We start from the raw sequence: 57671 nt of genomic DNA, 5'->3' as shown, positions 1-57671 counted from the left end.
AGTTATAGGACTTATTTTAATGAATCTTAATTATTATTATTTAGGAGGAGGAGTTGCTTATGATTAGAAGACTAAAGGGAGGAGAGCTGGATTTAAGTGTACTGGAGATTAAGGATGTACTTGATATTAATATGCTTCAAAAGTTTCAGGATAATTTTGCAGAAAGCATGAATATTGCCAGTGTAACTGTAGACAAAGATGGTAATCCTGTAACAAAGCCAAGTTCTTATACAAGCTTTTGTGAGTATACCCATTCCACTAAAATAGGTGATGACAGATGTGCAAAGTCTCATAAAAAGGGTGGAGAAGAAGCTACTAGGTCAGGAAAGCCATACATATATAAATGTCATGCAGGGCTTATAGATTTTGCAGCACCTATTATTATAGAAGGAAAGTCCATAGGTACCATTTTAGGTGGACAAATATTATATGCCAAACCTATAGAACTAGAATTTAGAAAAACTGCAAAAGAAATAGGAATGGATGAGGATAAATACATAGAAGCATTGAATAAAATTAAAATTATAGAAGAAAAAAATGTAAAGGCTGCTGCGGAACTTTTATATGTTGTAGCAAATTATCTATCAAAAATTGGCTATGAACAAATCAAACATGACTCAGAATCTCAGGATAAACTTACTTCAATAGCTCAAGTACTTAATAATAGTTTTAGTCAGATATCTGCTACAATGGAGGAACTGGCAGTATCTTCAGTTAACGTAACAAACAACCAGCATATGCTTGCACAAAACATAAATGATATAAACGAGATATCAGTAGATATAAATAATATATTAAATTCTATAAGAAGTATAGCCGATAAAACAAAGATGCTTGGCTTAAATGCAGCTATAGAGGCTGCCAGGGCAGGAGAATCAGGAAGAGGATTTGGAGTAGTGGCAAGTGAAATAAGAACTCTGTCTGAAAACTCCAAAGAAACAACAAAAAAGATTGTATCCCTTACTACTAAAATTCAATCAGCTGTTACCAAGGCACTGGATGAATCAAAGTCTACCATGGAAACTACAGAACATCAGTCATCTTCCATAGAGGAAGTCACCGGTAATATAGAAGAGCTTTCAGGGTTGGTAGAAGAATTAAGCAGTATTGTAAGTGTATAATTCACATCTTTTCAATATATACCATTATATCAAAAAAGCATAACAGAAAAAACTGTTATGCTTTAAGGTATCTGAAAATAAATAGCAAGCCAAAGATGCCTATAATATATCTTATCTTGTAATATCGTCATAATTTGAATTTTTGCCTTCTATACTTATTATAAGTTTATGAGGAAGACATACAATATTTTGTCCGGGATTTGATATCCATCCGGTTTTTACACATATTTTATCAGGACAGTCTGCATCTATAATAGAAATTCTGCCTTTTTCTACTCTGATTTTATTAAAATGATTTCCATCATATTTTATAATGAACTCCTCATTGTCTTTAATGGAGTTTAAGTTAATAGTTTTTATAACTGTGCCATTTTGTTTTATAACGGCAATTTTACTGGAACCTTCTATGTAGCTCTTATATATGAAAACTCCTGCCGTGCTTATAACAAGCAATGCAATTATAAGTAATGCGGCCAACTTATCTCCTTTTTTCATTTAACTCTGCTCCTTTGTATTAATAAGTAATTATATAAGGAATTTTACTACATTATAAATACATTTACAACGTTATAATGGTGTAAATAAAAGAACAACTTAAAAATATATTGCAAGAAAACTATAAAGGGGTATAATTATGTTAAATTAAAGTTGGGAGGGAAATGATGGAGCATATAAATACTAAGTATGGAACTTTAAAAAGCTTAAATTATGTAAAGTACTATGAAGATGGCAGTATAAAGGAATGTACATTAGATAATTTGAATAAACTAGAAACTCCTTATGGACTTTTGATACCTAAATACGAATATGGCGAAGAGAGGAGTAAACATATTCCTTCTATTGCTTTCTATAATAACGGAAATTTAAAAAAAGTTTATCTTGAAAAACAAACTGATGTTAATACTCCTATTGGTATATTACCTGCTGAATTTATCACATTTTATGAAAATGGAAGTATAAAGAGAATTTTTCCTCTAAATGGAAAAATAACAGGTTACTGGTCCGAGGAAGATGAATATAATCTGGCAGAGGAAATAGAACTTGATGTTTCTATAGAAAAATTGAAGGAAAAAGTTATTGCAGTACGTTTTTATGAAAATGGAAGTATAAAGAGTATTACTTTTTGGAATAAAAATAATGTTAAACTAAACTCTCCCTTAGGAAATGTATATGTGCGTATAGGGGCATCTTTTTATGAAGATGGTGAACTTAAATCTTTTGAACCTTCAAAGCCTACGCCTGTCTCTACTAAAATAGGTACTATAATGGCCTATGATACTGAAGCTATAGGTATTCATGGAGATTCCAATTCTGTGAAATTTTCTAATGAGGGCAGGGTGGAATCATTGATAACTTCCACAGATACTATAGAAGTCATCAGTAGAAAAGGAGAAAAAAAATTATATAAACCTTTATTAAAACCAAGTGTAATTGATGAAAATTTCATGGAGGTTGTACCCTTAAATATAGAATTTTATAAAAACAAGGTAAAGTTTACAAGCGGCATTCACCATAGATTTCTTGATGAATACATTGTTGATGAGTATGATTTTTATATAAAGAGCTCACCCCTTAGAGAAGGCTCTCCTTGTTCATCTTGTATAGGCTATTAGAACTTTATTATCAAGTGGTTTTTATTGTAATTTTAAAAAAGCCCTTTTCCTAATCAGGGAAAAAGGCTTTTTAAATTACTGTCCTAAGTTATTTAAAGAAGTTGTAATTTGGGTATACAAACTGTCTATTCCATTATCTTTATTTGCAATATCCAAATTACTTTCTGCATCTTTGCTAAGATCCTGAAGTTTACTAGCCTCTGTATCCATTTTATCTATATCTGAATTATCCACTGCATCCTTAAGAGAAGTAAGTATATCCGTGCACTGATTTGTATAATTTAAAGATGTATTTACAGCTTCGATTTCAGCATTTATACTGTCTAAATACTGTTTATTTAAAGTTTCCAGTCCCTCAGGTATTGAAAGATTTGATACCTCATCCCTTAGTGAAGTCAGGTCGTTTTTATAAACAGACAGATAGGAACTGCCCTGCTGAAATGATTGAATTAATTGTTTAAGATCCTCAGATATTTCATCAATACTGGAAGCAGAATTCAGGTTCGTCATTATGTTCGTGGCATTGGTATATACCTGGGCCAACTGGCTTGAAGAAGTGTTGCTTTTACTTTTGTAGGACTCACAGTAATTTTTCAAATTATTTATATAGTCCTTTTCAAGTTGTGATACATCGGAGGGAGCCTTTAATAAATACTCCACAGGTAAATCTATGGAAGCTATGCCGCCTAAAATAAATATATTTTTATATGCCTTTTCATCCATAAAAATCTTTTGATTGGATATATCACTGCCATCTGTAAGGATTACAGGTGCATTTAACTTGGAAGCCAGGGCACTTCCAGATAATGCATCAGGAAAGTCGGCACCGCTGGCTAGTACTGCTGTATCTGCACTTAAATCAAAATATTTACATATATTTAGTGAAGTTTCATATCTGTCCTGTCCCCACACTCTTATTATGCTGTTGTCATTTAAAGAAGGTACTAAAGATTTCAGTTGGCTTATTACGTTATCTTTTACTGAACCTTGTCCACCTATTATGTAAACCTGTTCGGGATTAATGCTTGAAATAAGGCTTTTAGTCTCCTCTGGAAGGGCAGCATCATCTGTCATAAATATAGGATATCCCTTTGATGCAGCTGCGCTGGATATACTTAAGGCATCTGCAAATCCCCATCCGTTTGCAATAACAATGGGAGTCCCTTTTTCAACATTCATGGAATTAACTACGGATTTATTGGTGTCAAATCTATTTTGTCCCCCAAGCCTTGTAATATTGGTATATCCTAGCTGCTTTATGTAATCTAAAAGCTCATCACTTATGGAGGCAGTGCCACCTAGAGCGTAGATAGCCCCATTTTTATCCAGATGATTTTTTATGTATTCTATGGCATCGGAGTTATCATTTACATTGTCATTTAACAAAAGTATTGGGGCATTATGCTTTTTAGACAGAACACTTCCCCCCAGTGCATCTGCAAAATCTTTTCCGCTGGCAAGTATTATGTTCTGCAAGGTTTCACCTTCAAAGTTGTTTGCAATTTTTGCAGAAGTTTCATATCTGTCTAAACCTGCAAATCTTGTTACGTTGTAAGTAGTTTTGGCATAGGCTGTATTGGATATACAAAATACCATGGCCGCAGCAGCAGCTGCTCCTATTATTTTTTCCATCAATTTACATCTCCCTTATAAAGCATATATTTAAATTTTATCATGAATATAAAAAAAACTATACAAGCAAAATGTAGAAATTTGTTTTTTTTAGAATATTAATTAATTGCAAGCTATTAATGTTAATTAGAGGAATTGCCATGAAGGTTGCATTGATTTTACAAAATCTTTATGATATATTTAACTAAGATAATCAAGAGATATTCTTTCAGGGTCTATCCTGGCAGCTATAAATTTCATAATATCTATAATAATCTAGACAATGCTAAAACATGGTCTTAGAATTTTGGAGAGAAAAGATATGAAAAAATTAATAAAAAGTAAAAGAAATGTAATTTTACTCATAATTATACTTTTAGCTTTGATAGCGGGAATTTTTGTAAACCGCATTTTCTGGAACTCATCCTACACCTCACCTGAGTATAAATTTTCAGTACAGCTCTTTGACAAAATAATGAAAGCCCAGAGTGAAGGTAGTACTGCAGAACTTACAAAAGATGAGGTAAATCAGATTGTAGCACTGTACTTTAAGGAATATAGAAAAGGCGATGTGACAGTAAAATCAGTAGAGGCAGAACTTGAAGATGACAGCATAAGGTTTTATGCACCTGTCAGCTATAAAGGAATAAATTTATTTTTATGGTCTCAGGGTGGCATTTCTCTTGAAAATAGCAAAATCAAATATACCCCTGATTATTTTAAAGCAGGTAAGGTAACCCTACCTAAATCCTATATTTTAAAAAAATTAAGCCAAAAGTTAAAAAATGGGGCAGCTGTTGAAGGGGGCTCCATAGTAGTCAATATTAAAGAACTTCCCATAGGCATTACTGCTGTAAGCGTGAAAAATGGAAAGCTTCTGGTTACACTGGAAAAAAGAAAGTTTAACATTGAAGACATGCTGAAGGGAAAACTTAGCTCTATAAAAAACTTTATAGGAAATTCTTCTAGTATAAAGGAATCAAATTCATCTACGAAAATCAATAATGGAAGTAATGTCTCTAAAGCAAATGAAAATGGTACAGAGAAAGCTAACAATGGTATCAGTACAGCTAATTCAGTTTCTGGTGAAAAGCAGCAGGTGCTTAGTAAAGTAATCAGCGGGTTAAATGCAGCTTCAGCTTCTGTCAGTACCGGGGCACAAAAGGCAGTTATATTGCAGATGATATCGGTTGTAAGCAATATGAGTGACCCATCTTATAATCCATACTCAGAGGAAAGCAGTGTTAAGGCTGCCTATAAACAGTTATCTCAAACCGAAAAAGCAGGATTAAAGGCTGCTGTATTTTCAAATGTAGACACCTCTCAGGTAAGCGTACTGGCAAATATGATAGGAAATTAATTAAAAATAAAGGGAGAAAGGTATAAGATGGAAGAAGAAATAACCATGGATCTTAGAGACTTTTATTATATATTAAAAAAGAGAAGAATGCTTATTGCAATAGTCACAGTGGTGTGTATCTTGGTGGCAGGTATTTTAAGTTTTTTCATAATAAAACCTACCTACGAGGCAAGTACCACTATAATTGTGGGGAAGCCTAAAAGTGATGATAAAAGCAGTTCCCAATCCCAATATAATGATGTAATGATGTATCAAAATTTAGTAAAAACCTATGCTAAAATTGCATCTTCCAATACTGTTATGGAAAATACAAGTAATAAGCTAAAGGGTACTATAGGAGTTGAGCAGCTTAAAAAGAACATTTCTGCAACACCACAAGAAAATACCTAGATTTTACAAATAACAGGACAGAGCAAAGCAAAGATCCTAAAGAGGCTGTAAATATGGTAAATGCAGTATCGGACTCTTTTATATCTGAATCTAAAAGGGTATTCCCTACGGGAGGAGATATACAGGTTATGGATAAGGCACAGTTTCCGGACAAACCTATAAAGCCTAAAAAAGTATTGAATATGATCATAGCATTTTTTGTTGGATTAATGGCTTCTATAGGCTTTTCTTTTATGTTGGAATATATGGACAATACCATAAGACAGAAGAAGATGTAGCAAGGTATTTAGATATGCCTGTAATAGGCATAATACCTAAGGGAGAAGTTTAGATAAAAAAACAATTAGCAAAGAATAAAGAACAGTGAAGGAAGATTTTTCGTAGAAAAATCATCAATAGTTGATATTTAGCGATTGATATTTGTTCTTTGAAGGGAAGGTGTGAAACTATGATAGATATACATAGCCACATACTTCCGGGGGTAGATGATGGTTCAAAATCCATGGATGAAACCCTGAAAATGCTTAAGCTTGCAGAATCGGATGGAATCAAAACCATAGTGGCAACTCCACATTTTTATAGGGGATACTATGAAAATAGTTATGAGGACATAATGAAGTTAGGTCAGCAGGTAAAAATTTTAGCAAAGGAAGAAAATATAGATGTAGATATTGGTTTGGGTCAGGAAGTATTTTTAGACAAGTATACCCCTAAGAATTATAAATTAGGGAAAATAGAATGTATTGAAGGAACTGATTATATGCTCATAGAGTTTCCTATGACAGTGCTGCCAAAGGATGCTTTAGACATTGTGTATGAACTTCAAGTTATAGGAATACGTCCAATTTTAGCCCATCCTGAAAGGTATAGGCATATTATAGACAAGCCTTCTAAAATAAATGAGTTTTTAGATGAAAGATGTTTGTTACAAATAGATACGGGAAGCATAAAAGGGATTTTTTGGAAAAAAGTAAAAAGTACTGCAGAAATTTTAATAAACAGCGGTATATTTGAATTTTAAAAAAGGTAAGAGTGTTATTATTTAAAATATAAATGGAGTGAAGATAATGGAGAAACCCAATATTGTTACCGTAAAAAGTCCTAAAGTTCCTATTGCAGAAGCTTATAGAACTTTGAGAACCAATATTCAATTTTCTTTTTTTGATAAAAAATACAGACCATTGTACTTACAAGTTCCGGTCCGGAAGAGGAAAAATCTGCCGTTTGTTCTAATTTGGCAGTAGTTATGGCAGAATCAGGTGCCAAAACCATTTTAGTGGACTGTGACGAGAGGAAGCTGCGGTTACACAAAATCTTTTTTATTTCCAATGAAAAAGGATTATCTGATGTTTTAGTAGGAAGAGTCAAATTTGAAGAAGCCGTTCAAGAAACTGTAATGGAAAATTTAAATATTTTAACTTCAGGTACAAGATCACCAAATCCCTCGGAACTTTTGCTGAAGGTAAATGCCAATATATTGGGTATTATTTTGAATAAACTGGAAATAAGAGAAAAGGGCTATTATGGTTATTAATATCAATACTACTATAATAACGAAGACCGTAAAACTATTAATCATAAGAAGAGAAGCAAAAAGAAATAATTGTGTGTGCAAAAAGGTAAAGACTTCACTGTATTTACCTTTTTTATTTTTGCCTATTTTTAAAAAACTGCATATATACTATGTGAAGGGAGAGGATTTAAATGGCTGCAACTTCAACTTTACTGGAAACTTCTATAGTATTAAGCTACAAGGACGGCCTGGATGCGCAGGGAAAAGAAATAATCAAAAAGGAGAGTTTTTCAAATGTAAAGATAACTGCTCCTATTCAGGATATTTACGATGTTGCCAAGGAAATAGAAAAGCTTCTTGGAAAGACCATAGATGAAATTGTAAGACAGGATGAAAGTGCCATAACAAATGTTTAAACTAGAAAAGTTAAGAGTTAAGAATTAAGAGTGAAAAGTGGATGAGGATTTTCGGTATGAACCGAAAATCTACCGAATTTGAAATTTGAAATTTGAACTTTAAACTTTGGATTCTAAATTTAAGAGGGTGGTGAAAAATATGAGTAAGGCATTAGTTATGAGTTTCTTAACTGAAGAGGGCAAAAAGGCTTCTATAAGAGTTTCTAATGTGAAAGACAATGTAACGGAGCAGGAAGTAAAAATTGCCATGGAAACTATTATTGCAAAAAATATATTTACCTCAAAGAATGGAGATTTACGAGCTGTAGATTCAGCGCATATATTGGAAAGTTCAACTACGGAACTTGAAGTTAAATAATACAATTGATAATTGACAATTGACGATTGACAGTGAAGGAGGATTTTTCTACGAAAAATCTATAATATAGATTTTCTGAAGCATGGATGAGGAAAATCCTTCCCAATTGTCAATTGTCTATTGAATAAATATGCACAAGAATTGCAATTTATAATACAATATTAGAAGACGAATAAATAATTAAATGCAAAATTACTAAAGAATTCACAGAATATAAACCTAAGTATAAAACTTAAGGAGAGAATAGTATGATGTATGATTTCAAAAGCGCCCCTGCAATGGAGAAACGCCATGAAATCACAGACAGCACAGGCTATGATTTATCCAAAATATCTCGCCTTGAAGATTTACTGAAGAAGGCCAAAAATGGTGATAAAATTGCAGTAGAAGAGATCTGTAAAAGTTTTAATGGGATGATTATAAATCTAAGCAGATCTATTTATATAAATGGATACACCATGGAAGACATGATACAAGAAGGAAGAGTTTCACTTATAAAGGCAATCGGCAGTTATGATATAAATTCAAAATATCCTTTTACTGCTTATGCTAAAAGTGCCGTAAAGAAAAATTTTCACTGGAAGATAAGGAATAATACAAGAAAACCCAGCTGCTGCAGTCTCTACAGCTGCAACAGCCAGGGAAATGAACTCCTAGACATGATACCATCTACAGAAGATATTGAGGAAGATTTTATAAAAAGGCAGTATAATATCAAGCTCTGGGAAGCTATTGAAAAACTTCCTGAAGAAAAAAGGGATATAATAATCTGGTATCATATACTGGAAAAGGACTTAAAAGAATATGCGGCAAAAAAGGGAATAGCTTATAGAACAGCAGTTTATAAAAAGAAAAAAGCTCTTGACATCTTGAAGGAGTACTTGATCCTGGAAGTTGAAAGTTAAGAGTAAATGATGATTTTTCTGCGAAAAATCTAAAATTCAGAGTCATTGAAGCAAGGCTTCAATGACTCTATATTTTTTTAGATTTTCTAGAGCGCAGAGGAAGAAAATCCTCTATAATTGTTAATTTGTGCATTATCAATTGTAAATTGAATAAAATTGATAAATCGAGATTATTGATAATAATAGTTGGAAAAGTTATAATTAAATTATAACAACCAGACAAAAACTAAATGGATTTTAAAGAGGTCAAGATGAATATTAAAAAAGATATAAATAACATTCATGATAAGAGTTATAAAGATTTATTTTCAAATAAAGAAGTGTTTATAAATTTAGTTCAGAATTTTGTGAAAAATTCCTGGAGTGATGAGTTAAGGGAAGAAAATTTAGAACTAGTAAATAAGTCATATATATTATCGGATTATGAAGAGTTAGAATCAGATATAGTGTATAAGGCAAATATGGGGGATAATGAAGTTGTGTTTTATGTATTGCTGGAATTTCAGTCCTCAGTAGATTACAGTATGCCTATAAGGTTATTTTTGTATATGGCAGAGATATGGAGAGAATTCTTAAAGAATACTGAAAAAGGTGAAGTAAAGAGAAAGGATTTTAGGTTACCGGCTATAGTTCCGCTAGTGCTATATAACGGTGAGTATAAATGGACTGTAGAGAGAAGATTTAAAAATATAATAAATAAGAGTAAACTCTTTGGAAATAACATAATAGATTTTGAATATATACTGTTTGATATAAACAAATATGAAAAAGAAGAGTTGGTACAGCTCGGGAACATATCTTCAGCCATATTTTTATTAGATCAGAAAGTGGACTTTGAGGAGTTTATAAGTAGAATAAAAGATATAGCTTTATATTTTGATAGGTTAACAGAAGAAGAAAAAATGATATTAAAACATTGGCTAAGAACTACTCTTTCTGATGACTTGAAGAATATTATAGGAGAAGAGTTAGAGAGCGTGTTAACCGCTAATAAAGGGGAGGTATTAAGAATGACTTCTAATATATCTAAAACAATCAGAGAAACTTTTGAAAGAGTGAAGGAAGAGGGTATAGAACAGGGCATAAAAAAAGGAAGAGAAGAAGGAAGAGAACAAGCTAGATTAAGGGATGTAAAAAGAGTTTTGAAGCTAGTTAACAGAAAATTCAATTATTCAGATAGAACTTTTGATGAAAAAATTAAAAAAGCAAATAGTGATGAACTAAATTTAATTATTGAAAATATTTTGGATATAGAAAGAATGGAGGATTTAACTAGGTATTTGAGTTAAGAACTCCAAAACTCCTAGTAACTTCAGGGAAAGTCTTTCGCAAAGGAGCAAGGAGTCAATTTCCAATTGCCTCCTTACCTCCTAGTACCTCGGGGGAAGATCAATAAATTTCCAGAGACAAGTAGTTTAGAGTAGCAGGTTTAAGTCAAACTTTTTCCATAGTTTGCAGAGGTATATGCACAAAATGTGGATAAAAATTCACAATGAGGTCAGAGTCTAAGTTAAAAAATGGAGATAAAATAAAGAGGAAAATAGAGTAGATATTTTCCTCTTTATTACTTTTTTGAGATGATAAATGTGTATTTAACGAAGTTAAAATTAAATTAATAAAATTTAGTGTAAAAATGACAAGAAATTGGTACAATAATAATATTATTAGATGTTAAAAGGGAGAAAAATCATTAATGGATTTTAATATAGATGATATAAGGAACCTAGTGAAAAACAATAGAATACAATGGCGAGGGCATATTCTTGCAAGAATGCAACAGAGAGGAATTAAAATTAAGAATGTTTTAGGTTGTATAATAAGTGGAGAGATAATTGAATACTATGAAAGTGATTATCCCTTTCCAAGTTGTTTGGTTTTAGGATTTACGGATAAGAATAGTGGAATTCATGTTGTATGTGCTATAGGTCAGGAATATGTATGGATGATAACTACTTATTATCCTGATAAAGATGAATGGTATGAAGACTTAAAGACTAGAAGGAGGTAAAAATTATGAATTGCATTTTATGTAAATCCAATATGATAGATGGAAAAGTAAATCATATTGTTGATCTGGATGGACATATCATTATAATTAAAGGTGTACCAGCAAATATATGTAGACAATGTGGAGAATATTTTATTGAAAATAATATTGCATTGAAATTAGAAAAAATAGTGGAAGAAGCTATGAAGAATAAAGCAGAAATATTTGTTGTAAATTATTCTGAAATGGTAGCTTAAAGTGGGTCTCTTCAAGTTCTCAATAAGTTCAAGGCAAGTCTTTCGCAACTAGCAAGGAGCCAATTTCCAATTGCCTCCTAGGACCTCAGGGGAAGAGCAATAAATTTCCAGAGACAAGCGATTTAGAGTAGCAGGCTTAAGGCAAACTTTTCGCACAGCCATCAGAGGTATATGCACAAAATGTGGACAAAAAATAAAGAGAACGTACCCAGAGTTGATTTACACAAAGCTAGGTGTGTTCCCATAAATTCTAATTAAGTAGGTTATTATTCAGCTGTAATATTATCAGCCATATTTCTTTATCCCCTTCGTATTCTATGGAAACTAACTTACTGATTATTATGAGTTTTTTCATATTCAGCAGCTTGGCTAAATGTCATAATAGGTATATTATTCTGTTTAATATAATCAAGAACTGTGCTAAAATAATTTACATCAAATTCAGAATCATCATATGAATGTGTAGATAGTATTAACCATCCCTTGGATGAAATACATTCATCTATAATTGGTTTTAAAACAGTATTAAAATCTTCTGTCTTATTTATTTCATGCCTTGATAAGTACATGTTATCAGTAGTTGGAGTATTATAAGTTCCACTTGCATTTAAACCATATTTATAATATTTTTTTGCAATGTTTTCATATCTTTGTGCTTGATCTCCAAAATTTCCCCAAGGATATACAATAACATCATAACCTCTTAAACCATTACTGAGCATCCATTGTTGAGAATCTTTAAATTCTGTATCTATGTCTGAGTCTGATACACTTGATAAATTATTTTTAAATATATTTTCATCATGAGTCTTTGTATGTGAAAGCATTTCATATCCACTTGTTTGCAAATCTAATAGCTGTTGTTTTGTTAAATATCCTTCTCCACCAACATCATTTGATACTATTGCTAAGCTTGCTTTTACTCCTTTTTATCTAGAATAGGTTTAACATTAGTTAAAAACTCGTTTGTACCATCATTATCAATTATAGTTACCACTGCATTTTCAAGTGCTGCTGCAGTATACCTTGATGCTTCTATTGCTAACCTTTCTGAATCCTTTTTGTCTTTAATATGACCAAAAACCAATACTAAAACTAAACATACGCTTAATATAATAATCAAAATTATTCCAAGATCAATTTCATTTGTTTTATGAATATTCATGGTAGCAGCTAATTCTCCTCTCATAATTTGTACTAAATAACATTATTTTATATTTTATAATAAATATTACCATAATATTGTCTGTCAGTAAACAAAAATTTTATTGACAAACTAAATTAAAAGTTCTAATTTTATGCTGATAAATGTGTATTTAGCGAAGTTATAAAAATATTATCTAGTACATTTTCAGAATATTTGATATAATTTCTTATATGAACTTATAAAAGAAATAAGGTGATATAACATTGACACCTCAATCTAAAAAAATAACTTATGAAGAATTCCTGCAGCTAGATAGTAATACTGAAGAATATTTGGAATATGTAGATGGTCAAGTATATAATCAAGCATCGCCATCTACGATACATCAGAGAGTTTCAGTTAATTTTACAGCTGAGTTAAGAAATTATTTTAGAGACAAAGAATGTGAATTATTTCATGCTCCTTTTGATATACAATTGAAAAATGAAGATGAAGGATTACCTAGAAGCACAAGAATTATATACAAAAAGCCCAAGGGGAACAATCAAGCAAGCTTATCAAATAGGGTTAATTGATGATGGACATGTTTGGATAGATGCTCTTGCAGATAGAAATTTGACTGTACACACTTATGATGATAAATTGGCGAAGAGAAAATGCTTAAGGATATAGTGCAGATTTATTTTCCTGAGCTAAAAAAACTTTATGAAAAGTTGATTAAGGAGCTTTAAAATGTTCGGATTATTGGAGAGAGATTTGAAATACATACTGGAGTATGTTTATATGATATAATGAAAATAGATATAAATGATAAAAATTTAAAATCTCATATTGAGTACATAAGGGGGGGGTTAACTATGATTCCAAACTTTAACCAACAATATACCTATGAAGAATACTTAAAATGGGATACAGAAGATAGATATGAACTAATATATGGAGTGCCTTATTTACAAGCAGCACCTAGCACAGAACATCAAAGAATTTTAGCTAATTTAGCCTTTGAATTGATGAGATATTTTAAAGGTAATGATGATGATGGTAAGTGCGAAGTGTTTTTGTCTCCATTTGATGTAAGAATGATAAAAAATGTTCAGCATTATGATGAGAGTAAGGTGGATTGTGTAGTACAACCAGATATATCTGTTGTTTGTGATAAATCTAAGCTAGATAAAAAAGGCTGCATAGGAAATCCAGATTTAGTAGTAGAAATCTTATCAGATTCTACTGCATCCAAAGATTATATACAGAAATTAAACTTATATCAACTAAATGAAATTAAGGAATACTGGATAGTTTCCCCTAAAAATAAAGACATACAAATATTTAGATTAAATAAAGAGATATATGGTGAACCTGATAATTTCAAAAAAGGTGAAATAATTAAAAGCAAGCTGTTTGAGGGACTTGAAGTAAATTTGGCAAATATATTTACTTCATATGAAAAATAAAATAAGTGTATAACTTTGAAAGGCGAAAGAATGAAAAAAATATTATGTATTTTTTTATGTTTACTGTGGATGGGATTTATATTTTATAATTCATCTGAGAATGGCACATCATCTAATAAAATAAGCAATAGCATATTAAATAGTATTATTAATAAATATCATAAAGTTAAAAACGTAAAAAAGCTAATTGCACAGAAAAATAATATTTCAAGTAACAGTTTAAGTGGAGCCAATAATAATAAAAAAATTAACAATTCTCCCAATACAAATAGGATGGAGAAATTAAATTTAATTCTTAGAAAGAATGCCCATGCTTTTGAATACATTGTTTTAGCTATTATTACAACAGTATTGCTATTTTCTTTTAATGTTAAAGGAAAAAGTGCTGTTATTTACATAATGTTTATATGCTTGTTTTATGCTGTTACTGATGAATTTCACCAGATGTTTGTACCAGGCAGATCTTCTTTAGTCAGCGATGTTTTAATAGATTTTAGTGGAAGTATTATAGGAATTGCTGTGTCTTATCTCATTTACTATAAATTTTATAGTAAATTAATAACATTTATACATAAAAAAGCAGTGTAGAAGCTTAGTCGACAAATCCTGAACATTCCAAAATTTTATTGACAAGTTAAAAGTTCTAATTTATTATTTATTATAGAAAATAAACTGATGAATAAGAATAGTATTCTAGAATTATATGTTTTCAGAGAGTCGTAGTTTGGTGGAATGCGATAACATTTATCTAGATGAATGGACTTATGAAGGCAGTCTGAAAGGATTTTTTCCAAGTAGGCACTGACGGGAACTCTACCCGTTATAAATTGAGCATATATTATTATGTATATGAAAAGAGTGGGTGATTTTTTACCAATTTGGGTGGTATCGCAGGAGTATAAGCTCTTGTCCCTTTTACCGGGGGGCAAGGGCTTTTTTATATACTTTTATGCAGTGAAACTTGAATAAAACTAAAATGTTTATATTTGAAGGAGGCTATGAATAAATGAATAAAATACCTTATAGAGTTTATTTGTCAGAGGAGGAAATACCACGTAAGTGGTACAATCTTAGGGCTGACATGAAAGAACAACATGATCCCTATATAAACCCAGGTACCATGAAACCTGCAAAAGTTGAAGATTTATATGCTGTATTCTGTGAGGAACTTGGAAAACAAGAAATGGATGACAAAACTAGATATGTAGACATTCCAGATGAGGTTCTTGATTTTTATAAAATTTATCGTCCGTCACCTCTTTGTCGGGCATATAATCTGGAAAAAGCACTTGATACACCTGCAAAGATTTACTATAAGTTTGAGGGAAATAATACTTCTGGCAGTCATAAGTTAAATTCTGCTGTAGCACAGGTTTATTATGCAAAGAAACAAGGAATTACTTCCCTTACTACGGAAACTGGAGCTGGTCAATGGGGAACAGCTTTATCTGAAGCTTGTGCATATTTTGAAATACCCCTAACAGTTTATATGGTTAAGGTATCTTCCCAGCAAAAGCCTTATCGTAAGGCAATTATGCAAACCTTTGGGGCAAAAGTTATTCCGAGTCCATCAGATACAACAGAAGCTGGACGTGCTATTCTTGCTAAGAATCCAAATACAGGGGGTAGTCTTGGCTGTGCTATTTCTGAAGCTATTGAACATGCAGTAAAAACAGAAAACTGTCGTTATGTTTTGGGTTCTGTTCTTAATCAAGTTCTTCTTCACCAGTCGATTATTGGCCTTGAAGCTAAGATAGCTATGGAAAAAATTGATGCTTATCCTGATATAGTTATAGGTTGTGCTGGTGGGGGATCTAATCTTGGAGGACTTATTGCTCCTTTTATGCAGGACAAGTTAACTGGAAAAGCTAATCCTTATTTTATAGCAGTTGAACCTGCTTCTTGTCCATCACTTACTAGAGGAAAATATGCCTATGATTTTTGTGACACGGGAAGAATCACTCCACTGGCAAAGATGTATACATTAGGATGTGAATTTATTCCTTCTGATAACCATGCAGGGGGGCTGCGTTATCATGGCATGAGTCCGGTTCTTTCAAAGCTTTATCATGATGGATATATGGATGAAGCTCGTGCTGTGGAACAAACCAGTATATTTGATGCTGCTGCATTATTTGCAAAATATGAAACAATATTACCTGCTCCAGAATCTTCTCATGCAATTCGGGTGGCTATTGATGAAGCACTTAAATGTAAAGAAACAGGAGAAGCAAAGACAATTTTATTCGGCCTTACAGGAACAGGCTATTTTGATATGCAGGCATATATACAATATAATGAAAATAAAATGTCTGACTATATCCCTACCGATGAAGAGCTTCAAAAAGGATTTGATGCTTTACCAAGAATACCTGGTATTCAGGATTAGATTTGATAAGCATATTAAAGTTGGTATTAGCCTGGGCAGAAATACATAAAGATGAGTTAATGCAAAATTGGGAGTTATCCCGTTCACATCAAAAATTAAATAAGATAGAACCTTTATCATAAAGGGGGAAATTGTATGGATTATTTTCCAGAGGTAATACAAGTAATACCAACTAATGAATACGAAGTCTACATTTACTTTGATGATGGAGCAATAAAGTTATTTGACGCATCAGAGTTAGTTAACAAAGGCATTTTTAATCAGATTAAGGATAAAACTATGTTTATGAAAAAATGTACTGTTTTGAATGGTACACTAGCTTGGGATTTAAATGGAAATTACGATGAGAGTGAATGTTTAGATATAGATCCATTTGAATTATACAATTCTCCTGAAGTTGAAGAACCAATTCAACTATTTGAATCGTTTCAGCCAGGTACCTGAAAAGTAGTTTACATGCCCACAGCAGCAGTATAAGATTGAAAAAGAGATATTTCATACAAATATGGTGTTAAACAGAAATTTAATGTGGCCTATTTTTGAGGAAAACAGAGTAGATAATTTGTTCTGTTTTCCTTTTCTTATTAATAAATATGCATAAAAAAAGCCTCAACCATTGTTACTATTTAGGTTGATGGCTATGGGACTAACCCCTGGAGAACATTGCTATGAATTATGCTTAAATGGCATTAAACTTTTAATCATGGCTTCTTCCTGTTTTTGTGTTATTGTTCCATTCTTTACAAGGGTATCAAATTTTTGTTTAAAAAATGCATTTACATTCTCAATATGTTCTTTTCTACAGGAGCGAAATAAATTTTCTACTTCTGTCTTTTGTTGTTTAGTTATAGTTTTATTATTCACCAATTCATCCAATCCATTATTAAAAGAACCCCTAAAGTTTTTTCCTTGTTTTTTGGAAAAGGAGATTATTTCCTTTATGGAAGATTCCTGTTCTTTGGTTAAAGTACCGTTTTTAACTAGATTGTCTAATTTATTTTTTGAACACTTATGCTTTTCCTTCATAAATTCATGAAAATCATTGGGTTTTATTAAGTCCAGTGCTGCATTTTCTTGTTTGGCAGTTATCACATTATTTTTTACCAGTTCATCAAGACGGGACTTATAGTCCAAATGTTTACGCGCATTATTTTTTGATGGTGTGGTAATTTCATTTGCTGTAGATATATTTTTTGCTGATGAAGCATTAACCGTCATGCAGTTAATATTTAATGAAGCTAAAATAGTTAGAGCAGATATTATTTTAATATTCTTTTTTAACATTTTATTTCCCTCCTAAAATACATTTTTTTATAGTTTGCCAATTTACTTGGCAATTATTCGTCATATATAATAGGAGGGAACTCATTATTTTTATAGGCTCTATTATTTTATTAAATATGGAACTTCTTCTAATTTAATAGCACCTTTAGGACAAATATATGAACATATATCACAATACCAGCAGTCATCTTTATATTTCATGAAAGGTATTCCATCTTCTTCAAGTCTTAAAACATCTCTAGGACAATAATTAACGCATTTATTACATGAAATGCACTTATCCTTATTAAAGCTTATCCATTGATAACTCCTTTTAGTGTTTTTACTCATTTTCGTTACCTCCTGGAATAATTCTCTTAGGAATGACGAATCCTTCTCTTTTGACTTTTTCTTCTATCCAAGAATCTCTATTGTCATTTTCAGGAGGGATATATCCCTTTCCTATATTTAAATTAAATGCTGGATATTCATATTCTAGTCTTTCTTCAAATTTCCATTTATGTGGTGGAACGGCTTCCTTAAATAATGCCATTTCTTTAGTTTCTTGATTTTTTTGTATTACTACCCATTTATTATTCCACTGGCTGTCTCTTTGAGGATATGCCAAGCGATAATGTCCAAGTCCCCATCTGCTTTCTGTTCTATATAGTGAAGCTTTTGCTGCCATTTCTGCACAATCTAAAATGCTTTTAACTTCAGTAACCTTTATAAGATTGTGATAGTCATCAACTTTTATTCTAGGTATATCTTCTCTTCTTATTCTATCAATCCACCAAAGCAATTTTTTCATAAGTGGATCACTTTTTGGCGGTGTCAGGTATTGGCTTATTTTAGATCTGATTTTATATTCAACATCTTGAGCTGATAATCCAGTTTCTAATTTTATAGGACTTTCTATTTCTTCAATAACTTCTTTTAAATCTACATTTATTTCTTTTGCCTTATGTGACTTTGCATATTCCACTGCACGCTGGCCGGCTATACTGCCAAATACAAATGCTCCAGTAAGATATTGATGTGGAACTGCTGCGCAATCTCCAGCTGCATATAGTCCTGGTATGCTGGTTTCTGCATATTTATTGACCTTTATTCCTGACATACTATGACCACTACATAAAGTGATTTCTTCCATCCCTTGTTCTACTGAATCCCATTTTCTATAGTCTTCTCCTCTTTGCTCATGGAACAAACCTCGAGTTGTCCTTTCTGTTCCCCAGAGGATTTTTTCCAATCCTTCTATTGTTTCTTCTGGAAGATGATCCATTTTTAGATACACAGGACCTCTTCCTTCTATAAACTCACGCCAAACAGCTAAAAACATATCTCCTGACCAATAACCGTGTGTCCAATATTTTTTGCCTAATGCGTTTACTCCATAACCACCCCTTGGTATTACAACATATCCACAGGCTGGTCCATTAAAATCCTTCATTAAAAGATTAGTTTGAAAGCATTCCAGATTGATTAATTTAGCTCCAGCTTGGTATGCTAGTGAATACCCTTCTCCTGTATTTCCTGGAAATTCATATAATCCACTTAAATATCCATCTCTTGGCAATCCGAATTTACCTACTGCTCCTGCTGTAAGGATTACTGTAGGGGTTTTTATTAGATGTTTTTGTCCTGTTCGAATATTAAATGCAAGTATACCTGAAACCTGTCCGTCGGTTGTAAATAATTTTACAGCTGGTGTGAAATCGAAAACTCTAACTCCTAAATCCCTAACTCTTTTGGCTAGTCCTCTTTTTATATCCTCTCCATCCATTGCAAGATATAATGGGTGATCTACGGGATGGAGGTAGTTCACTTTATAATTTCCATTTTTATCAATTGGAAACAAGTCTCCAGGTTTTCTTTCTGTATAGTCTTCTAAATCTTTTATTACCTGAAAACTTTTTTCTCCAAGTACATAAGCTGTTTCTTGATCTAAAACGCCTTCAGTAACCTTGGTTAGAGCCTCTACAACATTTTCTGGTGTAGAGTATCCAGGGGATGCTACAATGTTAAGGGCATCCATTCCTCTTCCTATTGCTCCAGAAGTTTCTATGGGTCCTTTGTCTAACACTATTACAAAGGCATCAGGATTTTTTTCTTTTGCCTTAATTGCTGCAATTGTGCCAGCACTTCCACCGCCTAGAATAACTACATCAGCATTTATAATTTCTAAATTCATTATTTTCTCAACCTCCCAAAGTTAAATATTATATTCAGGTTCAAATTCTTTTACTAATGAAAATTCTTTGTATATGAGATTCCTATAATGTGTAAAATTGTAATCTGTTCGATTTCTTGGTTTGGTTAATGGGATTTCTACTAAGGAATTTATGTTACCTGGATTAGATTTCATAATGGCAATTTTATCTCCTAGATAAATAGCTTCATCAATGTCATGTGTAACAAATACCACACTTAGTACTCTGTTTTTGCATATGTTAATTAGCTCGTCTTGCAGCTGAATTCTGGTAAATGTGTCCAATGCACCAAAGGGTTCATCCATTAAAAGAATTTTAGGTTCCATTACCAAAGCTCTTGCAATAGCCACTCTTTGTTTCATTCCTCCAGATAATTGGTGTATATATTGATCTTTAAATTCACTCATATTAACAATATGTAAGTATTTTAATGCTTTTTCTCTAGCTTTTTTTCGTGACACTTTTTTTAATATGAGTCCAAATTCTACATTTTGTACAACAGTTCTCCAGGGAAATAATGCATAGTCTTGAAAAACTACAGAACTATTTCTACTTGGTTTAGTTATAGTTTGTTCATCTATTTGAACAATTCCTTCTGTGGATGAATCAAGTCCTGCAATTATTCTTAGTAATGTGCTTTTTCCACAGCCTGAAGGGCCTAAAATGCATATAAATTCATCTGTATTAACTGTTAAATTTACATCTTCTAATACCAAGACTTCCTTTTTTCCTCTAATTTTATATACCTTAGAAACATTATTAACTTTAATTGTCAAACTCTTCACCTCCATTATTCACGCCACATCAGTATGCTTTTTTCTAATTTCCTCACCAGAGAAAAGCATATTGCTCCTATAGCACCAATGGTTATCATACCTATTATTGTTTCGGGATACTCCATTAAAGTATATGAAGTCCAGGTATAGTATCCTATTCCATATTTGCCCGATATCATCTCAGCAGCTATAACACTCATCCAGGAACTTCCGATACCTATGGTAAGTCCAGTAAAAATATTAGGAACAGCACTTGGAAAAGATACATATCTTATTAACTGCCATTTGCTTGCATGCATACTTTTTGCGGCTTCTATTAATAGTGAATTAACAGCTTGTGTTCCCGCAATGGTATTAACTAGTATGGGAAAGAATGCTCCTAAGAAAGTTATAAAAATAATACTTCCTTCTACAGATGGAAATGTTAATATTGCTATAGGAATCCAGGCAATTTGGGGAATAGGTCTTAGCATATCGAAAATAGGCAGTATAAAGTTTTCTCCAAATTTGGTTAACCCAATTAAGAATCCAAATATTACTGCTATGGGAAGTGCTACGATGCAGCCTATAAAAATTCTTATGCAGCTGTATAAAGCATGCAGGTAAAATTCTTTCTGAATTATGATTGTTTTAAGAGTTCGAAAAACATCTAATGGTGATGGTAAATTTCCAAACATTAATGGTCTTTTTATATTTAAATTAACCAATAGCTGCCATACAATAATGAATACCAAAATTGAAAATACTTTGCATAATATCTTTTTCATTTTAGAATAAGAAGTAGTATTTTCTTTCATATATTGTCATCTCCTTTATTTTAAAGGCTGCCAATCACCTTTTAGTGAATCTGTACTTGGATATTGAAGATTAGATTCTTTATATGCTTGTTTTATATATTCATCATCAATAAATTTATCTAAATCTACATCCTTAATTTTATTTAGCTTTTTTAAGAAATCCTTACTGCCTTCTAAAGTAACTTTATCCTTATCATATATAACAGAATCAAATCTTATATTCTTAACGATGTTTTTTGTCACATCTACTGGATATTTACTTTCTTCTGCAAATATTTTAGCTGCATCTTCAGGGTTTTCTCTTATATATTTATGGGCTTCTGTCAATGCTTTTAAAAGTGCTATTGTATAATCTTTATTTTTTTCTACCCATGTTCTATCTGCAACAACTCCATCTAAATAATCTATATTTGTATCACTGCCATCTACTAGTACCTTTCCAATTCCTTTATTTTCTATAAGGCTTGGGAATGGCTCCCAAGAAGCATGGGCATCTATTTTATTTTGTTCTATGTTAGTCATTCCAACGGTAACATCTTGATTTAAGATATTAACCTTATCAGTTATTCCGTATTTGTCTAATTCATTAAGCAGCATGCGGTGTGCACTGGAACCTAAAGGTACAGATACATTTTTTCCTACTAGATCTTTAACTGAAGTAATTTTGCTATCCTTTGGTATTAAGATTGCCTGATTCTTTCCTTTCTCTCCCTTTCCATCAAAAGCTAGGAATACTGACTTATAATTTTGAGATGTTTGTCCTTTTTCTCCGTTAATAAGTATTGGCATGTCTCCCATAAATGCAAATTGAAGTTTTCCTGCTACCATATTGTTAGTTAGTGGTGGTCCTGACTGGGCATTAAACCATTCAATTTGAAATTCTTTGTTGGGGTATTTTTCTTCTAAATACTTTTCATAGAGTTTTTTATTTTTTATAATTAATGCTCCCCAAGTTTGAGAAGTGACTGTTTGATATCCTATAGCGATTTTTACCACCTCCTTTTTCGAATTAGTACTACCATTTTGCTGATTATTGGAACATCCCACGAAAAATGTTCCGATCAGTGTCAGGATTAATAACCTTAGCATTATTTTCCTTGAACTTTTTGACATTTTTACTACCTCCTTAATAATAAATATGAATAATAATCACTTGCAGGGTTATACAAGTGTTAATCCACTCCATTTTTCAACTCTTTTAGCAGAAATTATATTTCATTTTCTAAGCATTTCTCAATTACCATAGCTGAAGCACCTATTGATATGGCATCACCACTGAAATACCCGCAGCGGTTAAAAATTACATTTTTACTTTTGGTAGAATTTAAATTTTTCAATGTACTATTAATGCAAACATCATAAAAAAGTTTTGATTTTATTATTAAAGGTCCTGTTAATATAACCAATTTAGGACTTAATAATTTTATATAATTAGATAGACCTGCTCCCAAAATCAATGCAGCATCTGTAATTATATCTATTGATAGCTCATCACCCATCTCAGCTGCTAAACAAACATCGTTATAATCAATCTCTTCTACAGATTTATTTATAATGGTATGTCTACCTTTTTTGATTTTTCGGGAAATGTTTTTTATTATTGCCTTGATGGTGGAATAACATTCTAAGCAGCCATAATTTCCGCACTTACACTGTTCACCATCAATGTCAACTGTCATGTGTCCAAAGGCTTCTTCTTCGTCATTTATTGTTCTTATAAGATTTCCTGAGGAAATTGTTCCTGTTCTTATTCCAATACCACAATTAAAAAAAGCAATATTTTCGATTCCTTTTCCCACACCGTAAAAATATTCTGCAGCAACTGCTGCATTTGCACCATTTTCAACTATAACAGGGCATTTTAATTTTTCCTCTAACATTTCTTTTATGGGTACGTTAGTCCAACTATCTGCAAAAAAGTCAACCGGGTTTTTTATGATCCCATTTTTTATATCTAAAGGTCCAACAGATCCTACTCCTATGCCTAAGAGTTTCATATGACTCAAGTTTAGGTCTGCATAAGCTCTGTTGACAATTTCTACTATTTTTTTTACAGTTTCACAAGGAGTACAAGACTCATCCATATGAAATAGTTCCTTATACAAAATTTTCATTTTTAAATTTGTAATAACTACCTGAGTATAGAGTATTGATATATCAATGCCTATAATATAAAAATCATTTACGTTTATATCATACAAAATTGGCCTTCTCCCGCCTGTAGATTCTCCTATACAACTTTCAACTACTATTTTGCTTTTTTCTAAAGGTTCCATAACATACTTTAATGTGGTCAATTTAATATTTGTCATAGACGAAATTTCATTTTTAGATAAATGTCCATTTTTCTGAAGCAAATTAAATATTTTTTTTTCTTCAAAGCTTAAACTTTTTAGTATATTGGAATTATCTCTCACTGGTACACCTCTTACATTGATAGAATTTAATGAATACTTTTTTCATTTTTGAAATAAGTATTTTAAAAAACTTAATACACTATGAAGATCTATTGTTTTTCGACTTTTTATTCTATATATCATATCTGTTATTTGTACTGTAATAATTTTTAACAATTACTTTTTTCGTTTTTGAAAAAAGTATTGTAAAAAAAATAATTACAATGTACTAATTAAAAAAAGCTAAATTTTACTCTTACAAAATGTAAGAATAAAATTTAGCTTCCAGTTTTTCTGGTCAACTAAATATCAACACATACTTATTTGATCTATGATTCTATTAAATTTTATTTTAGCAACCCTCACATATAATAAAAACCAATCAATTTAATATGTTCAGTAATATTTACGTAGTATTATAAATATATTTTTATATAATGTCAATACATTTTTTAAATAATTTTATTTTAAAGGTTTATGATTTTGCTATTTAATAATTGACACATAAGAATATAATTAGTATAATGTGTAAAGCACAAGTAATGTGAAATATTAAAAAATTAATAAACTAGGTTCTTATCAAGAGAGGTGGAGGGACTGGCCCTATGAAACCCAACAACCGGCATTTATTTTAATATGTATCGGTGTTAATTCCTGCAGAGTTATTTTATACTCTGAAAGATGAGAAAAGTGGCCATTTTATAAATTAATTTGGGATGTTAAAAGCTATTTTTCTTGTTTAAGAAAAATAGCTTTTTTATTTTAAACCAATTGAAAGGGAGGTTGTTTTATGAAATGATAAAAGTTAAAAATTTATACAAGAAGTTTAGTGAACTTACAGTTTTAAAGGGTATTGACCTAGAAATAAAAAAGGGGGAGGTTATTGCAATAATAGGCCCTTCTGGTACAGGAAAATCAACTTTGTTAAGATGCATAAATTATTTAGAAACTCCAGACAAAGGTACCATAGAAATAGGAAAATTAAAAATAGATTTTGAACAAATAACTAAAAAGCAAATACATGAATTGAGGAAGCATACATCTATGGTATTTCAAAGTTATAATCTCTTTAATAATAAAACGGCAATAGAAAATATTATGGAACATTTAACTATAGTAAAAAAATTAAATAAAATTGAAGCGGAGAAGATAGCAATGGATATATTAAGACAGGTTGGACTGGTGGATAAAAGAGATTGTTACCCATCGAAGTTATCAGGCGGTCAGCAGCAAAGAGTTGGTATAGGCAGAGCTATGGCTGTGAATCCGGATATAATGTTATTTGATGAACCTACATCTGCTTTAGATCCTGAATTGGTTGGAGAAGTACTGGATGTTATAAAAAAGCTTGCTGAAAGGGATACCACAATGATTATTGTAACTCACGAAATGAGATTTGCTAAAGAAGCAGCAGATAGAGTCATGTTTATGGATAGTGGAAATATAGTAGAGCAAGGAACTCCAGAGGAGGTATTCGATAATCCTAAGAATCCGCGAACTATAAAATTTTTAGAACAGGTTCAATTTAACTAAATTATGAAACTTAAATTCATATTGCAGTATTACAAAAATTTTAAAGTAAATAATTATTATTAATTTATAGGGGGTATAACCATGAGAAAAATTGGTCTATTAATTAGCGTTTTATTAATATTTGCTGTAGCTGTTACAGGATGTGCATCTAGTAAAGATGACAATAAATCCACAGCTAATCAAACCAGTGATAATAATTTATTATCCAAAATAAAAAAAGATGGAGTAATAAAAATTGGTACTGAAGGAACTTATTCGCCATTTACATTTCACGATAAAAACGGAAAGTTAACTGGTTTTGATGTGGAAATAGCAGAAGAAGTGGCCAAACGTTTAGGTGTAAAAGCTGAATTTGTTGAAACAAAATGGGATGGAATATTTGCTGGATTAGATGCTAAAAGGTTTGACATTATAGTTAATGAGGTTGGAATAAAGCCAGAACGTCAGAAAAAGTATGATTTTTCAACTCCGTATATAGTTACAAAGGGAGCGCTTATAGTTGCTAAGGACAATGAAGATATTAAGAAGTTTGAAGATTTAAAAGGTAAAAAATCCGCACAAACATTAACTAGTAATTATGCTGAACTTGCTAAATCTTATAATGCGGAGGTTGTACAAGATGACGGATTTAATCAGTCCATTGATTTAATACTTTCCAAACGTGCAGATGCAACTATTAATGATAATATATCTTTTTTAGATTTAAAAAAGCAAAAACCAGATATAGCAGTGAAGGTAGTGGATGAACAACCAGATGCAGCTTCCAATGGAATTATGTTTAGAAAAGGAAATAAAGAATTGGTAGATGCCGTAAACAAGGCATTAGCTGATATGAAGTCAGATGGAACTTTTCTAAAAATATCTAATAAATGGTTTAATTCCGATGTATCCAAATAGTGATAGGGTGATAATATGCATATAAGTGATGGAGCAATAAGAATAATACAAATATTACAAGATTCTTTTTTCCCTTTGTTAAAAGCAGGCATTCAATTTACTGTACCACTTACATTAGAATCGTTTATTTTGGGGTTAGTTCTTGCATTAATAACAGCTTTAGCTCGTATATCAAATGTTAAACCTTTTGTATTAGTGGCACGTTTTTATGTATGGATTATAAGGGGAACTCCCTTATTAGTTCAATTATTTATCATATTTTACGGGTTGCCAGCGGTAGGTATAACAATGGATCCACTGCCTGCAGCTATTATTGGATTTACATTGAGCGTGGGAGCGTATAATTCTGAAATAATTAGGGCTGCTATTTTATCAATACCTAAAGGTCAATGGGAGGCGGCATTTTCTATAGGCATGACTAATATTCAAGTAATCCGACGTATTATTTTGCCTCAGGCAGTACGGGTTTCTGTACCGCCTCTGTCTAATTCTTTTATATCACTGGTTAAGGATACTTCACTTGCTGCCAGTATTACCTTAACTGAAATGTTTCAGGTGGCACAAAGAATAACAGCATCAACCTATGAACCTTTGTGGCTATATAGTGAAGCTGCATTTATATATTTAATATTTTGTACGGTGCTGTCTTCAATTCAAAATAAAATTGAACTGAAAGTGGAAAAATACGTATCTATATAAGATAAGGCAAAATGCTTACATTCAAGCATTTTGCCCTATCTATTTGCTAAAAAATTTTAAACTTTGATATAATTTGGTTAAGTTTTACCGTATTATTTTTTAAAAGGATCTGTTCTTTTTTGTGATATAATAAAGGAAATAGAAATAATGGTGTTTAAAGGGGTGAGTATTCATAGTTGAGTGATGATATACGTTGGAAACAAAGATTTTCTAATTATAATAAAGCTGTATTTCAATTAATGGAATTTATAGAAAAAGGTGAACTTAATAAGTTTGAAGTCCAAGGATTAATACAGTGTTTTGAATACACTTTTGAATTGGCATGGAAAACTATGAAAGATTATTTAGAACATGAAGGATTCCAGGTAAAAAGTCCTAGGGGAACTATACAAACAGCCTTTCAAATTGAGTTGATTACAGATGGTCATGTATGGATTGATGCATTGAATAAAAGAAATTTAATGGCACATACTTATGAAGAAGAAGCTGCTTTAAAGGCTGAACAGCTTATAAAGCAAAAATACTATCCTGTAATTAAAGAGTTATTAGATAAGTTGAGGAAAGAAGTTGGAAAGGTAATTTATGAAAAGTAGCTATCACTGCAAGCAGTAATAGCTGCTTTTAAAATTAAACTATTCCCTGCTCCATCATAGCTTCTGCTACTTTTAGAAAGCCGACTATATTGGCACCGACTAAATAGTTTCCTTTGTGACCATAAGTTTTTGCTGCATCGTAGGTACGCTCATGAATGCTGGACATAATGTGGCGCAGGCGGGTATCAACTTCATAAAAAGTCCAGCTTGTACGGATGGAATTTTGACTCATTTCCAGTGCAGAAGTGGCCACTCCGCCGGCATTGGCCGCTTTTCCAGGGGCATAGAGTATTCCTTCACTTTGTAAAAGTTGTACAGCCTCAATGGTTATAGGCATATTTGCACCTTCAACAACCATTTTTACACCATTTTTAATGAGAGTTGAGGCATCTTTTGCATCCAGTTCATTTTGTGTGGCACAAGGCAGGGCAATATCACAAGGAATGGACCATATACCTTTACCTTGGTGATATTCTGCATTTTTGTGAATGGATACATAATCTCTGAGACGGCCGTGGTTAACCAGCTTGATTTTTTTCACTGTTTCTAAATTTACCCCTTCTTTATCATATATCCAACCTGTGGAATCACTAAGAGCTATGACTTTCCCATTTAATGCAGTGGCTTTTTCAGCAGCATAGATAGCTACATTACCTGAACCTGAAATAGTAATTTTCTTGTTTTTAATGGAATCGCTTTTAATTTTCAGCATTTCTTCTGCGAAATAAATTACACCATAACCGGTTGCCTGGGTGCGGGCTAATGATCCCCCGTAAGTTAACCCTTTACCAGTTAAAACACCATGAAAACGATTAGTTAGTCTTTTATACTGACCATAAAGATATCCAATTTCACGGCTTCCAACACCAATATCACCAGCAGGCACATCTGTATCTGGTCCTATATGATGAAAGAGTTCAGTCATGAAACTCTGACAAAATACCATTATTTCATGGTCGGATTTACCTTTGGGATCAAAATCTGCACCGCCTTTACCGCCTCCGATAGGCATACCAGTTAGCGAATTTTTAAAGATCTGCTCAAAACCAAGAAATTTGATAATACTGAGATTAACAGAAGGGTGAAAACGAAGTCCTCCCTTATAAGGGCCAATGGCACTGTTGAATTGCACACGAAATCCACGGTTTACCCTTATTTTTTTGTTATCATCCACCCAAGGTACACGGAACATCAAAGCCCGTTCCGGCTCCACTATACGTTCCAAAAGTCCCATCTCTTTAAAGTGGCTGTTAGAATCAATTACAGGTCTAATAGAATTCAGAACTTCCGTGACAGCTTGAATAAACTCTTTTTGCGAGGCATCTTTTTTAATGAGTTCTTCCAGTACGGAATCAACATAAGACATAATGATCACTCCTATCCTTTAGCAGTAGTTTTAATTATTATAGTAAAAAAAAGCAATTTATACAACATAAAACTGAAAATTAATTTATAAAAACCATATATCATTTTTGTTGAATTAATACATACCAACAATTATAAAAATAACAAATACTACCAGAGATAAGATATCATTACTGGAAAGATCCTCTTGTGGAGAGGCTGAGAGAACATGAGTAAAGTGCATTAATTATATAGCTTAATACACTTATAAACTCTTAAAAAATTCTCATTATAAAATGTTGAACTCCAAGTGAAGTAAGGGCTAAAATTACCCAGCATGTAAAGCCTAATAGAATTGGTCTCATACCACTTTTTACAAGTTGTACAATATTAGTATTTAGTCCTACAGATACCATTGCCATTACAATGACGAACTTTCCACTCTGTAATAAAAATTTAGTAATTACAACTGGTAGAGAAATAAATGTATTAATTACTGATGCAGCTGCAAAGGCAAGTACGAACCAAGGAAATATTTTACTTACACTATAAGAGCCATTTTCACTTTTAGCTTCCTTTTTGGAAGTATAGACAGCCAATGCTAGCGTAATTGGAACAATTGCCAAGGTTCTTGTGAGTTTTACTATAACTGCAAGATTGCCGGCTGCATTACTGTAAGAATAACCAGCAGCTACCACAGATGAAGTATCATTAACAGCTGTTCCACTCCAAAGTCCAAAACATTGATTACTCATACCCAATAAGTGTCCCAGCAATGGAAATAAAAAAGCAGCAATAGCATTAAAAAGAAATATAGTTGATATAGAATGGGCAACTTCTTGTTCACTTGCGTTAATAACTGGAGCTGTTGCTGCAATAGCAGAACCACCACATATAGAAGAACCAACAGCAATGAGGGTTGTTGTTTTTTCATTTATTTTTAATAATTTACCTATAAGATAAGCAGTAATAAATGCTGCTGACAGTGTAAAAATCATTAAAACAATTGTTTGTTTTCCCACTTTAAAAACATTAAAAAGATTCATGCCAAATCCTATAAGAATAATGGAATACTGAAGTAATTTTTTTGCAGTGAAGGTTATACCTTCATTAAAATAAATTGGCCTTTTCCAGAATGCCAAAATCATACCAAATAAAATTCCAAGCACAGGACTACCTACAATAGGAAAAGCATTTCCAATCAGCCATGCCGGAATTGCTATAATTAGTGCAAGTATAATTCCTGGTAACTTATTAATTATTTTTTCCATAATATCTTCCTCCTGTCTGTTTTTCATCATACACCTTGATATTATGTAAGTAAAATATTATTATATTATTATTATAATAAGTATATACTAATGTATAAGGAGCGGAGTATTATGACTTTAAGACACTTTAATATATTTGTTGCTGTATGCGATAAAATGAACATGACTAAGGCTTCTCAAGCACTTTTCATATCTCAGTCAGCAGTTAGTCAGGCAATTTCTGAACTTGAAAGCCACTATGGCGTGCGGCTTTTTGAACGATTATCAAAAAAACTTTACATAACTCAGGCAGGAGAAAAAGTGCTGAGCTATGCCAGGTACATCATTAAGTTAAACACAGAATTAGAAAATGACATGAAAACCTTGCAGCAGTATAGTTCTATACGCATTGGGGCAAGTGTTACTGTCGGAGCTTATGTATTACCTAAACTTGTTTCGTATTTTCAAAAAGCAAATTCTAAAATTGATATAAAAGTACATGAGGAAAATACTAGAAATATTGAAAAAATGCTTCTTCACGATGAAATTGATATAGCACTTGTAGAAGGAGAGACAACAAATCCAGATATTTTAAACAGACCATTTATGGATGATGAACTTATACTTATTTGTGGGTGTAATCATAGATTTGCAAAGCTGTCTTATGTTGAGCCTAATGAACTTCAAAAAGAAAAATTTATTGTTCGAGAAAAGGGAAGTGGAACCCGTAAAACATTTGAGGATAAAATGCTAGAAAACTATTTGACATGGCAAACAGCTTGGACCTGTAATAATACTGATACTATCAAAATTGCAGTTGCAGAAGGATTAGGAGTTTCAGTCATTTCCAGACATTCAGTAATAAATGAATTAGCTTCCAAAATCCTTTATGAAGTACCTGTTAAAGGCATTAAATTTAAGAGGAAGTTTAAAATCATATATCATAAAAACAAATATTTAACAGAAGCAATGAAACATTTTATAGCTTTTATATACAATAAGGTACCCAATATGTAAACTTAGGTGAGCTTCAACTGGCTACTTAAATGGCTCTCCGGCAATAGTATTTCTTAAGTTTTTTACCTGCAGGGTTTTACACGAATTAGAACTTTGTAAAATAACACTGTAGTTACAAATCCCTTTAAATTATTTAATACACTATGTTATATTTTATAATAGACAATAGTTATTATCAATAATATAATTTTTCATGTTATTTGGTTATAATTATATTATACGAGAATGTTATATAGTCACTAACTATGGTGAATTTAAAAAATCTCTGTTGTATTTTGTAATTTTGAAAGGGGATTGTAATATGAAAAATAAGGGGTTATTGGGCTTTGAGGGTGTAAGCAATGGGGATGTAAAGGATTTAGAATCTACAATAAAACAATTGTACCAAATCATTGAGAATTCTTATGATGGTATATATATAACTGATGGGGAGGCAAATACTATATTTTTAAATAAATCCTATGAGAAAATTACCGGAATAGAGAGAAGCGCTATGATAGGAAAGAATATGAGATACCTTGAAAATAACAAGTATATCTCTAAATCCTGTACTCTTATGGTTCTTGAAAGTGGGAAAAATGTTACCATAGAACAGAAATTTAAAACTGGCAAGACCGCAGTTGTTTCAAGTAGTCCTATTTTTAATGACATAGGAGAAATAACAATGGTAGTTACAAATGTGAGAAATGTTACAGAGCTTTATGAGCTTAAAGAACAGGTGAAAAAAAATAGGGAACTTACTCAAAAATATTATTCTCAGCTGGAAGCAATGAAGAAGCAGCTTCTTAAATTTTCAGATATTATAGCAAAAGATGAAAAAATGCTCACTACACTTGAAATGGCACGAAAAGTAGCAAAGGTTGATACTACTGTACTTTTACTTGGGGAAACTGGTGTAGGCAAGGAAAAAGTAGCCAAATATATACATAAAAACAGCAGCAGAAACGGCAAAAGCTTTATAAAAATAGACTGTGGATCTATACCTTACAATCTTATAGAATCGGAACTTTTTGGTTATGAAAAGGGAGCTTTTACTGGTGCAAATAAAGAAGGAAAGATAGGACTCTTTGAACTGGCAGATGGAGGAACTATTTTTTTAGATGAAGTGGGAGAACTTCCCCTTGATATGCAGGTAAAGCTTCTAAGAGCACTTCAAGAGGGGGAGATCAAAAAAGTAGGCGGCACGGACACTGTTAAAATTGATGTAAGGGTAATTGCTGCAACCAATAGAAATTTAGAAGAAATGGTGGAGAAAAAAACTTTTAGAGAGGATTTGTACTATAGGTTAAATGTAGTGCCTATTACAATTTTACCCCTTAGAGAGAGAAAAGATGATATTGAGCCACTCATAAGTCATTTTATGTGTGTATTTAATAAAAAGTATGATTTTAATAAGGTAATTACTGCCGGAGCGGTAGACTCCTTTAAAACATATAAATGGCCGGGAAATGTAAGAGAATTAAAGAATATAATAGAGAGGGTAATAATCATGAGTACAGGAGATAAAATACTGAGGAGTGATTTGCCTATTAAGGAAGTATGGGACAGCAGTGTACCTACTACTGATGTATGGAATAAAAATTTGACTTTAAAAGAAGCTGTGGAAAACTTAGAAGAGTCTATAATAGAAAGCTCTTTAGAGAAACACGGCAATGTAAGAGGAGCTGCTAAAGAGCTGGGAATAGATGCATCCACTTTAGTAAGAAAGAGAAAAAAGTATAAAAATAAGCATGTGTTGCAAAAGTAAAACTTGTTGCAATTATGCATACAACATATATAACTGACAGTATAGGCAGGGAAAAGGGCTCTTATGTATACATAAGGGTCTTTTTGTTGCAATATTGCAACAAAGTCATAATTATATTATGGGGATTAGGGGGCAAAGCGGCGGGATAAAAAGTTGGCATGAAAATTGCTCATGTAATATAGTGCGATGAAAAATATATTTTATGAAGGGAATGATTTTTGTGTCTTTAATGACTGGAGAAGAGTATGTAGAGAGTTTACGTAAATTAAAATTAAATATTTATTACCTGGGGGAAAAAATAGACAACCCAGTGGATAATCCTGTGCTTCGTCCATCTTTAAATTCTGTGAAGATGACTTATGATTTAGCCAAGCAGCCTGAATATGAGGATTTAATGACAGTAAAGTCAAATATAACAGGTGAAAAAATAAATAGATTCACTAACTTGCATCAAAGCAGTGAAGATCTAGTGAAAAAAGTTAAAATGCAGAGATTGTGCGGACAAAAAACTGCGGCTTGTTTCCAAAGATGTGTTGGTATGGATGCATTTAATGCTGTATACAGCACTAGTTTTGAAATAGACAAGCAATACAATACTAATTACTTTGAAAATTTCAAGAAGTTTTTAGCATATGTTCAAGATAAGGATTTAACAGTAGATGGAGCTATGACAGATCCTAAAGGAGATAGAGGACTGTCACCAAGTGAACAGGCTGATCCGGACTTGTTCTTAAGAGTTGTAGAAAGAAGAGAAGATGGTGTAGTTGTAAGAGGAGCAAAGGCTCATCAGACAGGCATATGTAATTCTCATGAAGTACTGGTTATGCCTACTATTGCCATGAGAGCTGAAGACAAGGATTATGCAATAGCTTTTTCCGTTCCTACTGATGCAGAAGGAATAACTATGATAATTGGAAGGCAGTCCTGTGATACCAGAAAAATGGAGAAGGATGCTGACATAGATGTGGGTAATAAAGAATTTGGCGGAGTAGAGGCATTAGTAGTATTTGATGATGTATTTGTTCCAAATGACAGGATATTCTTAAATGGTGAAACAGAATATGCAGGAATGATGGTAGAGAGATTTGCAGGTTATCATAGACAGAGCTACGGCGGATGTAAGGTAGGAGTAGGAGATGTATTAATAGGTGCTGCTGCACTGGCTGCTGACTATAATGGAGCTGCTAAAGCATCTCATATAAAAGATAAATTAATAGAAATGATGCATTTAAATGAAACTCTTTATGCCTGCGGAATTGCCTGCTCAGCTGAAGGACATGCAACAAAAGCCGGAAATTATCAGATAGATTTGCTTCTTGCCAATGTATGTAAGCAAAATGTAACAAGATTTCCTTATGAAATTGTAAGACTGGCAGAGGATATAGCTGGAGGATTAATGGTTACTATGCCTTCTGAAAAAGATTATAGAAGTCCTGAAATAGGAAAATATGTAGAGAAATATTTAGTAGGCGTTGCATCTGTGCCTGTTGAAAATAGAATGAAAATACTTAGATTGATAGAAAATTTATGCCTTGGTACAGCAGCAGTGGGATATAGAACTGAGTCCATGCATGGGGCAGGTTCACCTCAAGCTCAGAGAATAATGATATCAAGACAGGGAAATCTGGCACAGAAAAAGTTACTTGCTAAGAATATAGCAAGGATAGAAGATTAAGGGAGAGGTACTTTTTTACCTTTTCCCTAAAGATGAGGTGCTGTATTTTATGGAACAAAAAGTGTTAAAAGTAATTGAAGAAAAGGTAAGACCTTATTTGAACAGTCATAATGGAGACATTGAAGTTATTGGGGTAAAAGAGGGCATAGTTAAAATAAAACTTTTAGGTCAATGCAGCAATTGTATTTCTGCTAAATATACAGTACAGGATATAGTGGAAGGCTCCATAAAAAATGAAATTCCTGAAATAAAGGCAGTAGAAATTATAGATTATATAAGTGAAGACATCTTAAATCAGGCAAGAAAAATATTAAGCAGGCATCATAGGTAAGGTGAGTATATTTTGGATATAGGAATTAAATATTGCGGAGGATGTAATCCTAAATATGATAGAAAAGAATTTCTATATAGTTTAAGGGAAATTTTTAATTGTAATTTTGAAATAATCCAGACTCATAAAACTTATGATGTAGTTATAGTTTTATGTGGATGTACAAGCTGTTGCGTTGATCACAGCAGGTTTAAATTTAAGTTTGAGAAGATATTAGTAAAATCTGAAGAAGATTTTCATGAAGTTAAAAGTAAATTAAGTAAATACTCAATAGACAGTATAGGGAGGAGATAATCTTTATGGAGTGGGAGTATATATACAAAGAGAAATTGGTAAGTGCAGAAAAGGCTGTTTCAAAAATAGAAAATCACAGCAGAGTAGTTTTTTCACATGCAGTAGGAGAGCCGTCAGATTTAATAAATGCACTGGTTAAAAATAAAGAAAATTATATAGGTTTAGAGATAATTCATATGGTGGCCATGGGTAAGGGTGATTATGTGAAAAAGGGTATGGAAAAATATTTTAGACATAATGCCCTATTTGTAGGTGGAAGTACCAGGGAAGCAGTAAATTCAGGAAGAGCAGATTATACACCTTGTTTTTTCCACGAAGTGCCAAAGTTATTTAAAGAAAGACGGCTGCCTGTGGATGTGGCACTTATTCAGGTAAGTGAACCAGATGAATACGGCTACTGCAGTTTTGGAGTTTCCAATGATTATACTAAACCGGCAGCAGAAAATGCCAGGTTTGTAATTGCAGAAGTAAATAAAAATATGCCGAGGATACTTGGAGATTCTTTTATACATGTATCAGATATTGATTATATAGTGAAAGCTTCACATCCATTAATAGAATTGCAGCCACCTAAATTAGGAGAAGTGGAAAAAGCTATAGGAAAGCATTGTGCCTCTTTAATTGAAGATGGATCCACTCTTCAACTTGGCATAGGAGCTATACCGGATGCTGTGCTTATGTTTTTGAAGGACAAGAAAGATCTTGGAATACATTCTGAGATGATATCAGATGGTGTAGTGGAATTGGTGAAGGCAGGAGTTATTAATAATAAGAAAAAAACTCTTCACCCTGGGAAAATAATTGTAACATTTTTAATGGGTACGAAGAAATTATATAACTTTGTAAATAATAATCCAATGGTAGAAACTTATTCTGTAGATTATGTAAACAACCCGCTTATAATTATGAAAAATGATAATATGATTTCCATAAATTCCTGTGTTCAGGTGGATTTAATGGGACAGATATGTTCTGAAAGTGTGGGATTAAAACAGATAAGCGGAGTAGGAGGCCAGGTGGATTTTATTAGAGGAGCTAACCTGTCAAAGGGCGGAAAAGCTATTATAGCTATTCCTTCTACAGCAGCTAAGGGTAAGGTTTCAAGAATAGTTCCACTTTTAGATACTGGAGCGGCAGTTACAACTTCCAGAAATGAAGTGGATTATATAGTAACAGAATTTGGGGTTGCAAGTCTTAAAGGAAAGACTTTAAAAAATAGAGCCAAGGCACTTATAAATATTGCACATCCAAACTTTAAGGAATCTTTGAAAGAAGAGTTTCAATCAAGATTTAATTGTAAATTTTAATTTGAGTTGAGTTTAAAATAAATTAGTAGAGGAGAAGGGTTATGTTAACAAAAAGAGAATATGGAAAGGAACAACCATATACAGCGGCAGGTCCGTTTAAAATACGTGTTCCGGGAATTCATTACAAATTTGAACTGGCAGATTATATTCAAGGGCTTTTAATGTGTGCTGTATGTCTTGGGGCACTTCCAATGCTTCAGCAATATTTGGGCATGCCCTTTGAAGTTGCATTAGCTATTGTTGTTCTTAATGGAATACTTTATTGTGCTCATGTTTTTCTGGGAGATCCGGTTGTACCTGGGTGGGTCACCCCTGCTATACCGCTTTTGATACTGTATGTAAGTGAATTTCCAATGGGACCTGAAAGGATACAGGCATTAATTGCCTTTGAATTGAGTCTTGGAATTTTAGCTGCGTTTCTTGGAATTACAGGTTTAGGCAAGAAGGTTATCAAATTAATACCTAATTGTATGCAGGCAGGTATTATAATGGGAGCTGGTCTTGCAGCTGTAAATACTGTATTTGGAAAAGGCGGTCATTTTGATAAATTTCCGCTGTCTATTGTAATCTGCATAGGACTAGCATTTTATTTATTATTTTCAAATCATTTTAAGAGCATAAGAAATAAAAGTAAGATTCTTAAAATGATATCCAATTTAGGAATATTACCTTGTGTATTATTAGCAGTTTTTATAGGTCCTATTGTAGGAGAGACTGTATGGCCGACTATTAAATGGGGATTTTCAAATCCTTCTTTTGGTGAACTTTGGAGTCACTGGACATTTTGGTCTATAGGTTTTCCTCCTTTGAAGATGTTTATTCAGGCAATACCTATGGTATTTTCAGCATATGTAATATTATTTGGTGAAATGATTCAGGCACAGGCTCTTATTGAAGATTCAGCCAAGTCACGACCAGATGAATTAATAGATTATAATCCTAACAGATCTCATTTAATATTTGGATTACGTAATATGGCAATGTCACTTATAGGACCTGACATAACTATGTGCGGACCTCTCTGGGCAGCTATGCAGGTTGTTGTGTGTGATAGATACAAACATGGTAAGAAAGCTATGGATTCAATAAATGGCGGTGCAGGCTCCTTTAGATTTGGTACTTTAACAGGATATTTCCTTATGCCTATAGTTACTTTTGTTACGCCTGTTTTAAGTATAGCACTGGCACTTACCATGCTGATTCAAGGATATGTTTCTGTAAGAATAGGTATATTAAAATCCCGTACTATGAATGATCTGGGAATTGCTGGTGTAATGGCAGCTGTAATAGTGGCAAGAGGTGCTGCATGGGGGCTTGGTGTTGGTATAGTACTTAGTTTATTAATATTAATCGGTAATAAAGGTAATTTGGACGTAAACGTTTTTGCATCACAAGAAGAAAAACTGGAAGTTAAGGAACAAGCTTAAAAATTCTATACAGAAAATAAAAATCCACCAGTCTAGCTGTTAGCTGGTGGTATTTTTAATATGGATTCATGAAAAAGTTTTCATAAGTTGTGTAATTTTATGGTATAATATAAAGTGATTGTTGTTTCAATAATAATCGTGAATGGAGGTGTATGAAAGTGAATATGGATCTTCAGCTTAATTTAACCCAAGAACAAAAATTGATTATGACTCAGGAAATGCAGTTATCTATAAAATTACTTCAGATGTCAAGCTTTGAGCTTCAGGAATATGTGGAAAAAGAGATTCAGGAAAATCCTGTGCTTGATATTAAAGAAACTAGTGAGAATAAAGTAGAAAAAGATAAATTGGAATATAAGGAAATTATAAAAAATATGGACTTTGATAACTACAGCCATCACAGTTATGAGAAAAGCAATAATGAGGAAGTGTCTCCATTTAATTTTATTTCCGAGCAAAAATCTTTAAAGGAATATTTAAAAGATCAGGTAAGAGACCTTGATGAAAGTCAGCATGTAAAGACAATATGTTCATATATTATAGAAAATATAGATAGTAGAGGATATTTAGTACTAGAAAATGAGGAAATAGAAGAGGAACTAAAAATTTCAAAAGAACTTGCAGCACATTGTGTAAATATAATCCACACTTTAGAACCTTCTGGGATAGGTGCAAGAAACCTGGTAGAATGTTTAGAAATACAAGTAAGACAAAAGGGTGTGGATAACCAAAATATATTTATAATAATAGATAAATATTTGGATATGATAGCAGAAAATAAATACAATGTTATAGCAAAAGAATTAAATATAGATGTAAAACAAGCCCAGGAGTATGGTGATTTAATAAAGACTCTTGCTCCAAAACCTTCTAGAGGATTTTACACTGGAGAAAATGTGAATTATATAACTCCTGACGCATATATAAAGAAAATTGGTAACGAGTATTATATAATAATGAATGATGACTTAACGCCAAGATTAACTATAAATGCAATCTATAAGGATATAATAAATAATGAAAATGACAAGGATGCAGTGGAATATGTGAAGGGAAAGTTAAATAGTGCGGTATTTTTAATAAAAAGTATACAGCATAGAAAGAGTACAATATATAAGGTGCTTGAAAAAATATTGGAAATGCAAAGAGAGTATTTTGATTATGGAGAAGATTACTTAAAGCCTATGACTTTAAAAGAAATAGCAGACAGCATGAATATGCATGAATCTACTATAAGCAGGGCTATAAGAGATAAATATATACACATAAGCAGAGGCACAATAAAAATAAGGAATTTATTTACTACAGGTATGTTAGCAAGTTTTAAAGGGGAAAATGTATCCAATCTGATTATTAAGAATAACATTAAAAAAATAATAGATGGAGAAGATAGAAAAAATCCATTGTCTGATCAAAAAATATGCCATATGATGAATGAACAAGGTATGAACGTCTCCAGAAGAACTGTAGCTAAATATAGAGAAGAGATGGGTATAAAATCATCAAAAGGGAGAAAAAGGTTTTAAAAAATTTTAATAAGGAACGCAAAAAACAAAAGTTACGGCTTTTGTTTTTTATTTTGTCATAAAGTGAAAAATATTATTAAAGAGTAGTTTTAAAGTGTAACTTTTGCCCTGCCTTTGACGTCATTGTTAATGTAAATAGTTAATTGCAAAGGGGGTTGTAACTTGTGATGGATGATGAAAAGAATACTGGGGTAGATGACATAAAATCTATTGAGAAGATGTGTGGGGCTACATGGGAACCGCTGTATCGTTTTATATACTTTAAAGTACAAAATCGTGAAGAAGCTGAAGATATTACTCAGGAAACTTATTTTAAGGCTATTTCATATATACAAAAAAATAATATAAAAGTGGATAAATTTGTAGGTTTTCTAAAAACTATTTCACTAAATATCCTGAGAGATAAATGGCGTAAAAACAAACGGCAGGGCAGCATAGTTAACTTTGATAATATAAACCCAGAGTCAGCGTCAGTGGAAGATTGTACAGAGGGTATGGCACAGCGTGAAGTTATACAAAATGCATTAAAGCTTTTAAATGAGGAACAGCGCACTGTTATTGAACTGAGAATATTAAAAGGATTCTCCGTAGAGGATACTGCCAGGCGGATGAATAAAAAAGAGGGCAATATTCGAGTCTTACAATATAGGGCAATACAAAATCTTACAAAAATTCTCAAGAATGAGTATTAAATTATGGAGGTGTAATTGATGACCGATAAAGAAAAGAAGTTAACGGATTATATTGATAGTTTAAATGATGAAAAAAAACCTAAAGAACATGGAAACGCAGCAGATACACCTGAAATGGAAGAACTTTTGGAAACTGTAAGGCTAGTACGCAGCTTAAGAGAACCAAGTCTTCCGGAAGATAGCTATGTTGAAAATTTGGCTAATAATGTAAACAAGAAGCTTCTGAGGGAAAAATCCTTAAAGAGATCGGGGAAAAGACGGCTTTTAGGAATAGCTTCTGCAGCTGCTGCTGTTGCATTAATTGTTATATTGAATATACTGTGGCCTTTTGGAAAGTCTGATATGGTTTATGCCATGGAGAAGGCTTTTCAGGAAGTAAAAGCTTATCATGGGGTTCTTCAGGTTGTAGAAACTAATGCACAGGGAAAATCTATAGTGCAGTCAAAGATTGAAGTATGGGCTGATAAGGAAGGAAAATATTATGTTAAAGGGTTGGAAGGAGTAGAAAAGGGTGTGATTACTGTAAATAATGGACAAAAGAAGTGGCAGATTCAGCCCGGGCAAAAGGAAGTAGAGGTATTAGCTGCTTTTCCAGATTCCTATAGTTTTACATTTGAGTTGGGAAAAGAAATAGATGACGTAAAAAATGCACTCGAAACTAAGATTGTAGGTGAGGAGAAAGTTTCAGGAAGATCTGCTATTGTAATGGAAGTAACTCCAAAGGGGGGAAGCCCTTATAAAATATGGATTGATAAAGACACTAAAATGCCGCTGCAAAAGCAGTCTGCCATGCAGTACTCCATTCAATATAAGGTATGTTATACAAGTATAGATTTTGCTGGAAGCATTCCTAAGGAACTTTTGGCCTACAATGTACCAAAAGAGTTTAAAGAAATAGATACAAATACGGAGCAAATTGTAAATAGTCTGGAAGATGTTAAAGAAATCTTGGGATTTACACCTACAATACCTGAAAATGTACCATCATCATTTATTCAAAACAATATATCCATAGTAAATGATGCTAAGGTTGTCAAAATAAATTATACCTCTAAAGATAACAAAAAGAAGGTTGTGATTTTACAAAAAAAATCTGATAGTGAATTTAAACCAGCATCCATGGCAGCTTTAGGAAAGGTAAACAACAATATAGCAGAAATTCAATCGCCTATACAAAGTGAGGCAGGAGTTCTTCAAGGACAAGGGGCTTATGCAGATATAACAGGTATAAGTTCGGTTAGGTGGAAGCAAGATGGCTTTGAATATGCTGTCATTGGCAACACTTATTTAGAAGAGTTAGAAGTGTTTATAAAGGGCTTAACTAGCGGTATAGTTGATGTATCATCAAAAGAACAATCATCAGGCAAACCACAAGTTGAAGTTCCTGTTGATTTAAAAGTAGAAGAACAGGAACAGAAAAATGTGGATGCAGGACATTCCCCATGGAAATTAGATCCTGTTTTTGTAGCTCAGGTTTTCGCAAGTTTAAAAATTTCACCTGAAGGTATTCAAGGGGAGTATCCTATTAAATATGAAGAATTAAAGGTGATTAAAAATACCGGCAAAGAGGCAATTATAGAGGTAGGCGGAGATAAGACTACTATAAAAAGAGTGTATTTAAAAAGACTTATAAGAGAAGATAATACAGGGATATGGACTGTAGTTGGATATGACCCATTGAAAAATCAATAATAGTATTTTACTTTAAAAAAGTTGTAGTTTTCTACAACTTTTTTGCTTGGAAGAATAAATATACCATACATATGCTAACACTATTAGAAAATTAAAAAAGAGGTGTTACTTATGAAAGTTACAAATGTTGAGGAATTAATGGAAAAATTAGAAAAGGTAAGAGAGGCACAGGAGAAATTTTCTACTTATACTCAGGAACAGGTAGATGAGATTTTTAAGCATGCAGCTATGGCAGCCAATAGTGCCAGAATAAAACTTGCTAAAATGGCTGTAGAAGAAACTGGCATGGGAATTGTAGAAGATAAAGTTATTAAAAACCATTTTGTTTCAGAATATGTGTACAATAAATATAAGGATGAACAGACCTGCGGGGTTTTAGAAAGAGATGAAGGCTTTGGTATGGTCAGAATTGCAGAACCTGTAGGTGTTATTGCAGCAGTTGTGCCCACTACAAATCCCACCTCTACGGCAATATTCAAAGCTCTAATAGCTCTTAAAACCCGAAATGGCATAGTTTTTTCACCTCATCCTAGAGCTAAAAGATCAACTGTTGCTGCAGCAAAAATAGTCCTTGATGCTGCAGTTGAGGCAGGGGCACCGGCAGAAATTATAGGATGGATAGATGAACCGTCAATTGAACTTTCTCAGTTAGTAATGAAGGAGGCAGATTTAATTCTTGCTACAGGCGGGCCAGGTATGGTTAGGGCAGCTTATTCATCGGGAAAACCTGCCATAGGAGTTGGTCCTGGAAATACCCCGGTTATAATTGATGACAGTGCAAATATTAAAATGGCAGTAAACTCCATACTTCTTTCAAAAAGCTTTGACCATGGTGTAATTTGTGCCTCGGAACAGTCGGTAATGGTATTAGATGGAGTATATGAGGAAGTGAGAAGAGAATTTTCAGAAAGAGGGGGCTATATACTGAAAAATGACGAAATAGATAAAGTCAGAAAGACTATTTTAGTCAATGGAAGCATAAGCCCTGATATTGTTGGACAGAGTGCTTGTAAAATAGCAGAAATGGCAGGAGTGAAAGTGCCTGAGAGAACAAAGATACTTATAGGGGAAGTAGAATCTGTAGAACTTGAAGAACCATTCTCCCGTGAAAAATTATCTCCGGTTCTTGCCATGTACAGGGTTAAAGATTTCAATGATGGTCTGGAAAAAGCAGCAAGACTGGTTGAATTGGGAGGCATAGGGCATACTTCTGTACTTTATGTAAATACTATGACCCAAAAAGAAAAAGTGGAAAAATTCGGTGAAGCTATGAAGACAGGCAGAACCCTTATAAATATGCCGTCAGCACAGGGAGCTATAGGCGATTTATATAACTTTAAACTGGCTCCTTCATTGACCCTTGGCTGCGGTTCCTGGGGAGGAAACTCCATATCAGAAAATGTGGGGCCAAAACATTTGTTGAATATAAAAAGTATTGCGGAGAGGAGAGAAAACATGCTTTGGTTTAGAGTTCCTGAAAAAATTTATTTTAAATATGGTTCACTTGGAGTTGCATTGAAAGAATTAAAGACTATGCATAAGAAGAAGGCCTTCATAGTAACAGATAAAGTTCTTTATCAATTAGGATATACGGATAGTATTACAAAAATTCTTGGAGAAATGGGAGTAGGTTATAAAATATTTACAGATGTGGAACCTGATCCAACCCTTGCCACAGCTAAAAAAGGTTCATCAGAAATGCTTCAATATAATCCGGATACTATTATATCAGTCGGTGGTGGTTCTGCAATGGATGCTGCAAAAATTATGTGGGTGATGTACGAACATCCTGAAATAAAATTTGAAGACCTGGCCATGAGATTTATGGATATAAGAAAGAGAGTTTATACATTCCCTAAGATGGGCGAAAAAGCCATGATGATTTCGGTGGCTACATCTGCAGGAACAGGATCAGAGGTTACTCCGTTTACAGTAATTACTGATGAAAAAACAGGAGCCAAATACCCTCTGGCGGATTATGAATTAACACCAGATATGGCTATAATTGATGCAGAGCTTATGATGAATATGCCAAAGGGGCTAACTGCAGCATCGGGTATAGATGCACTGACCCACGCTTTGGAGGCTTATGTATCCGTAATGGCTTCAGAATATACCAATGGGCTGGCACTTGAAGCAGTAAGATTGATATTTAAGTATTTACCGCTGGCTTATGCGGAAGGAACTACTAATGTAAAAGCCAGAGAAAAAATGGCACATGCTTCAACTATGGCAGGTATGGCATTTGCCAATGCATTTTTAGGAGTATGCCACTCCATGGGCCACAAATTAGGAGCTGCACACCATATACCTCATGGAATTGCCAATGCACTTATGATAGATGAAGTTATAAAATTCAATGCAGTAAATGATCCGAGAAAACAGGCAATATTTCCTCAGTATAAATACCCCAATGCCAAGTGGAGATATGCCAGAATAGCTGATCATCTGCAGTTAGGCGGAAATAGTGAAGATGAAAAGGTAGGACTTCTGATAAAAGCAATAGATGAATTAAAGGAAAAGATAAATATCCCTAAAACCATCAGAGAAGCTGGAGTTATGGAAAATAAATTTTATGCTAGCTTAGATGATATGTCGGAACAGGCCTTTGATGATCAGTGTACAGGAGCAAATCCAAGGTATCCGCTTATAAGTGAAATAAAGCAGATGTATATAAATGCCTTTGATAAAGTAAGTCCTGTTGTAGAAGAAGAAAAACTAAAGATACCTGTGGCAGAAAGATAGTGATTAAAAATTAATCACTTGATAACATAAATGGAGTGTTCACATATACTATTTAAGTAGATATTCTTAGGAGGAGTATATTTGAAGTTTTACTATCCATACTTAGGTTATAAAAGAGAATGCAAGGATGTACCCGTAGCATTCCCACCCCAGCATCAACCTGTTCAGCCGGGGCTTGAGTATATTATGTGTCCGAGACCAATATTTAACAACCCTGATTACAGGGGAAGCGGCAAGTTACAACATAAGGTTGTCTTGATTACAGGTGGAGACAGCGGTATAGGAAGAGCTGTGTCACTAGCTTTTGCAAAAGAAGGAGCAGATATTGCCATTGTATATTTTAATGAACATAAGGATGCAAAAGAAACAAAAGAACTGGTAGAAAATGAAGGTAGTAAGTGCATTTTAATTCCTGGCGATTTGAGAGAAGAATCTTTTTGTAAACAAATAGTTGAAGATACTATTTCTGATTTTGGATGTTTAGATGTACTAATCAATAATGCAGGGGTACAATTTCCACAGAGTAGGCTGGAAGATATTAGTACGGAGCAGTTGGAGGATACTTTCCGTACTAATATATTTCCATTATTTCATGTTACTAAGGCAGCTTTACCTCATCTTAAAAAGGGAAGTGTAATTATAAACACGGCTTCCATTACGGCTTATGCAGGCAGTAAGCTCCTTATTGATTATTCATCTACCAAAGGTGCCATTGTAAGTTTTACCCGATCATTATCCCTTTCGCTGGTATCAAGAGGCATACGTGTTAATGGTGTAGCTCCAGGGCCTGTTTGGACTCCTCTTCAACCTTCAAGTTATTCAGCAGAATATATTACAACTTTTGGTACGGATACTCCTATGAAGAGAGCAGGACAGCCTGTTGAACTTGCACCAGTATATGTTTATCTGGCATCTGATGATTCCACTTATGTTACGGGACAAATATTTCATGTAAATGGTGGAGGATTTATAGGTTCTTAAATCTCTATGAGAAGTAATAAGCCTGTTATGATTAATTTCTTGATAGGCTTTGTTTTTTATTCACCTTAAAATTTTTCGGCTAAGATGTAAATTTTAGGGTGAAATGCTTGACAAGGACCTATTACAAATGTAATATAGAATTATATATTACATTTGTAATAGGAGGAAATTAAATATGAGTACACCTAAAATATCTGATGCTGAATGGCAGGTTATGAAAGTAATCTGGTCAAATAAATACTGTACAGCAAGGGAGATAGTAGATGAAATATCAAAGACCACAAACTGGCGGCCTAATACTATTAGAACTTTAATAAATAGACTTCTAAAGAAGAAAATAATAAACTACAAAATTGATGAAAAAGACAATAAAACATATCACTATTTTGCCCTTGTTTCTGAAAGTGAATGCATAAAAGTAGAAAGTGAATCTTTCATAAAACGTGTGTTCAATGGTTCTTTAAACAGCATGCTGGAAAATTTCATAAATGAGAGTAAATTATCAGAAGAAGAAATTGATAAGCTTAAGCAAATTTTAGATAAGAAGAAAGGTTAAATGGTGAATGTATGGTGATGCTTTTATCTGTTTTTTAGTTTACAATACACTCCACAATTATGGGGAGTATATTTGCTCTTTTAATACTTATTTTAAAATTTTTATTTAAAGAAAAGCTTCAAATTAGATTGATAAATTGTCTGTGGATTTTTTTAATAGTCAGGCTCTTAATCCCATATGCTCCCCAAACTTCTTTTAGTATATATAATTTATACCATTTACCTGGAAATAAAATTATACAGGACAATTATATAAAGAATTATTCTATGGATAAATCAGTAATAAATGGCCCTACTGATAAATTTGAGGAAGTTTCAAATGATTATGCTTCAGTAAAACCTAAAAATATTGATGCAAATAGATTAAGCTATCCTAAAACTAAAATGTTTTACTTTGAAATATGTGCTGCTGTATGGATGTTAATATGTATTATTTTAACTATGAGTATTTTCATAACTACTGCAGCATTTTATGCTAAATTGCGGAAAGAAAAAATGGTTAATGAAATTGAATTTATTGAAATTCTCAATAACTGCAGACAAAAAATGCACATAAATAAACATGTAGAAATTATAAGCACTGATATTGTAAAAAGTCCTGCAATTTTTGGATTTATCCATCCTAAGATACTGCTGCCTTCAAATATCAATAAGGTAATTAGTCAGGAGCAATTATCTTGTATTATTTTTCATGAACTAGCCCATCTAAAAAGAAAGGATATGCTTGTAGATTTTTTAGTTTCCATATTAAAAATAATGCACTGGTTTAATCCTATACTCTGGTATGCCTTTTTTAAAATGGAACAGGACAAAGAACTGGCTTGCGATGAAATGGCATTAAACTATTGTAATTGCAGTAAATATGGATATACGATTATAACACTTTTAGAAGCGTATAAAGAATCTAATCCAGCTTACGGATTGGATTGTATTATAAATAATAAAAAGGAAATTAAGAGGAGAATTACCATGATTTCATTATTTAAAAAAAGTTCATACAGATGGACTGCAGTATCTATTACTGTCTTGCTTGTAATTGGAGGTATAATATTGACTAACCCTAGAAATATAACAGCAGTTTACAATAATAACATTCAAAAAACATTTAATAATATAGAGGAATTGAGTATACAATCAAGAACATTTAAGGGAAAAATACTTGTGATAAAAAATCCATCTAAGGTTGAAGTTGGTTATACTAAAGAACTTTTAAAAAACAATAAGACTACAGGTGAACTTGCCGGAGAGAACACAGCCCTCTGTGCCATAAATGCTAGTTATATTTCAACTGAGGATGATATTAATAGTAAACGTACGCTGCCTGAAACTGACTTTGGTATAATAATTCATAATGGAAATGTAGTATACAATAACCCTGGAAATGTAAGATATTGCAATATAGCAGGATTTACTGATAAAAATGTATTGATCTCAGGACAGTATTCAATTGAAGATTTGAAAAAAATGAATGTGACTGAAGCTGTAAATTCCCAAGCATCACTTATTGAAAAGGGAAAGCCATTATTAAAAGAAGACGAGCAACTGGCTGGAATAGATCCAAGAACTGCCATAGCTCAAAGAAAAGATGGAACGGTTTTGATGGCTGTAATCGATGGAAGAAGTGTTGATTCTGTGGGTGGCTCCTTGTTTCAATTACAGCAGGTTTTACTTGAAAACGGGGCTTACACCGCAGCAGTCCTAGATGGGGGAAGTTCTTCCACAATGTATTATAAGGGCAATATTATAAATAAACCAGCATATGCAAAAGGTCAGCGTCCTGTATCTTCAATATTTATGATTGGAAAATCAGAGTAAAAATCCTATCCAAAGTCTTCCACTATCTGTCTACTTTTATTTTCATTCAGTATCTGGTTTAAGAAATAGATTGTGCATTATAACTTTACATAGGTTATATGTCATGTTATAATAGGGATTAATTTTTTATAAAGGTACATGGAAAAAATTGCATTTAATTAAATGTTAGAAAGGAGGATAACAGGTTTGATAAAAATAATTAAAAAGTTTTTACAATACTACAGGCCTTATAAGTTTCTTTTTTATACGGATATATTTTGTGCACTTGTGGTTTCATTAGTAGATTTATCATTTCCTTTAATTTTAGGTTATTTATCAAAAAATGTTTTTATAAAAGATAGAACTATAATACTTAATTCCATACTATATATTGGTATAGCTTTACTGGCCTTGTACATAGTTAAATATTTCTGTCAGTATTTTATTGCTTCCTGGGGACATATTATGGGGGCAAGGATGGAAAACAATATGAGAAAGGATTTATTTTATCACCTTCAGAAAATGTCTTTTTCTTATTATGATGAAAATAATACAGGACAGATGATGTCAATACTTGTATCAGACTTATTTGATATATCGGAACTTGCCCATCATGGACCGGAAAATGTATTTATCTCTGCAATTAAAATAATAGGTTCTTTTATAATATTGATGCTCATTAATTTTAAAATGACCTTTATACTTTTTGCAGTAACGGTAGTAATGGTTGTATTTTCAATTCAACAAAACAAGAAAATGCAGAGGATATTCTTTGATAATAGAAAAAAAATGGGGAATATAAATTCCTCTGTCCAGGACAGTCTTTTGGGAATAAGGATTGTAAAATCTTTTGCTAATGAGGCCGTTGAAAAGAGGAAATTTGATAAAAGCAACAATGCATATCGTATTTCAAGGGAAAAAAGTTATAAAATAATGGGCAGATTTATAGCAGGAAATGCTTTTTTTGAAGGGCTTTTATATGTAGTTATACTTGTTACAGGTGCGTTTTTTATAGCAGATGGTTCCCTGAGAGTATCAGATCTGGCTGTTTATGCTCTTTATATCAATATATTTATAAATCCTATAGATATACTCGTGAATTTTGCCGAACAGTTTCAAAAGGGGTTTGCGGGATTTAAAAGATTTATGAAGATTGTAGATACTGAACCTAAGATAGTAAATAAAAAAGGAGCTGCGTCTCTTAAAAATGTAAAGGGTAATATAGAATATAAAAATGTTTCTTTTAGTTACAATGAAGAGAAACAGGTACTTAATAATGTAAATATAAAAATAGAAGCTGGTAGAAAAATTGCATTTGTAGGACCTTCAGGAGGGGGGAAGACGACGCTTTGTTCACTTCTTCCAAGATTTTATGATGTTTCATCAGGTTCCGTTATGATAGATGGAATGGACGTAAGAGATGTTACCATTGAATCACTTAGAAATTCTATTGGCATAGTCCAGCAGGATGTATATTTATTTTCTGGAACTTTGAAGGAAAATATAAAGTACGGAAAACCGGAAGCCTCTGATGAAGATATAATAAAGGCGGCTAAAGAAGCCAATATCCATGATTACATAATGACTCTTGATAACGGCTATGATACTTATGTAGGAGAGAGAGGAGTCAAGCTTTCGGGAGGTCAGAAACAGAGAATTTCAATTGCCAGAGTGTTTCTTAAGAATCCTCCTATCTTGATATTGGATGAGGCTACATCAGCACTAGATAATGAAAGTGAAAGATTTATACAGAAATCTCTTGAAAAACTTGCTAAAAACAGAACTTGTATAGTTATTGCCCACAGACTCAGTACCATAAAAAATGCAGATGAAATAATAGTTATTGATGACGAAGGAATAAAGGAAAGGGGAAGCCATGGAGAGCTTCTTAATAAAGGTGGAATTTATTCTTACTATTATAATATGCAGTTTGAAGGGCTTAATGCTTGAAAAATCAACATTTTATTTTCTAACGTCAAAAATTCGTCAAAAATAGTTAGAAGATTTCATTTATTATTCTTCTAGCATTGTTAATCATATCGTCAGTTACATGAGCATAGGTATCCATTGTTTGCTTGACATCATGTCCTAAAATATTGGCAGTTGTTTTAAAGTCAAGCCCATTAGCTATAAGCATAGTGGCGTATGTATGCCTAAGTTCATGTACGGATATTTTGTATCCTGCATTTCTATATGTGTTACAAAGCGTAGCAGACATTGCTTCTCTGGAACTATAGTGGAATATTTTATCACTTAGATCTAAGATTTTCTTTTCGCTTCTATATATTTTGAATTCTTTCATTAGGTCTTTTGGTATAGGGACTTTTCTAATTGAGTTTTTGGCTTTAACTTCTCCGAAGTTATACTGTCCTTTTTTATCTATTTTCCATTGTTTATTAACTATAAGCATACTATTTTTGGTATCTATATCGTTCCAAGTTAATCCTAATATTTCACTTATTCTAAGACCACATTTTGCAGCAACCATTGATATAAGATGAAGTTTTTTATTTTTTATTCTACTTAATAAATCTTCAGTCTGCTTTTTTGTAAGAGCTATCTTGGTTTTCTTATTTTTTTCAACTTTAAAATCAATATCTTTTACAGGATTCTCTAACATAATTTTTTCTTTTTTAATTGCATAATTAAAAGCATAGTGAAGTGAGGATAAGAAACCCTTTATTGAAGACTCGCTGTAATCATTTTTAACTAATTCATCAACACATCTTTGAATGTCATAATTCTTTATTTTTATCATTTCATAGTTATCAAGTTCTGAAAAAGCATTAAATGTTGCCTTATAGTGCTCAATAGTATTATGTTCCTTATATAGCTTTTGGTGTTCAACAAAGGCTTTATGATATTCTTTAAGTGTTATTCCTTGGAGTTTACTGTTCAATTTAGATTGTAGGTCTAAATCCTTTTCCAATTGTTGTATTATTTTATTTATTATAGGTTTAGCTTCTTTTTGTGTTTTAAATCCTTGTCTTGATTTTTGTTTCCACTTTCCATTTGCATCCTTATAGGAAATAATAAACTGTACTCCTTTATCCTTTTTCCGATAAGTAACGTTGTAATCCATGTAATTTTCCTCCCCCTTAGTAGAACCTATGTTCTACTATTTGGTTAAAAAATATATAGTACCTCACATGTGTACCACCTCCCTTAAAACTTTTTTAAAATTCCAAAACTAGGTTCAAAGTATACAATATATGTATCTATTTCGTAGTATACGCCGTATTTTTCTCTATAATGTTGAATGGCCTCTTCTAAAAAAATTTCTGTTATGTTTAAGTATTCAGCTAAATCATGTCTGTTTTTAATACCTTTTTCATAAGCATTTACAATTGAAATTATTCCAGCTAATTTCTCATAAGTCCAGTTTCTAGCACGTTTTTCTTGCTTTCTATTGCTTATATCAGATTGGTCTAATATATTACCATAACTTGTTTCGTGATGGCCGATTTCTTCAGCTAGTATGCATCTTTTCTCAACGGACGTTTTGAGTTTTTTATCTATGATTATTTTACTGTTTTTGTATACGCCTTTAAGTCCATATTTCAGTGGCTTTTCATTGACCGGCAAACCACTGTTTTCGGCATCCATGAGTAATTTGTCATAAGTCATATTCCCACCCACCTTTTTTAAATTAATCTTCGTTTTCAAATAGGGCATCTATGTATTTTTCTAATAACTTCATTTTTTGTGGTGTTATGTCTTTACCTTCTAAATGAGCAGCTATGGTATCAACCCCCTTAATGGTTTTCTTTTTAGGGTTATCATCAAAATCATCTAAACTGCAGTCCAATACTCTTGCTAAAGCCTTAAGAGTCTCAAGCTTTGGATCTTTAGTCGTGCCATTCAAAATTTTATTTAATGTTCCTAATGGAACTCCTGATTCCTTAGATAATTGTTCAGATGTTAATCCCTTTTTCTTTTTTAATTTATTGATTATTTCTAACCCCATTATAATCACCTCTCTCCTATACTATAGGTAAAATTTTACCGCTTGTCAATAATTATTTTACCGTTAAAGGAAAAACATTTTAAAAAAACAGTTGACTTTAACCATTAAAAGGTCCAATATGTAATCAAGGTAACCGTTAACGGTTAAAAGAGGAGGCGATTAAATGTTTAATAATCTTTTAATAGATAACTATATTGCAGACAGGATAATAACCCCAATAAAAAATATCCCATCTATAAGATTTAACCCACAATACGTTGCTGAATTAGAAGGAGTTAGGCTAGAAAAACACTCCCCTTTGGAATGGAGAAGGCTTGAAAGAGAATTGGAATACTGGAAAGCAAAAGCAGAGAAGTTAGAAGAAGTTTTAGCAAGGTAGATATGGCCATTACGGAAACGAAGTATCTTAGGCAGAAAGAAGCCTAGAACATGCCTACATAGCAATTTGAAAGGTAGGTGTTAATGAGGCAAGAACAATATAATGCAATGTATGAACTTATCAGGATTATAGCAGAGAGCTTCAGTATGTCACATGCCAAATCCCAAAAATGCTGAGATATATGGAGAAGATGATGTTAAAGAACTTGCTGAAAAGATAAAAAGTAGTGGGTATATCAAACCCTTATATGTAAATCAGGACCATGTAATTATTAGTGGCCATAGAAGGTATAAAGCCTGCTTATCATTAGGTGTTAAAAATATACCTGTGGTAGTTAAAAAGTTTGAAGGTAAACAAGAAGAGCTTGAAATACTGCTGCTTGAAAATATGTATAGAGATAAAACAATAGAGCAAAAAGTCAATGAAGCTAAGGAATGGAAGGTTATTGAAAAAGAGAAAGCAAAACGGAGACAAGGAACTAGAACAGACATTGTGGACAATTGTCCACCAAGTGATATGGGTAAAACAAGAGATATAGTAGCAAAGCGTGTTGGCCTGGGTAGTGGAAAAGCACTAGAGAGGGCGGAACCCGTGGTAGATAAAATAACTGAATTAAGAAAGAAAGGTGATACTGAAAATGCTGAATTTCTAAGTAAAGCACTGGATAAATCCATATCAGGGGCAAAAAAACTTGTTGAAGAAAATATGGTAGAGCAAGTTCCAAAAGTTTATAAGGATATGGTTATAGATGGCAAGATATCTGTTAATGAAGCCTATAACGTGGCCAAAACAGCTGTTGAGACCAAGAAAAGGAACGAAGAAAACGAGAAAAAATTTGAAGAGGAAAGACAGAAAGAAAAAGAAGAACTAGAGGAAAGGCAGCAGCTTGAAGAGCTCCAAAAGTCACTTCCTGAAAATGCAGTGGTCCTTGATAAATTCAGAAAACCTGAAAGAGATACCATCTTCGGTATAACAGACTTGAATAATTTAACAGAAGAGCAGTATAACAAATGTTATAAGCACTGTAAAAAATATGAAGATGATGTCCATAAAGTTTCTATGCTCTGGACTGAACTTCAATGCCTACAGGCATGGAGTGTTATATATGAAAGCCAGGAGGAAATAGAAATGGAACTTAAGTCTATAGAATCAGCCATACAAAATTTATGTAAATTTCAAAGCTACTTTAAGGAGGTGAAAAAGAAATGACAAGGCACATAAGACTTGATCCAATGGCCAGAAAGAAGATAGTTGAACAAATAGGAATGCTGGACACTGTTACTAAAGATACCGTTATAGCTCTTATTATTCCTCACTATTCTTATGACTATAAAACATTATACTATCAGGATTTAGGCAGGCTTGCCAATGGCCTTATAAGAAAATACAAGGATGAAAATAACATCAGGACATTCTTTACTTATGGTGACACAGAAGGCAATACCAGCTATGTAAACATAGATAAAACTGAAAATAGACAAGTACTTGAACAGGTATATAAGAAACTCAATAAACAGAAAATTGGTATAAGTAAGTCTATAAACAAGATTGAGAGAAGACATAAAGGTAACAGGTCAAATGTCTATTGATGATTTGGATAGTTAGTAAAGAGAGAGGAGGAAGAAAGTAAATGCAAATTTATGATTACTATATAGCTCCTGAAGATTACGAAAGGGCTTTAAAAAATGGAATTTGCAGAAGTACTTTAGAATATAGGATACATTCTCTTGGTTGGGATAGAGAAAAAGCTGTTAATACGCCACCTAGAAAGCGTAAGAGGATAGCTAAACATTTAGTAGAAGAAGCTCAAAAAAATGGCATAGGTTACGCTACTTTAAGATACCGCTTAAACATTTACGGATGGGATGTTACAAGAGCCATAAGTGAGCCTGTATGGGATAGTGAGCAGTACTCTAGAAACTCAAAAAACAGAAAATATCCTAAAGAAATATTAGAACTTGCACACGAAAATAATATACCTGAAGGAACTTTCTATCATCGCATCAGAAGGCAGGGGGTGGATATGATAACAGCTGTCACAAGACCCATAATGACAAGGAAAGAGGTATCAAGACTTGGTAACGAAGCCTATTTTAACTTATACGGTCGTAAATTTAGCTCTTATTAGAGGGAGGTGAAACAGATGAACCAAAAATCAATTATTAAAAATCTAAGGCAGAAAATATTGAAATTGCAAAAGCGAAATGAAGAGCTTACTGGGAGCTGCGAGAATTTTTCAGAAGTTGATACAAATTTATGGAACAAAGTAGGATTGCTGGAGAAAGAAAATAAGGAATTGAAACTGAAACTTGTAAGTGCAGCTAAAATGAATGCTGAGAAAATAAGGCATATATCTAATACTTGTGGAAAACCTGACCTGAAGTGCGATTACTTTAAAGATGGAAAATGTAAAAGCATAGAACATGGACTTTGTATTTTCCGGAAAATAAAGGATTGGAGGGTTAAAGAGGCATGATAAAAAAATTATTTGAGAATGGAGGCATTGAAGTAACTGACCAGGAGTTTAAAGAAATATTGCAGATTACCACAGATGATATAAGAGAAAACCGTATTAAGTTTGGTAAAAGGACAAACATGGAGCAGATGTTTACTATAGCACTCAGGGCTTATGGAGTAATGAAAAGAGTAACATTCCTTGATGTACCCTGGTCAATTATAAATTGAAAGGTGATGGTTTCAATTGATTTACTGCAGAGTCGGTAAATGTCCTATGGGTTTAAAAGAAGCCTTATGCTGCATTTACTGTACAAAGTATAAGAATTGCCCCAATGCCTGCAAAAGTAAAAATAAAGCTTGCAGACTGAGTTTTGAAGTAAAAAAAGAAAGTCCTTATAAAAGGACCAAATAAATTTAACCATTCTCATTCTACATTAGAGTTCGGAATAAAAATCTTGGGAGTTTAAAAGAAAATGTCCGTTTTATGTCCGGAAATTTGACAGAGTATATGATATAATGGAGCTAAGCGAAAGTAAAATTAATACCATATTTAATACTTGTTTATACACTTATAATGCAGGTAAGGCACTTAGTTAATTCTGGGTGTCTTTTTGGTCAGCTATTTTTTGTTTTTAAGGAAATTTTAAGAACAAATATATAAAATCATTTATTAATAGCTCCTTTGTTGCTATAAAGTATTATAAAGAGATAGGCATCTGTCATCTAAGGAGCTTGCTTCTATAATATTCATAAAATGATCAAGTTTGTAACAAGTATTTAATAAGTATGCCACTAAGTTGTAACAAATACTATATATACTTATAAATGTCCTAAGGAAATACCTTAGCGAAAGTGAAAATAACTGTCTGAAAGGGTGAAAATGATGTATGACTTTCCTAATATTACCATGGGATATAGCACAAATAGATTACAAAATTCGGAAGATAAAATAAGAAAAATCAAATTTGAACATAAAAGACTAAATAGAAATTGTGAAGTTGAAGTAATACCTAAACCTGATCCAGGATTGATTACATTTGATGGATATACCAACATTCCATTTCAACTTTCTATATATATCAGACATTTAAGCGTTAATTAAAAATAAATTTTAAAACATTTAGCTAATGTAATGGTAATTACCAGAGTAGTGTCTGTGGTTGCAGGGCACATTAAACTGAAGTGCAACTGCCATAGTAAATATTAAAAAACACTAAAAAGTAAGTGCTTTTATTTATAAAAAAGTTTAAAAATGGATATGCTTATTTTAGATAAATATGTGAAGGTGGCAAATATTATGAGTATAAAGAAAGCAGTAATTCCAGCAGCAGGTTTGGGTACAAGATTTTTACCTGCTACAAAGGCACAGCCTAAAGAAATGCTACCCATAGTAGATAAACCTACAATCCAATATGTAGTTGAAGAAGCCGTTAATTCTGGCATTAAAGAAATATTAATAATTCTAGGTAAAAATAAAAAATCTATTGAAGATCATTTTGATAAATCTGTTGAGCTTGAAGATGAGTTGAAGAGTAATAATAAGGAAGAATTATTAGAGTTGGTCCAGGGTATAAGTAATATGGTCAACATATATTATGTGCGCCAAAAAGAGCCAAAAGGATTAGGTCATGCTATAAGTCTTGCTAAAGCTTTTGTTGGTAATGAAGCATTTGCAGTTATGTTGGGGGACGACATAGTAGATAGTAATGTTCCATGTCTAAAGCAATTAATTGATTGCTATGATGAATATAATACTTCAATTTTGGGAGTACAATCAGTTAACAAAGAAGATGTATCAAAATATGGTATTATTGATAGTATAGAAATTGAGAATAGGGTTCACAAGGTAAAAAATATGATTGAAAAACCTAAGAAAGAAGAATCTCCATCTAATATTGCTATTTTGGGTAGGTATATAATAACTCCTGAAATATTTGACATACTGGAGAGAACCAAACCAGGCAAAGGTGGGGAAATTCAGCTTACAGATGCATTAAGAGAATTACTAAAGCAAGAAGCAATATATGCATATTGTTTTGAAGGAAAAAGGCATGATATAGGAGAAAAATTAGGGTTTATACAAGCTAATATTGAGTATGCCTTAAAACGTAAGGATTTGAGGGAAGGTCTTACTTCTTACATTGTTGATATCAGTAAAAAATTGAGCATAAAATAACAGGTTAATTACGAATGTCAATTTAATATGGAAATAAAGAGAGTTATTAAATTGAAGAAAATTATAGAGAAAAATTCATCAAAGTGAAAAACTGAATGAAGATAAATTAAGGAGAGGCGAAAACCTCTCCTTTTCTGATATAGAGAAACTTATGAGGCATAGAAGTTATAAAAGAATTAAGGGTGCTGTTAGACAGATAAAATAGAGAGAGCTTTTATACCACTCTAAAAAAGGGGAAATAATTGATTTTAGAAATTTATTATTTAAAAGTAACCAATATTAGTAATTAAAATAAATAAGAAATTTAGAAATAGGGGGAGGTCCTATCATGATAAAGGATAAGATAGAATGTGAGGATTTAAAGTTATATTTCTGGAAACTGCATGAAATAAAGATGCTGGAAGGTGAGTGTATAGAACCTGACAGGAATAATAAAATTTAGTATAAGAATTATTTGAAAAAGTGTAACAAGGTATCCAGACTTAAGAATGAAATATCCAGTATTAATGTAGGGTTCAGCCTTCTTACCGAAGATGAAAAAAATATATTATATCAGGTATGTTGGCAACAGGTACCCGTAAACCAGGTGAAAAATATATATCATGTATCAACCAAAACTATGGGTAGATG

At 32.5% G+C, this 57671-nt stretch carries 61 protein-coding genes, 2 pseudogenes, 1 riboswitch and 1 other annotated feature; of the genes and pseudogenes, 47 read left to right on the top strand and 16 right to left on the bottom strand.

All coding sequences use genetic code 11. The annotated features are described in order from the left end of the window. The first annotated feature begins 59 nt into the window (after positions 1 to 59). Positions 60 to 1121, top strand: a complete 1062-nt coding sequence (locus tag ACJDU8_RS01720; protein ID WP_406790421.1) for a PocR ligand-binding domain-containing protein — start codon at positions 60 to 62, stop codon at positions 1119 to 1121. Positions 1122 to 1232: 111 nt separating this feature from the next. Here ACJDU8_RS01720 and ACJDU8_RS01715 read toward each other — a convergent pair whose 3' ends face one another. Further along, a complete protein-coding gene (locus ACJDU8_RS01715) occupies positions 1233 to 1616 on the bottom strand; it encodes a NusG domain II-containing protein (RefSeq protein WP_406790420.1) in 384 nt (127 codons plus the stop codon). A gap of 167 nt (positions 1617 to 1783) precedes the next feature. Here ACJDU8_RS01715 and ACJDU8_RS01710 point away from each other — a divergent pair, with 167 nt between their 5' ends. Further along, positions 1784 to 2734, top strand: coding sequence for a hypothetical protein (locus ACJDU8_RS01710; RefSeq protein ID WP_406790419.1), 951 nt, complete (start codon positions 1784 to 1786; stop codon positions 2732 to 2734). A 75-nt stretch (positions 2735 to 2809) separates the two neighbouring features. On the opposite strand, the gene ACJDU8_RS01705 is transcribed toward ACJDU8_RS01710, so the two are convergent. Next, entirely contained in the window at positions 2810 to 4366 is a 1557-nt protein-coding gene (locus ACJDU8_RS01705; RefSeq protein WP_406790418.1) for a cell wall-binding repeat-containing protein, read from the bottom strand. Between the two features lie 301 nt (positions 4367 to 4667). On the opposite strand from ACJDU8_RS01705, the gene ACJDU8_RS01700 reads away from it, so the two are divergent. The 11 genes and pseudogenes from ACJDU8_RS01700 to ACJDU8_RS01650 all read left to right on the top strand — a co-directional run bounded on the left by ACJDU8_RS01700 (position 4668) and on the right by ACJDU8_RS01650 (position 11531). Then, entirely contained in the window at positions 4668 to 5705 is a 1038-nt protein-coding gene (locus ACJDU8_RS01700) for a DUF2140 domain-containing protein (RefSeq protein WP_406790417.1), read from the top strand. Positions 5706 to 5732: 27 nt separating this feature from the next. Beyond that, complete coding sequence (locus ACJDU8_RS01695; protein ID WP_406790416.1) at positions 5733 to 6095, top strand: YveK family protein; 363 nt, start codon at positions 5733 to 5735, stop codon at positions 6093 to 6095. Positions 6096 to 6148: 53 nt separating this feature from the next. Then, positions 6149 to 6373 carry a GNVR domain-containing protein gene (locus tag ACJDU8_RS01690; protein WP_406790415.1) on the top strand — a complete coding sequence of 75 codons (225 nt, stop codon included), beginning with the start codon at positions 6149 to 6151 and terminating at the stop codon, positions 6371 to 6373. A 170-nt stretch (positions 6374 to 6543) separates the two neighbouring features. Then, entirely contained in the window at positions 6544 to 7116 is a 573-nt protein-coding gene (locus ACJDU8_RS01685; protein WP_406790414.1) for a tyrosine-protein phosphatase, read from the top strand. Between the two features lie 46 nt (positions 7117 to 7162). Next, positions 7163 to 7698 (top strand): annotated as a pseudogene (locus tag ACJDU8_RS01680) (CpsD/CapB family tyrosine-protein kinase). A gap of 101 nt (positions 7699 to 7799) precedes the next feature. Beyond that, entirely contained in the window at positions 7800 to 8024 is a 225-nt protein-coding gene (locus tag ACJDU8_RS01675; RefSeq protein ID WP_406790413.1) for a DUF1659 domain-containing protein, read from the top strand. Positions 8025 to 8163: 139 nt separating this feature from the next. After that, entirely contained in the window at positions 8164 to 8382 is a 219-nt protein-coding gene (locus tag ACJDU8_RS01670; protein WP_406790412.1) for a DUF2922 domain-containing protein, read from the top strand. 248 nt (positions 8383 to 8630) lie between these two features. Beyond that, complete coding sequence (locus tag ACJDU8_RS01665) at positions 8631 to 9287, top strand: sigma-70 family RNA polymerase sigma factor (protein WP_406790411.1); 657 nt, start codon at positions 8631 to 8633, stop codon at positions 9285 to 9287. A gap of 251 nt (positions 9288 to 9538) precedes the next feature. Next, positions 9539 to 10576, top strand: coding sequence for an Rpn family recombination-promoting nuclease/putative transposase (locus tag ACJDU8_RS01660; protein ID WP_406790410.1), 1038 nt, complete (start codon positions 9539 to 9541; stop codon positions 10574 to 10576). 404 nt (positions 10577 to 10980) lie between these two features. Next, the gene (locus ACJDU8_RS01655; RefSeq protein ID WP_406790409.1) at positions 10981 to 11295 is read left to right on the top strand and encodes a DUF4258 domain-containing protein; all 315 of its coding nucleotides are present in this window, start codon (positions 10981 to 10983) and stop codon (positions 11293 to 11295) included. A gap of 5 nt (positions 11296 to 11300) precedes the next feature. Beyond that, positions 11301 to 11531, top strand: a complete 231-nt coding sequence (locus ACJDU8_RS01650) for a type II toxin-antitoxin system MqsA family antitoxin (protein ID WP_406790408.1) — start codon at positions 11301 to 11303, stop codon at positions 11529 to 11531. Positions 11532 to 11860: 329 nt separating this feature from the next. Here ACJDU8_RS01650 and ACJDU8_RS01645 read toward each other — a convergent pair whose 3' ends face one another. Further along, positions 11861 to 12358 (bottom strand): polysaccharide deacetylase family protein, encoded by a 498-nt coding sequence (locus tag ACJDU8_RS01645; protein WP_406790407.1) that lies wholly within the window; start codon positions 12356 to 12358, stop codon positions 11861 to 11863. Positions 12359 to 12450: 92 nt separating this feature from the next. Continuing rightward, a complete protein-coding gene (locus ACJDU8_RS01640; RefSeq protein ID WP_406790406.1) occupies positions 12451 to 12720 on the bottom strand; it encodes a hypothetical protein in 270 nt (89 codons plus the stop codon). Between the two features lie 221 nt (positions 12721 to 12941). Between ACJDU8_RS01640 and ACJDU8_RS01635 the strand changes: the two genes are divergently transcribed. From ACJDU8_RS01635 to ACJDU8_RS01605, 7 genes and pseudogenes are all read left to right on the top strand, one after another. Beyond that, positions 12942 to 13253 (top strand): Uma2 family endonuclease, encoded by a 312-nt coding sequence (locus tag ACJDU8_RS01635; protein WP_406790405.1) that lies wholly within the window; start codon positions 12942 to 12944, stop codon positions 13251 to 13253. Further along, positions 13162 to 13350 carry a nucleotidyltransferase substrate binding protein gene (locus ACJDU8_RS01630; RefSeq protein ID WP_406790404.1) on the top strand — a complete coding sequence of 63 codons (189 nt, stop codon included), beginning with the start codon at positions 13162 to 13164 and terminating at the stop codon, positions 13348 to 13350. The genes ACJDU8_RS01635 and ACJDU8_RS01630 overlap by 92 nt, the downstream gene beginning before the upstream one ends. 185 nt (positions 13351 to 13535) lie before the next feature. Further along, a complete protein-coding gene (locus ACJDU8_RS01625; protein WP_406790403.1) occupies positions 13536 to 14129 on the top strand; it encodes a Uma2 family endonuclease in 594 nt (197 codons plus the stop codon). Positions 14130 to 14159: 30 nt separating this feature from the next. Further along, entirely contained in the window at positions 14160 to 14717 is a 558-nt protein-coding gene (locus tag ACJDU8_RS01620) for a VanZ family protein (RefSeq protein WP_406790402.1), read from the top strand. A gap of 78 nt (positions 14718 to 14795) precedes the next feature. Beyond that, positions 14796 to 15046: a binding site (T-box leader), on the top strand. 89 nt (positions 15047 to 15135) lie between these two features. After that, positions 15136 to 16518 carry a TrpB-like pyridoxal phosphate-dependent enzyme gene (locus ACJDU8_RS01615; RefSeq protein WP_406790401.1) on the top strand — a complete coding sequence of 461 codons (1383 nt, stop codon included), beginning with the start codon at positions 15136 to 15138 and terminating at the stop codon, positions 16516 to 16518. Positions 16519 to 16532: 14 nt separating this feature from the next. After that, positions 16533 to 16640 (top strand): annotated as a pseudogene (locus tag ACJDU8_RS01610) (DUF4160 domain-containing protein); the annotation flags it as partial. 13 nt (positions 16641 to 16653) lie between these two features. After that, positions 16654 to 16962 (top strand): DUF2442 domain-containing protein, encoded by a 309-nt coding sequence (locus ACJDU8_RS01605; RefSeq protein WP_406790400.1) that lies wholly within the window; start codon positions 16654 to 16656, stop codon positions 16960 to 16962. 222 nt (positions 16963 to 17184) lie between these two features. Here the strand turns inward: ACJDU8_RS01605 and ACJDU8_RS01600 are convergent, their stop codons facing one another. The 7 genes from ACJDU8_RS01600 to ACJDU8_RS01570 form a co-directional block, all read right to left on the bottom strand. After that, positions 17185 to 17802, bottom strand: a complete 618-nt coding sequence (locus ACJDU8_RS01600; RefSeq protein WP_406790399.1) for a hypothetical protein — start codon at positions 17800 to 17802, stop codon at positions 17185 to 17187. A 102-nt stretch (positions 17803 to 17904) separates the two neighbouring features. After that, entirely contained in the window at positions 17905 to 18132 is a 228-nt protein-coding gene (locus ACJDU8_RS01595) for a 4Fe-4S dicluster domain-containing protein (RefSeq protein WP_406790398.1), read from the bottom strand. Then, complete coding sequence (locus tag ACJDU8_RS01590) at positions 18125 to 19975, bottom strand: fumarate reductase/succinate dehydrogenase flavoprotein subunit (protein ID WP_406790397.1); 1851 nt, start codon at positions 19973 to 19975, stop codon at positions 18125 to 18127. Before ACJDU8_RS01590 ends, ACJDU8_RS01595 begins: the two co-directional genes overlap by 8 nt. A gap of 21 nt (positions 19976 to 19996) precedes the next feature. Then, the gene (locus tag ACJDU8_RS01585; RefSeq protein WP_406790572.1) at positions 19997 to 20779 is read right to left on the bottom strand and encodes an ABC transporter ATP-binding protein; all 783 of its coding nucleotides are present in this window, start codon (positions 20777 to 20779) and stop codon (positions 19997 to 19999) included. 5 nt (positions 20780 to 20784) lie between these two features. Further along, positions 20785 to 21567, bottom strand: coding sequence for an ABC transporter permease (locus ACJDU8_RS01580; RefSeq protein ID WP_406790396.1), 783 nt, complete (start codon positions 21565 to 21567; stop codon positions 20785 to 20787). A 15-nt stretch (positions 21568 to 21582) separates the two neighbouring features. After that, positions 21583 to 22680, bottom strand: coding sequence for an ABC transporter substrate-binding protein (locus tag ACJDU8_RS01575; RefSeq protein WP_406790395.1), 1098 nt, complete (start codon positions 22678 to 22680; stop codon positions 21583 to 21585). 95 nt (positions 22681 to 22775) lie between these two features. Then, positions 22776 to 23984, bottom strand: a complete 1209-nt coding sequence (locus ACJDU8_RS01570; RefSeq protein ID WP_406790394.1) for an ROK family transcriptional regulator — start codon at positions 23982 to 23984, stop codon at positions 22776 to 22778. Positions 23985 to 24536: 552 nt separating this feature from the next. Continuing rightward, positions 24537 to 24651: riboswitch (SAM riboswitch) on the top strand. 107 nt (positions 24652 to 24758) lie between these two features. On the opposite strand from ACJDU8_RS01570, the gene ACJDU8_RS01565 reads away from it, so the two are divergent. From ACJDU8_RS01565 to ACJDU8_RS01550, 4 genes are all read left to right on the top strand, one after another. Continuing rightward, positions 24759 to 25496: an amino acid ABC transporter ATP-binding protein gene (locus ACJDU8_RS01565; protein ID WP_406790393.1), complete on the top strand. Its 738-nt coding sequence runs from the start codon at positions 24759 to 24761 to the stop codon at positions 25494 to 25496. Between the two features lie 81 nt (positions 25497 to 25577). Beyond that, entirely contained in the window at positions 25578 to 26393 is an 816-nt protein-coding gene (locus ACJDU8_RS01560; RefSeq protein WP_406790392.1) for an amino acid ABC transporter substrate-binding protein, read from the top strand. A 15-nt stretch (positions 26394 to 26408) separates the two neighbouring features. Further along, complete coding sequence (locus tag ACJDU8_RS01555; protein ID WP_406790391.1) at positions 26409 to 27092, top strand: amino acid ABC transporter permease; 684 nt, start codon at positions 26409 to 26411, stop codon at positions 27090 to 27092. Positions 27093 to 27268: 176 nt separating this feature from the next. Then, positions 27269 to 27685, top strand: coding sequence for a nucleotidyltransferase substrate binding protein (locus ACJDU8_RS01550; protein WP_406790390.1), 417 nt, complete (start codon positions 27269 to 27271; stop codon positions 27683 to 27685). Positions 27686 to 27719: 34 nt separating this feature from the next. Here the strand turns inward: ACJDU8_RS01550 and gdhA are convergent, their stop codons facing one another. Further along, positions 27720 to 29051 (bottom strand): NADP-specific glutamate dehydrogenase, encoded by a 1332-nt coding sequence (gene gdhA, locus ACJDU8_RS01545; RefSeq protein WP_406790389.1) that lies wholly within the window; start codon positions 29049 to 29051, stop codon positions 27720 to 27722. Between the two features lie 253 nt (positions 29052 to 29304). Next, positions 29305 to 30300, bottom strand: coding sequence for a YeiH family protein (locus tag ACJDU8_RS01540; protein ID WP_406790388.1), 996 nt, complete (start codon positions 30298 to 30300; stop codon positions 29305 to 29307). A 111-nt stretch (positions 30301 to 30411) separates the two neighbouring features. On the opposite strand from ACJDU8_RS01540, the gene ACJDU8_RS01535 reads away from it, so the two are divergent. The 15 genes from ACJDU8_RS01535 to ACJDU8_RS01465 all read left to right on the top strand — a co-directional run bounded on the left by ACJDU8_RS01535 (position 30412) and on the right by ACJDU8_RS01465 (position 50012). Then, the gene (locus ACJDU8_RS01535; RefSeq protein WP_406790387.1) at positions 30412 to 31296 is read left to right on the top strand and encodes a LysR family transcriptional regulator; all 885 of its coding nucleotides are present in this window, start codon (positions 30412 to 30414) and stop codon (positions 31294 to 31296) included. A gap of 301 nt (positions 31297 to 31597) precedes the next feature. Then, a complete protein-coding gene (locus ACJDU8_RS01530) occupies positions 31598 to 33043 on the top strand; it encodes a sigma-54 interaction domain-containing protein (RefSeq protein ID WP_406790386.1) in 1446 nt (481 codons plus the stop codon). A 220-nt stretch (positions 33044 to 33263) separates the two neighbouring features. Further along, the gene (locus ACJDU8_RS01525; RefSeq protein ID WP_406790385.1) at positions 33264 to 34718 is read left to right on the top strand and encodes a 4-hydroxyphenylacetate 3-hydroxylase family protein; all 1455 of its coding nucleotides are present in this window, start codon (positions 33264 to 33266) and stop codon (positions 34716 to 34718) included. A 49-nt stretch (positions 34719 to 34767) separates the two neighbouring features. Beyond that, positions 34768 to 35049, top strand: coding sequence for a NifU family protein (locus tag ACJDU8_RS01520; RefSeq protein ID WP_406790384.1), 282 nt, complete (start codon positions 34768 to 34770; stop codon positions 35047 to 35049). A 12-nt stretch (positions 35050 to 35061) separates the two neighbouring features. Further along, a complete protein-coding gene (locus ACJDU8_RS01515; protein WP_406790383.1) occupies positions 35062 to 35343 on the top strand; it encodes a hypothetical protein in 282 nt (93 codons plus the stop codon). 5 nt (positions 35344 to 35348) lie between these two features. After that, positions 35349 to 36650, top strand: coding sequence for an acetyl-CoA hydrolase/transferase family protein (locus ACJDU8_RS01510; RefSeq protein WP_406790382.1), 1302 nt, complete (start codon positions 35349 to 35351; stop codon positions 36648 to 36650). Between the two features lie 41 nt (positions 36651 to 36691). After that, positions 36692 to 38077 (top strand): hypothetical protein, encoded by a 1386-nt coding sequence (locus ACJDU8_RS01505; protein ID WP_406790381.1) that lies wholly within the window; start codon positions 36692 to 36694, stop codon positions 38075 to 38077. 164 nt (positions 38078 to 38241) lie between these two features. Next, positions 38242 to 39603 (top strand): RNA polymerase factor sigma-54, encoded by a 1362-nt coding sequence (rpoN, locus tag ACJDU8_RS01500; RefSeq protein WP_406790571.1) that lies wholly within the window; start codon positions 38242 to 38244, stop codon positions 39601 to 39603. 167 nt (positions 39604 to 39770) lie between these two features. Further along, positions 39771 to 40295: an RNA polymerase sigma factor gene (locus ACJDU8_RS01495; protein ID WP_406790570.1), complete on the top strand. Its 525-nt coding sequence runs from the start codon at positions 39771 to 39773 to the stop codon at positions 40293 to 40295. A gap of 18 nt (positions 40296 to 40313) precedes the next feature. Further along, positions 40314 to 41987 carry a LolA family protein gene (locus ACJDU8_RS01490; RefSeq protein ID WP_406790380.1) on the top strand — a complete coding sequence of 558 codons (1674 nt, stop codon included), beginning with the start codon at positions 40314 to 40316 and terminating at the stop codon, positions 41985 to 41987. 111 nt (positions 41988 to 42098) lie between these two features. Beyond that, positions 42099 to 44732 carry a bifunctional acetaldehyde-CoA/alcohol dehydrogenase gene (adhE, locus tag ACJDU8_RS01485; protein ID WP_406790379.1) on the top strand — a complete coding sequence of 878 codons (2634 nt, stop codon included), beginning with the start codon at positions 42099 to 42101 and terminating at the stop codon, positions 44730 to 44732. A gap of 81 nt (positions 44733 to 44813) precedes the next feature. After that, positions 44814 to 45713, top strand: coding sequence for an SDR family oxidoreductase (locus tag ACJDU8_RS01480; RefSeq protein WP_406790378.1), 900 nt, complete (start codon positions 44814 to 44816; stop codon positions 45711 to 45713). 175 nt (positions 45714 to 45888) lie between these two features. Continuing rightward, positions 45889 to 46269 carry a BlaI/MecI/CopY family transcriptional regulator gene (locus tag ACJDU8_RS01475; RefSeq protein WP_406790377.1) on the top strand — a complete coding sequence of 127 codons (381 nt, stop codon included), beginning with the start codon at positions 45889 to 45891 and terminating at the stop codon, positions 46267 to 46269. Positions 46270 to 46328: 59 nt separating this feature from the next. Continuing rightward, positions 46329 to 48083, top strand: a complete 1755-nt coding sequence (locus ACJDU8_RS01470) for a M56 family metallopeptidase (protein ID WP_406790376.1) — start codon at positions 46329 to 46331, stop codon at positions 48081 to 48083. A gap of 189 nt (positions 48084 to 48272) precedes the next feature. After that, positions 48273 to 50012, top strand: coding sequence for an ABC transporter ATP-binding protein (locus ACJDU8_RS01465; protein ID WP_406790569.1), 1740 nt, complete (start codon positions 48273 to 48275; stop codon positions 50010 to 50012). Positions 50013 to 50058: 46 nt separating this feature from the next. Here the strand turns inward: ACJDU8_RS01465 and ACJDU8_RS01460 are convergent, their stop codons facing one another. From ACJDU8_RS01460 to ACJDU8_RS01450, 3 genes are all read right to left on the bottom strand, one after another. After that, a complete protein-coding gene (locus ACJDU8_RS01460) occupies positions 50059 to 51144 on the bottom strand; it encodes a site-specific integrase (RefSeq protein WP_406790375.1) in 1086 nt (361 codons plus the stop codon). A gap of 83 nt (positions 51145 to 51227) precedes the next feature. Continuing rightward, complete coding sequence (locus ACJDU8_RS01455) at positions 51228 to 51689, bottom strand: hypothetical protein (RefSeq protein ID WP_406790374.1); 462 nt, start codon at positions 51687 to 51689, stop codon at positions 51228 to 51230. Positions 51690 to 51711: 22 nt separating this feature from the next. Next, a complete protein-coding gene (locus ACJDU8_RS01450) occupies positions 51712 to 52029 on the bottom strand; it encodes a helix-turn-helix domain-containing protein (RefSeq protein ID WP_406790373.1) in 318 nt (105 codons plus the stop codon). A gap of 163 nt (positions 52030 to 52192) precedes the next feature. Here ACJDU8_RS01450 and ACJDU8_RS01445 point away from each other — a divergent pair, with 163 nt between their 5' ends. The 8 genes from ACJDU8_RS01445 (at position 52193) to galU (ending at position 57041) form a co-directional block, all read left to right on the top strand. Then, positions 52193 to 52408: a hypothetical protein gene (locus ACJDU8_RS01445; RefSeq protein ID WP_406790372.1), complete on the top strand. Its 216-nt coding sequence runs from the start codon at positions 52193 to 52195 to the stop codon at positions 52406 to 52408. A 153-nt stretch (positions 52409 to 52561) separates the two neighbouring features. After that, positions 52562 to 53617 carry a ParB N-terminal domain-containing protein gene (locus ACJDU8_RS01440; RefSeq protein WP_406790371.1) on the top strand — a complete coding sequence of 352 codons (1056 nt, stop codon included), beginning with the start codon at positions 52562 to 52564 and terminating at the stop codon, positions 53615 to 53617. Then, on the top strand, positions 53614 to 53997 hold the full coding sequence (locus tag ACJDU8_RS01435; protein ID WP_406790370.1) for a hypothetical protein: 384 nt from the start codon (positions 53614 to 53616) through the stop codon (positions 53995 to 53997). The genes ACJDU8_RS01440 and ACJDU8_RS01435 overlap by 4 nt, the downstream gene beginning before the upstream one ends. A gap of 41 nt (positions 53998 to 54038) precedes the next feature. Next, positions 54039 to 54536 (top strand): hypothetical protein, encoded by a 498-nt coding sequence (locus ACJDU8_RS01430; RefSeq protein ID WP_406790369.1) that lies wholly within the window; start codon positions 54039 to 54041, stop codon positions 54534 to 54536. 15 nt (positions 54537 to 54551) lie between these two features. Then, positions 54552 to 54884, top strand: a complete 333-nt coding sequence (locus ACJDU8_RS01425) for a hypothetical protein (protein ID WP_406790368.1) — start codon at positions 54552 to 54554, stop codon at positions 54882 to 54884. Then, positions 54881 to 55093, top strand: coding sequence for a hypothetical protein (locus tag ACJDU8_RS01420; protein WP_406790367.1), 213 nt, complete (start codon positions 54881 to 54883; stop codon positions 55091 to 55093). Before ACJDU8_RS01425 ends, ACJDU8_RS01420 begins: the two co-directional genes overlap by 4 nt. Before the next feature lie 655 nt (positions 55094 to 55748). Further along, on the top strand, positions 55749 to 55967 hold the full coding sequence (locus ACJDU8_RS01415) for a hypothetical protein (RefSeq protein ID WP_406790366.1): 219 nt from the start codon (positions 55749 to 55751) through the stop codon (positions 55965 to 55967). Positions 55968 to 56162: 195 nt separating this feature from the next. Further along, positions 56163 to 57041 carry a UTP--glucose-1-phosphate uridylyltransferase GalU gene (gene galU / locus ACJDU8_RS01410; protein ID WP_406790365.1) on the top strand — a complete coding sequence of 293 codons (879 nt, stop codon included), beginning with the start codon at positions 56163 to 56165 and terminating at the stop codon, positions 57039 to 57041. The last annotated feature ends 630 nt before the right edge of the window (positions 57042 to 57671 follow it).

It is taken from the genome of Candidatus Clostridium eludens, from assembly GCF_045310515.1.
Taxonomy (GTDB): domain Bacteria; phylum Bacillota; class Clostridia; order Clostridiales; family Clostridiaceae; genus Clostridium_B; species Clostridium_B eludens.
This window is presented reverse-complemented; position numbering and strand designations above follow the sequence as displayed.

What these genes read in the sequence shown, in the direction of transcription:
- ACJDU8_RS01720 (WP_406790421.1), top strand. Translation starts at nt 60, where the DNA reads ATGATTAGAAGACTAAAGGGAGGAGAGCTGGATTTAAGTGTACTGGAG.
- ACJDU8_RS01715 (WP_406790420.1), bottom strand. Translation starts at nt 1,616, where the DNA reads ATGAAAAAAGGAGATAAGTTGGCCGCATTACTTATAATTGCATTGCTT.
- ACJDU8_RS01710 (WP_406790419.1), top strand. Translation starts at nt 1,784, where the DNA reads ATGGAGCATATAAATACTAAGTATGGAACTTTAAAAAGCTTAAATTAT.
- ACJDU8_RS01705 (WP_406790418.1), bottom strand. Translation starts at nt 4,366, where the DNA reads ATGGAAAAAATAATAGGAGCAGCTGCTGCTGCGGCCATGGTATTTTGT.
- ACJDU8_RS01700 (WP_406790417.1), top strand. Translation starts at nt 4,668, where the DNA reads ATGAAAAAATTAATAAAAAGTAAAAGAAATGTAATTTTACTCATAATT.
- ACJDU8_RS01695 (WP_406790416.1), top strand. Translation starts at nt 5,733, where the DNA reads ATGGAAGAAGAAATAACCATGGATCTTAGAGACTTTTATTATATATTA.
- ACJDU8_RS01690 (WP_406790415.1), top strand. Translation starts at nt 6,149, where the DNA reads ATGGTAAATGCAGTATCGGACTCTTTTATATCTGAATCTAAAAGGGTA.
- ACJDU8_RS01685 (WP_406790414.1), top strand. Translation starts at nt 6,544, where the DNA reads ATGATAGATATACATAGCCACATACTTCCGGGGGTAGATGATGGTTCA.
- ACJDU8_RS01675 (WP_406790413.1), top strand. Translation starts at nt 7,800, where the DNA reads ATGGCTGCAACTTCAACTTTACTGGAAACTTCTATAGTATTAAGCTAC.
- ACJDU8_RS01670 (WP_406790412.1), top strand. Translation starts at nt 8,164, where the DNA reads ATGAGTAAGGCATTAGTTATGAGTTTCTTAACTGAAGAGGGCAAAAAG.
- ACJDU8_RS01665 (WP_406790411.1), top strand. Translation starts at nt 8,631, where the DNA reads ATGATGTATGATTTCAAAAGCGCCCCTGCAATGGAGAAACGCCATGAA.
- ACJDU8_RS01660 (WP_406790410.1), top strand. Translation starts at nt 9,539, where the DNA reads ATGAATATTAAAAAAGATATAAATAACATTCATGATAAGAGTTATAAA.
- ACJDU8_RS01655 (WP_406790409.1), top strand. Translation starts at nt 10,981, where the DNA reads ATGGATTTTAATATAGATGATATAAGGAACCTAGTGAAAAACAATAGA.
- ACJDU8_RS01650 (WP_406790408.1), top strand. Translation starts at nt 11,301, where the DNA reads ATGAATTGCATTTTATGTAAATCCAATATGATAGATGGAAAAGTAAAT.
- ACJDU8_RS01645 (WP_406790407.1), bottom strand. Translation starts at nt 12,358, where the DNA reads ATGCTTTCACATACAAAGACTCATGATGAAAATATATTTAAAAATAAT.
- ACJDU8_RS01640 (WP_406790406.1), bottom strand. Translation starts at nt 12,720, where the DNA reads ATGAGAGGAGAATTAGCTGCTACCATGAATATTCATAAAACAAATGAA.
- ACJDU8_RS01630 (WP_406790404.1), top strand. Translation starts at nt 13,162, where the DNA reads ATGAAGATGAAGGATTACCTAGAAGCACAAGAATTATATACAAAAAGC.
- ACJDU8_RS01625 (WP_406790403.1), top strand. Translation starts at nt 13,536, where the DNA reads ATGATTCCAAACTTTAACCAACAATATACCTATGAAGAATACTTAAAA.
- ACJDU8_RS01620 (WP_406790402.1), top strand. Translation starts at nt 14,160, where the DNA reads ATGAAAAAAATATTATGTATTTTTTTATGTTTACTGTGGATGGGATTT.
- ACJDU8_RS01615 (WP_406790401.1), top strand. Translation starts at nt 15,136, where the DNA reads ATGAATAAAATACCTTATAGAGTTTATTTGTCAGAGGAGGAAATACCA.
- ACJDU8_RS01605 (WP_406790400.1), top strand. Translation starts at nt 16,654, where the DNA reads ATGGATTATTTTCCAGAGGTAATACAAGTAATACCAACTAATGAATAC.
- ACJDU8_RS01600 (WP_406790399.1), bottom strand. Translation starts at nt 17,802, where the DNA reads ATGTTAAAAAAGAATATTAAAATAATATCTGCTCTAACTATTTTAGCT.
- ACJDU8_RS01595 (WP_406790398.1), bottom strand. Translation starts at nt 18,132, where the DNA reads ATGAGTAAAAACACTAAAAGGAGTTATCAATGGATAAGCTTTAATAAG.
- ACJDU8_RS01590 (WP_406790397.1), bottom strand. Translation starts at nt 19,975, where the DNA reads ATGAATTTAGAAATTATAAATGCTGATGTAGTTATTCTAGGCGGTGGA.
- ACJDU8_RS01580 (WP_406790396.1), bottom strand. Translation starts at nt 21,567, where the DNA reads ATGAAAGAAAATACTACTTCTTATTCTAAAATGAAAAAGATATTATGC.
- ACJDU8_RS01575 (WP_406790395.1), bottom strand. Translation starts at nt 22,680, where the DNA reads ATGTCAAAAAGTTCAAGGAAAATAATGCTAAGGTTATTAATCCTGACA.
- ACJDU8_RS01565 (WP_406790393.1), top strand. Translation starts at nt 24,759, where the DNA reads ATGATAAAAGTTAAAAATTTATACAAGAAGTTTAGTGAACTTACAGTT.
- ACJDU8_RS01560 (WP_406790392.1), top strand. Translation starts at nt 25,578, where the DNA reads ATGAGAAAAATTGGTCTATTAATTAGCGTTTTATTAATATTTGCTGTA.
- ACJDU8_RS01555 (WP_406790391.1), top strand. Translation starts at nt 26,409, where the DNA reads ATGCATATAAGTGATGGAGCAATAAGAATAATACAAATATTACAAGAT.
- gdhA (WP_406790389.1), bottom strand. Translation starts at nt 29,051, where the DNA reads ATGTCTTATGTTGATTCCGTACTGGAAGAACTCATTAAAAAAGATGCC.
- ACJDU8_RS01540 (WP_406790388.1), bottom strand. Translation starts at nt 30,300, where the DNA reads ATGGAAAAAATAATTAATAAGTTACCAGGAATTATACTTGCACTAATT.
- ACJDU8_RS01535 (WP_406790387.1), top strand. Translation starts at nt 30,412, where the DNA reads ATGACTTTAAGACACTTTAATATATTTGTTGCTGTATGCGATAAAATG.
- ACJDU8_RS01530 (WP_406790386.1), top strand. Translation starts at nt 31,598, where the DNA reads ATGAAAAATAAGGGGTTATTGGGCTTTGAGGGTGTAAGCAATGGGGAT.
- ACJDU8_RS01520 (WP_406790384.1), top strand. Translation starts at nt 34,768, where the DNA reads ATGGAACAAAAAGTGTTAAAAGTAATTGAAGAAAAGGTAAGACCTTAT.
- ACJDU8_RS01510 (WP_406790382.1), top strand. Translation starts at nt 35,349, where the DNA reads ATGGAGTGGGAGTATATATACAAAGAGAAATTGGTAAGTGCAGAAAAG.
- ACJDU8_RS01505 (WP_406790381.1), top strand. Translation starts at nt 36,692, where the DNA reads ATGTTAACAAAAAGAGAATATGGAAAGGAACAACCATATACAGCGGCA.
- rpoN (WP_406790571.1), top strand. Translation starts at nt 38,242, where the DNA reads ATGGATCTTCAGCTTAATTTAACCCAAGAACAAAAATTGATTATGACT.
- ACJDU8_RS01495 (WP_406790570.1), top strand. Translation starts at nt 39,771, where the DNA reads ATGGATGATGAAAAGAATACTGGGGTAGATGACATAAAATCTATTGAG.
- ACJDU8_RS01490 (WP_406790380.1), top strand. Translation starts at nt 40,314, where the DNA reads ATGACCGATAAAGAAAAGAAGTTAACGGATTATATTGATAGTTTAAAT.
- adhE (WP_406790379.1), top strand. Translation starts at nt 42,099, where the DNA reads ATGAAAGTTACAAATGTTGAGGAATTAATGGAAAAATTAGAAAAGGTA.
- ACJDU8_RS01475 (WP_406790377.1), top strand. Translation starts at nt 45,889, where the DNA reads ATGAGTACACCTAAAATATCTGATGCTGAATGGCAGGTTATGAAAGTA.
- ACJDU8_RS01470 (WP_406790376.1), top strand. Translation starts at nt 46,329, where the DNA reads ATGGGGAGTATATTTGCTCTTTTAATACTTATTTTAAAATTTTTATTT.
- ACJDU8_RS01460 (WP_406790375.1), bottom strand. Translation starts at nt 51,144, where the DNA reads ATGGATTACAACGTTACTTATCGGAAAAAGGATAAAGGAGTACAGTTT.
- ACJDU8_RS01455 (WP_406790374.1), bottom strand. Translation starts at nt 51,689, where the DNA reads ATGACTTATGACAAATTACTCATGGATGCCGAAAACAGTGGTTTGCCG.
- ACJDU8_RS01450 (WP_406790373.1), bottom strand. Translation starts at nt 52,029, where the DNA reads ATGGGGTTAGAAATAATCAATAAATTAAAAAAGAAAAAGGGATTAACA.
- ACJDU8_RS01445 (WP_406790372.1), top strand. Translation starts at nt 52,193, where the DNA reads ATGTTTAATAATCTTTTAATAGATAACTATATTGCAGACAGGATAATA.
- ACJDU8_RS01440 (WP_406790371.1), top strand. Translation starts at nt 52,562, where the DNA reads ATGCCAAATCCCAAAAATGCTGAGATATATGGAGAAGATGATGTTAAA.
- ACJDU8_RS01435 (WP_406790370.1), top strand. Translation starts at nt 53,614, where the DNA reads ATGACAAGGCACATAAGACTTGATCCAATGGCCAGAAAGAAGATAGTT.
- ACJDU8_RS01430 (WP_406790369.1), top strand. Translation starts at nt 54,039, where the DNA reads ATGCAAATTTATGATTACTATATAGCTCCTGAAGATTACGAAAGGGCT.
- ACJDU8_RS01425 (WP_406790368.1), top strand. Translation starts at nt 54,552, where the DNA reads ATGAACCAAAAATCAATTATTAAAAATCTAAGGCAGAAAATATTGAAA.
- ACJDU8_RS01420 (WP_406790367.1), top strand. Translation starts at nt 54,881, where the DNA reads ATGATAAAAAAATTATTTGAGAATGGAGGCATTGAAGTAACTGACCAG.
- ACJDU8_RS01415 (WP_406790366.1), top strand. Translation starts at nt 55,749, where the DNA reads ATGTATGACTTTCCTAATATTACCATGGGATATAGCACAAATAGATTA.
- galU (WP_406790365.1), top strand. Translation starts at nt 56,163, where the DNA reads ATGAGTATAAAGAAAGCAGTAATTCCAGCAGCAGGTTTGGGTACAAGA.